Raw genomic sequence first — 57671 nt, 5'->3', positions numbered from 1 at the left:
CAGCACTAAAGTCTTCCGTATTGATATCCGCAGAAGCAACATTTCGAGGCTCCCCCCCACTTTCTCCAGTAAAAGAGGGATCAAATGCCAGAGTAATAAAACCACGCTCTGCTAATGTTTGCGCATACAACCCCGAAGACTGCTCTTTTACTGCGCCGAATGGACCACTCAATACAATCGCAGCAAATAACCTACTGGTATCTTTAGGTTGATATAAATCTCCGACTAAGGCTAAACCATAACGATTTTTGAATGTGACTTTTTTATGTTCAGCTTTATCACTTTTTACAAAGGTTTTATCCCATAGCTCACTGAAATTTGTATTTGGTTGCGCTAATGCTGGCGCTGTAATTATCGATGACATACTTGCAACAGCAATACTTGCGCCCGTTAATTTCAATAAATCTCTACGTTCATGATTCATAATATATATCCTCTTTTAGTCATTTCTTTGAATAAGCTTTATCACAGCTTGTTTTGGTGATGTAAATTGTAGGTATTCCAGCCCCTGGGTTATTTCTCCTAACTTAAACAACCCTGAGGAGTAACTAAATGGTTGATAAAAAATAGCGATATTCCCCCAAGGGGCATAATAAGTAATATCCCCAATCTCTGGCACAATCCCATTAGATGAATTTCGAGTGAGTAATTTTCGGGGAAGGTAAGCGATTTTTTCTGTGGATGAATAATCTGCTAACTCAACAGTGAGTGGTAATAAACTGATAAAATCACGCGTCATTTCTGAATCTTTTAATTCTGCCTTTATTATTTGCGTATCAAGACGAATTTCTATTAAATATACTTTAGGTTCTATTGGTAAATTACGTGCCAATAATGGCTGGCTGATACAGCCAAATACCAACAGAAAATAAAAATTTAATGGGGTAAGCCTATTTTTAAATAATAGATTCAACATATTATTTTTCCTTTTCAGCCTTTGCTGTGCATTGAACAAGTATTGCTGCGACTACAAGAAATAACGCACTGATTGCAAAGGTACTTTCATAGCCCAGCAAATCAAAGAATATGCCGCCAACCGAGGCGCCGCAGGCAATGGAAAGTTGGATTACAGCAACCATTAATCCCCCTCCCGCTTCTGCGCTATTTGAAAATATTCGAGGTACCCAGTTCCACCAACCCACAGGCGCCGCAGTCGCGATAAAACCCCAAATACTCAGTAATACGATGGCAGTAAGACTGGAATAGCCAAAGAAAATAAGTGATACAGCAATACTGGCCATCAATAGTGGAATGGCGATTAATGTTTGATAGAACCCTATTTTTAATACACCATTAATCAGTAGAGTTCCGATAAATCCCGTAATACCAATAAGTAACAAGATAAATGTCACCATCGAGATATCGACTTTTACTACGGTCTCAAGAAAAGGGCGCACATAGGTAAATAAGGTAAATTGCCCCATAAAAAATAATCCGATAGCAAGCATACCCAGTGTGATAACGCGGTATTTAAAGAAGCTAAAAATACTGAAAATCTGAGGCGTATTTTTATGACTACTAGAATCAGTTGGCATTGAAGGTAAACTCACCCATAACCACATAATCGTTGCCACGGCTATAGGCACCAAGCCTAAAAATGCCCCTCTCCATCCAATAGTTGAGCCTAAATAAGCCCCTAAAGGTGCAGCAATAACCGTTGCTAGCGCATTACCGCTATTGAAAATGGCCAACGCTTTAGGAACTTGGTCTATCGGTACAAGGCGCATTGCTGTCGCAGCAGACATAGACCAAAAACCGCCAACAACAACACCGATTAGCGCACGACCAATCATATAAATATAATAATTGGTGGCTAAAGCAATCATTGCTCCTGATACCCCCATTAAGACCGTAAGCCCTAGCAATAAGGTTTTACGATTTAAATGACGAGTAACTACAGAAATAAATAAACTCGTTATGACAGCAAATATTCCTGAGATAGTAATACCTTGTCCTGCCATTCCTTCAGTTACCTGAAAATCAAGCGCTAACGGCGTTAACAAGCTCACAGGCATAAACTCTGAGGCTATCAATACAAAAACACATAGCGTCATGGCAAAAACTGCACTCCAGTTCGCTCTTTCAGGAAAGTTTCGCTCTTGAGAAATGGCATTATCCATCGGTTATATTCGCTTATGTACCTACGATATTTAATGGACATCATCATGGCATACGGGTAATAATTTAATTAGTGGGTATAATCTTTATGAACTTGTGAGAAAAATTCATTAATAATGAAAAGTAAAATGAATGACTTGCACGCTTTTCTTATCGTTGCTCAAGAGCAAAGTTTTACAAAAGCGGCCGCAAGACTTGGTGTGACGCCTTCGGCATTAAGCCATACAATACGACTTTTGGAAGAACGCTTAGGGATTCGGCTTCTCGCAAGAACAACCCGAAATGTTTCAGTAACCGAGGCTGGCGCACAGCTAATGAATTCCATCCGCCCATTATTTGAACAGATTGATATTGAACTTAATGCATTAAGTGAGTTAAGAGACAGCCCTAGAGGGACTATTCGATTAAGTTGTACCGATGACCAAATAGAAATCTATATTCGACCGATATTGAAAAATTTTTTACAAAAATACCCTGATATCACAATAGAAATATATGTGGACTATGGCTTTACAAACATTGTTGAAGAACGTTTCGATGCAGGAATTCGAATTGGCGATGATATCAATAAAGACATGATAGCAGTTCGCATTGGGCCTGATTGGCGCTTAATTGCAGTCGCTTCACCGGAATATTTTAAACAGCGCCCTAAGCCTTTATTTCCTAAAGATTTATCTGAGCATCAATGCATCAATATTCGCCATCGTGCTGCGGGGGCTGTTTATGCGTGGGAATTTAAGCAAGATGGCCATACAACGAGTATAAAGGTGGATGGGCAACTCGTTTTCAATAGTACATTACACCAGTTAAATGCAGCGCTGGACGGAATGGGAATAGCCTATATTCCAGAACACTTAGCAGAGCCTTATATTACCAAGGGTAAGTTACAGGCTGTATTAATCGATTATAGTCCTTGCTTTGAAGGTTTTCACCTGTATTACCCAAACCGTCGCCAGTCCTCACCCGCTTTTATGGCTTTTATAGAAGCAATAAGGTACCGATTCAAGGAGCATCACAAATAAAGGTCAATATATTATCGCTCTCTATGTCTTTTTCGTATTATAGAGTTAAGTTTATTATATGAACAATGAGTCCACTCCTCGCTCAAAGCCTAAATTCACCAAAGCCAACGTTGCTTGGGTTCTTGCCAATTTCCTTCCCAGAGGTCAAAACGCTTGAGTTGTTAAAGTTTGTGTAGAACAACATCTTCCCCCACGGATGAGAGAGTTCTCTTCGGAATTCAAATACCAAAAAGGCCTTCAGCGACTGAAAAATTTCGCATTCTGATGTCAGTGATCCCAGCGTTTTTCTATTTTCTTAAGATCTGCTTTTACAATTAGTTGGAGCCCCATTAGCTTTTAAACTCCATAATTGACTAGTTTATCATCCAATTTTATAGTCAAATCATGGCTATCTATAAAAACTTATAGGTTACTTACACGAAATGGGTCTACAAATTCAAAATACCCACAATTGATATAATCTCACCACCCATTGAAAAATAGGGAAATAGATAAAAAGGAATATCTCAATGTTGTCTAAAGTCACTCGCTTATTCCCATTATGGGCTTTACTCTTATCAGTGCTTGCTTATTATATGCCGAGCTCATTTACTGGGATTTCCCCGTTTATTAGCTACTTGTTAATGCTAATTATGTTTACTATGGGTGTAACACTAAGAATTAGTGATTTTAAACGCGTAGTGACAAGACCAGCTCCTGTGATTATTTGTACCTTTATTCACTACTTGATTATGCCCCTAGCGGCTTGGCTTTTAGCTAAAGCTTTTGATATGCCTGCTGATCTTGCAGTTGGAATGATACTCGTTGGTAGCGTGGCAAGTGGAACGGCTTCAAATGTGATGATCTATTTAGCTCGCGGGGATGTCGCATTATCTGTTACGATTTCCTCGGTATCTACCTTGGTTGGCGTGTTTGCAACACCTTTATTGACACTGTTATATGCAGATACATCAATTAGTGTAAACGTCATGGGGATGTTGCTTTCTATTTTACAAATCGTGATTATCCCTATTATTGCAGGATTAGCCATTCATCATCTTTTCAGTGAAATAGTGAAGAAAATTGAGCCGTTTTTACCCTCTTTGTCGATGATCTGCATATTAGCAATTATCAGTGCGGTCGTTGCGGGTAGCCAAAGCCATATTGCCTCTGTTGGGTTTATGGTGGCTATTGCTGTAATATTACATAATGGAATTGGTCTGATTGGTGGCTATTGGGGCGGTCGTTTATTTGGTTTTGATGAATCAACTTGCCGGACTTTAGCAATTGAAGTTGGCATGCAAAATTCAGGGCTAGCAGCTACTTTAGGAGCTCAATACTTTGGTGCTATGGCTGCTCTTCCAGGCGCACTGTTTTCTGTTTGGCACAACTTATCAGGCTCTTTACTCGCTGGATACTGGCAGGGAAAACCAACTAAATAGATACTGTTTAAATTCTTATATAGACAGCCCCATAAAGTTAGACTGTTAATTAAGAGCCTTCAAGGACTGAGTTCTGTACTTTACAGAGCTTAATCCTTTTAATTTAATCTTGATTCTTTCATGACTATAATAATACCTATATTTTTGACAGCCCGTTCTATCATGATATGAGCACTTCAAGGTAGAGCATCACAATTCAAATTTTACTTAAGGGGGTATTTTCATACATACGTTGACATTAGATGCCCTTCCCTTAACCAAGATAAAATTTATTATAGACCTTAATATTTTTCAATCACCGTTTCTGCCTAAGACTTGCCTTCTAAGCTCAATTGATATGAGCTAAAAAATATATCACCCACAAAATATCAGTAATTCAATTATTCTCATTGAAACTGGAGAGTGAAAACTATAGTGTATGAAAGAAGCATTTACGCTATTTATTGGAAACAATAGAAAATATAGCACTATGCTTTTTAACAGGCTCTTTTCATGTGTTTTTTGATTTAGTCATAACTTGAACATTGAGCAAACTGAGCCCTTGCTTTTTCATTTAGTAACTAGGTAAATCTATGATTAAATTTTTAGAGAGCTTTTATTTCACATTATGCCTCGTAATGAGTTTTATTATTACTTATTACATTGCTGGCATTGATGCAACACTATGGAGTTCACTATCAACCCTGCATGGCTACACGATATTTAATAAAGCCAGTCAATATAAAAACATTACCTATTCACTACTATGTTCTTTTTTCATCTTTATAGGCTCTGCTTTGGGTTATTTTTTGGGTTTCGGCAGCCTATTTTTTGTAATTCTCTTCATAGCACCTTTTATTTACTACCAGTTTTACAATATAGACTCCTCATTAGATATGTCATTTAAATACCTTATGATTTTTTATATCATCGGGGCGACACTCAACAAATCTAGCTTTGATGGCTTAGTAATAGGCTTGTTGATAGGAACAATCATAACTCTTGCATTTTACTACACCATCAGTAACCGTAAAAAAATTACGATGTTCCAAATAAAAAAGTATATATCATTAAAAAAAGATAAATTATCATACAGCCTTATTTTCCAATCAATAATCTATTCTTTTGGATTGCTTTTATGTATTTTGGTCTCTAGAGCAATTAATATTGACCATTTCTTCTGGGCACCACTGACATATATATTTGTGTTAAACCCTAAATTAACTAGCATCATTAAGTTAACTAGAGATCGAGTTATTGGTACATTACTTGTTGTTTTCATTCTATATCTTACCTTTAACTTCACTGTCTTTATGCCGTATACTGGCTTTGCTTTGATATATCTATTTGCTTTTCTAATCCCGATAAGTAACAGCAAAAAAAATAACGTTTTTGGTACATTTTGCCTCACTGGGCTTGTTTTATCTTTAATAGAAATGTCAATTTATTTTAACCATATCGATTACCACCTTCTACCTGAAAGAATAATGGAAACATTGATTGGTGGTATATTTGCTATCATATGTAGCTATTTACTTAAACTAGCAACGCACAAAAAAAACGTTAGCCATATACGAAAAATACATAAAAGAACATCTGAAAATGACTAAATTGAAATTATTCTTATTTACACATAGAATTAAATTGCACTTATTAATAACTGTGCCAAATTAAAATCCATCATTGGAAATATAAAGGTAATTGATCAAGAATACTATAAAGCAATAAATAAGTTTCTTGGTATAACAAACGTAATTTTAGTTTTTTTTTGCTTGTATGTTTCTATATCTATTGATTTTTTAAAATTCTCATAGTGCTATCATCATGAGTATTTAACTGTATGATTTATAAAATCCATTCTGAATCATACAGTTATTTCATTAGACTTCCCTACGTTTATTTTTCCGTATAAGTTTCACATTGAGTTGAATATTACGCATTAAATGCTGATACTAACTGACTCGATACCATCCAAAAATACTCGTCCAATTTTCGGTTGTGAGGAGTGCGCTGAATATTTTATGTTTATCTTCTTTTTAAAAGGAGATAAACATGAATTTCATTGAGCTTCATAATCAAAATAAGCCCTTACTCATTGCGAATGTTTGGGATGCAAAGAGCGCAATTGCGGCGCAGCAGGCGGGCTATCAAGCATTAGGGACGTCAAGTGCAGCAATTGCCGATACATTAGGTTATGAAGATGGGGAGTCCATTTCTTTTGATGAACTATTTTATATTGTCACCCGCATTAAATCTGTTACTAACCTGCCGCTAAGTGTTGATGTGGAAGCTGGGTTTGGTGACACAGCCGAAGAAATTATCGTTAATCTTAAACGCCTCATTCAAGTTGGCATTGTGGGTATAAACCTCGAGGACAGCAAAGTTGTTGATGGGGTCAGGCACCTTAATGATGCAACAGAGTTTGCTTGTAAGTTAGAAGAAATCAGCGCTGCATTATCCCACGAAAATAACCCATTATTTTTAAATGTTCGTACCGATACTTACCTTTTAAATCATGAGCATGCATTGGAGGAAACGCTGTTACGTGGTCAACTTTATGAAGCAGCAGGCGCGAATGGGCTTTTTGTCCCATGCCTGACATTAGAACACGATATTGAGACTATTTCTAAATCAAGTAACTTGCCATTAAATGTAATGTGTATGCCTGAACTACCCACATTCGAGAGATTAGGCATGCTGGGCGTAAAACGTATTTCAATGGGAAATTTTCTTCATTCTGTTCTCCAATCAAACCTTAGTGAATTGATGCTAACTATCCAATCACAACAATCATTTGCAGGAGTTTTTGTTGATGAACGTTCTTGATAATGAACAATGTGATGTCTGGTATCAGGCATTACTCGAGCGTAATGCTGAATATACGGGTGTTTTTTTTGTTGGAGTCAAAACAACAGGCGTATTTTGTATTTCAGTGTGCCGGGCGCGAAAGCCTAAACGTGAAAATGTTAATTTTTATCGAGATTTTAAGTCTGCTTTAGATGCAGGGTTTCGCCCTTGCAAAGTCTGTCGCCCCACAGAAAATGCACATAGTGCACCACATTTAATTGAACAAGCGTTGGCGCTAGTGCGTGCTCATCCTAAAGCAAGAGTAAAAGATGCTGAATTACGGGCGCAGGGTATCAGCCCGGAACGGGTAAGACGATGGTTTCTACAAAATCATAGAATTACCTTCCAAGCATTTCAACGGATGCAGCGGGTTAATATCGCTCTTCAAGAACTTAAAAGTGGTCGAACGGCTACAGATGTTGCTTTAGATAATGGCTATGAATCTTTGAGCGGTTTTGGTTATACCTATAAACGCATTACAGGCACGGCACCGACGCAACATAGCCAGGTGATTATGATCCACCGTTTTACCACGCCACTTGGCCCTATGTTTGTTTGTGCCACTGAACATGGCGTTTGCTTACTCGAATTTACTGACCGTAGAATGCTGGAAACGGAATTTCGCGACCTTCAGCGATTGCTTAAAGCTCGAATAATTTCAGGGGAAAATGACCATACACGTCAGGCTGAAAAAGAGATTAACGAGTATTTTTCTGGGGCTCGCCAAAAGTTTGATCTGTGCCTCATAACCCCTGGTAGTGATTTCCAGCGTTCAGTCTGGCAAGCGTTATGTTCTATTCCCTATGGCCAAACGTCTTACTATCAAGCACTATCAGAGCAGATTGGAAATATCAAAGCAGTACGAGCAGTAGCAGCCGCCAATGGTGCGAACCGAATAGCTATCGTCGTTCCATGTCACAGAATTACTGGCAAGGATGGTTCAATGACTGGCTATGGTGGTGGCATAGCCCGCAAAGAATGGCTTATTGAGCATGAACGAAAACAACGCTTGAAAACGTAATATAAGCAGATTATTTAAATGAAACAGACTGGGAAATTCTCAGCTTTATATCCAGCTAATTAACCCTACTTTGTTATTCATAGTTTCCTAGTCAAACGCTTATTCACCACTAAATTTCGTCGCATAAGCCAATATACTCACTATTCTGGTGACTAACTCTAAATATGAATAGGCGATAAGAAGAAATTGTTTTATATTGTTTTTTATTTTTACTGTGCTTAATATTAAGGTAAGGATCCCCTAAATAATGCATAAATACTTATTGCTACCCATTATTATTTCATGCGGAATTATTTCTACTGGCTGCTCTGATAATAAAAAAGAAACTAATAATCAAAATAGCCAATTGATAACAGGCTTAATGTTTTTTGGCCCCATCAAGTCTGTTAAAGAAACGTTTAGTACTCCAGCTGATTACAACGAACAAAAAAGGCGCATTGCAGGAGATATGTTCATCGAATACTCCCGTGATAGCCTGTTAACTAACTATCAATACAATTCTGTTATATACACAGAAAAAAATGGCTCTATGTATTTTACTAAAATGGTGATGAATACATCATTTGATAGCAACACCCCTCTATCAAAAAAAATGAGCAGCACATTTTATGATAGGAATGATGCTCAACTTTTTAGCTTTAAAACTGATTTTTATTATAGTGTTAACAATGATAACCAAATTAACAATATCCGCACCATATCAAACAAATCTAGCCCAAAAACAAATATTCAACATGTATTCTGGGAAAACAACCGAGTTGACCAAATTAATGGTAAAGACTTTCAAGGGCTTAATACCTTGATAAAATACCAATACAATAAACAAGGTAATATAGTTGCTACAATTGATAGTGCAGAAAATAAAGACAAACCAAGTTTTAGCACCATAAAAAAAATGGAATATTATTATGATAATAATGGTTTCTTTAGCAAAATAATCGCTCAATTCTATGGTAAAAAGCTTGACTTCGAATATACCTATTTAGATATTACTTCATGCTTAGAGAATGATGCTCACGGCAATTGCCTTACCGCAGAAATTTCAAAATTCACCCCTGAAGGTAAACTGGAATTCATGACTATCCATAGATATGAATATCAATATTATTAAATAAGCGTCATTCTATAAAAATCATATTGAACCCACAAAGTAACCCATGATTATTAAACCGTGAGTTACTAAAATTGGATAGTAGCAATTTATTCTGTACTTAATTCTATTTTTAAATTAATAAAGGAAAAGATAGGTAACCATTTTAAATTACCTATCTCGAATGCGATGTAAGAACGCAGCGTTTACTTTTTATCTTCGATAATCATTGCCGCTGCGCGTTCGGCGATCATAATCGTTGGTGCGTTGGTGTTACCACTTGGGATCTCTGGCATGACAGAGCAGTCCACCACACGTAAGTTTTTAATACCGTGAACGCGTAAGCGTAAGTCAGTGACCGAATGGGTTGTGTCCGTTCCCATGCGGCAAGTTCCTACTGGGTGATAAACAGTTTTACAAAAATTACGTATAAATTCTTCCAATTCAGCCTCATCATAGTGCACAGAATCAGGCGGCATCAATACGTTTTGACTAACAGCCTGTAACGATGGCGAATTTAAGACATCTAAACCAAACTTAACCGCTCGCTTACACCCTTCCATGTCTTCTGGCGACGCAAGGTAGTTGGCATGAATTTTTAACGGCGCCAGAGGGTCTTTACTGCGTAATAAAATTTCGCCTCGGGATTTTGGTTGTAGATAACCCACTTTTAAGGTGAAACCGTGAGCGGCAGGTAACGGCTCGCCCGGTACATCATCCCAGCTATCTAAAATAGGGAGAAAATGAATTTGTACATCTGGACGACCTTGCTCACAACTATCTTTAAATGCCGCACCTTCAAGCACATTAGACGCTAATAACCCACTGCGAAATGCTATCCATTCGAAGCCATGCTTAATGGCGTTTAGGCCTTGATCCGCTCCAAATAAACTGATTGGTTGCTTGGTTGTCACATTAATCGACATATGCAGGTGGTCATGGAAATTTTTACCAACGGGTAAATTTGCCACTGTATCAATGCCTAATGAAGATAAATGCTCTTCTGGACCAATACCTGATAGCATCAATAATTTGGCTGACCCCATTGCGCCAGAGCAGATAAGCACTTCATTAGCGGCAATAGCCTCGACTTCATGGCCACTTTTCCCTTGATAAGCAACACCAACAGCGCAGCCATCCCGAATAATAATCCGATTCACTTGTGTGTTGAGTTTTAAGGTCAGTTTGTCACTCTTTTCTACTGATTTTAAATAGGTTTTTGATGTACTGGCTCTTTCACCATTGTGCGTCGTCGTTTGATAAAAACTGGTTCCTTGCTGGCTTTCACCGTTCAGGTCATTCACGTAGGACAACCCATGCTCTTGTGCCGCACGAATAAATGCCATAGAAAGTGGATGGCGATAGCGGTTTTCGCTGACGGGAAGTGGACCATCTATGCCATGATATTCTCCCGTCAGGCTTTCATTACGTTCTGCTTTTTTGAACCATGGCAATACGTCGTTGTATCCCCACCCTTCACAACCATATTTCTCTGCCCAATTATCATAATCCTGCTTTTGGCCTCGGATATAAATCATGCCATTAACGGAGCTACTTCCACCGAGGACTTTACCTTGGGCAATCTGCATTTTGCGGTTATTTGCATGGGGTTCTGGCTCAGTTTCATAAGGCCAGCTTTTTTGAGCGATGATTTTAGCGACCCCAGCAGGCATCTTAATAAACATATGGTTATCGCTTCCACCCGCTTCAAGTAGCAAAACGCGCGCTTGGGTTTCTTGAATCAAACGGGCAGCTAAAACGCATCCCGCGGAGCCTGCACCGACAATAATATAATCATATTTTTCTGTACTCATGATTGAACCTCACAAAGTGAAAATAACAATAAAAAAACATTAAATTAACAATAACCGTTTATTTTATTAATGTATTAATGATGCTCTCGTAATGTGATTTAAATCAAAAACAATTTCTTTATATACTAATTTAATGCAATTTAACCAATTGATATATAAAATATAATAAAACAAACCCCGCAAAGTGGAATAAATTATTAACATTTAAATAATCTACCTATACAACACACTGCTTAAGGTATTCATCGTTTATGACTCTATTATTTAACATACTCTCCACCAATCCAAACAAAGCAGTCTAGAACACACTGCTTCCCCAGCTTTCGTGCTAAGATTGAATACAAGAAAAACCACAACTCATTGATTTTAAATAAAATTAAACATCAATAACCATTTTCGGTTTTTATAACCAAAGTACTGTAATAAGTGGTGATAAATAATGAAAAATAGAATATTAGTGACGGGTGCAACAGGCCAAGTTGGTCGCTATCTAGTTCAATCTCTTCAAGAAAAAGGCTATCAAGACGTTGTTCTTGCCGTAAGAAACCCGGATAACGTCATTGATCTCCCTTATCCACTCGTTGAAATGGATTACAACAAACCAAATACCATCAAGCTGGCCCTTAATGGTATCGACTCAATTTTTATGATGACGGGCTATACCATTGATATGCTGCAACAAAGCAAAGTTTTTATCGACATTGCAAAACAGAGTGGTGTTCGTTACATCGTCCACTTAGGGGCTTGCGGTGATGATAATGCACAGGTTGCACATTGGGCATGGCATCAACTGATTGAACGCTATATTGAATGGTCTGGTATTCAATTTACACATTTACGCCCTGAATCTTACATGCAAAATTTATTAGGTTATCAGGGGGAGAATAGTACAGACAAAGGGGTGCTTCACTCTTATTTTGGCGACGCCATATTAAGTTGGGTTGACTGTGCCGATGTCGCTGAATTAGCCGCGCACTGTCTCATCTCACCAGAGCAGCATTATGGGCAAGTGTACCGTTTAGGTTACGAAAATAAAACCTATTCTCAAATAGCCGCCTTGCTGACAGATGAATTAAACCTTCCATTTCGCTATCAAGCAAATGACCCCCAAGAATTTTGGGACTTCGCGCAATCAAATGCGCTTGAACTCGCTTATATGAAAAGCATCTACGACCATTATGTGGCATTTACTGCGGGGGAGTTGTCTCGCGAAGGAATGGTATTTGATAATTTCCAAAAAATAACCAAGAAAGCCCCTGTCAGTGTTAAAGAGTTTTTAATTAAGCATCAGGACTATTTTAAATAGAGCCTAGCAATTGAATACGTTAGCCTGAATGCAAAAAAGCCCACCTACGTGGGCTTTACAACTAGTTATATCAATGTGTTAGCAAATTACCAGAACAACGCATATAACACACACAAGATAACCATAATTGCGTAGGATGCGATATTGAACCCTGTTGATGTTTTAAACGTTTCAGACGTTAAAACAATCGCACCATGACTGTCATCTTCTTTTGAAGTTGTTAGGCTGATTAAACCAATAACTACAGCGGTGAAGAAGAAGGTGTACATCATTTGGTCAAGGAATGGCATTCCTAGTGGCATTAGTTTTAAGAATAGTGCAAATGGGATGGAGAGTAGCACACCAATAATTGCACCTTTCGCATTGGTTTTCTTCCAGAATAACCCCAGCAAGAATACCGCTAAAATCCCTGGGCTGACTAGTCCTGTATACTCTTGAATATATTGGAAAGCTTGGCCAATATTTCCAAGTAACGGCGCAATAAAGCAGGCAATAATTAACGCCACAACCGCACTGATCCGCCCAACATTCACTAATTTATGGTCAGCTGTCGCAGGAGCAATATATTCTTTATAAATATCCATAGTAAAAATGGTTGCCACAGAGTTCAGCATTGAAGCTAACGACGAAACAATCGCAGCGGCCAACGCAGCAAATACGACACCTTTCGCACCAACAGGTAAGAACTGCGTTAACCATGGATAAGCTTTATCCGCCTGTGCCAAGGTTGGCATATGCTCTGAAGCCATAGTCCCTAAACCAGCAAGTAATGCGGGGTCAGAGACAATCACAAATGCAGCAATCCCTGGAACCACTACCAGAATAGGCACAATGAGTTTTAAGAATGCCGCAAACACGAGGCCTTTTTGTGCTTCACCAATCGATTTAGCAGCCAATGCACGTTGAATGATGTATTGGTTAAAGCCCCAATAATAAAGGTTTGCTACCCAAAGGCCGCCAATCAGTACCGCAATACCCGGTAAGTTACTAAATTGTGGATTATCTTGGCTCAAGATCATTTCAAAGTGTGCTGGTGCTTCACTTGCCATTCGACTCATACCAGCAAACAAACCTGCATCGCCACCGATATAGCTCACCGCCATAATCGTGGTTAAGAAACCACCGAGGATCAGAAAGAAGACTTGAACCACGTCGGTCCATGCAACCGCAGATAAACCGCCATACAGGGAGTAAATAACCGCAAATAATGCTAAACCAAAAATAGCGTAATGCATTGGAATACCAAGAATAGTTTGTAATGCCAATGCGCCTAAGTACAGTACTGACGTTAAGTTAACAAAGATAAATAAAGCCAGCCAAAATACCGCTAAGATGGTTTTTAATGTTTTATTAAAGCGTTTTTCAACAAACTCAGGAATAGTGAATATACCTTTATCTATAAATACAGGCATAAAATATTTAGCAACGATAATCAGCGTCAATGCTGCCATCCATTCATAAGAAGCAATGGCTAACCCGATAGAAAACCCAGAGCCTGACATACCGATAAACTGCTCTGCGGAGATATTTGCTGCGATTAAAGATGAACCAATTGCCCACCATGGCAATGTTTTCCCTGCTAAGAAGTAGTCTTTTGTTCCTTTTTTTTGCCCATTTTTATCTCGGGATACCCAAAGCCCGACGGTAATAATGATTAGCACATACAGGATAAATATCCCGTAGTCTAAAGTGCTTAATCCAACACCTTCTGTCTGCATAATAAATTTCCTTCGCCAAGTGATAACGAAGTTAGTGTAAACGTTACCACAAAATAACTCCGTTATGTGAATCACATATTTTCACAATCTTCTTACTTATGGCTATTTAACACGTTAAAACTCAGTAAATCGGCTAGGATCAATGTGTTCATAAAGATAAAAGAGGCGATTTAGATGAGAATAAATCTGTGGCACCTACAAAGGCGTGATAAACATCAAAAATAAATGTAAACGTTATCATGAAATACGATTTTTAATATTTATCACGACGTAGGAATTACGAATGCAATGGGCGAACAGAGTTTCGTTGTACTAAAGTAGGCGAATAAATTAAGTTATCACCCGAGATTTTTTCACCGCGAGCAAGAGAAAGGGCTAGCTGTGTAGCTTTTTCTGCCATCATTTGAATCGGATAGCGGATTGTGGTTAAGCGCGGATGAATATAACGTGCGATTAATACATCATCAAAACCAATCACGGACACCTGATCAGGTGCATTAATTTCATTTTCATCGAGTACCGCAATCGCCCCCGCAGCCATGAAGTCGTTATACCCGACTACTGCGGTTATTTCTAAAGATTTAGTGAGCAAATTAGTCATGGCTTGTTCACCGCCTTCACCATAAGGCACGCCGTACTCAATATAGCTATCCGAAAGCGTGATACCGTTATTTTTCAAGGCATCACGGTAGCCTAATAAACGCTGTACTGCATCTTCTATTTGATGGTTCGACGAAATGTAAGCAATTTTAGTATGACCATGGCGAATAAGGTGTTCCGTTGCTAAATACGCCCCTTTGTAGTTATTCAACGAAATGCAGCGATTGCCAATTTCCTCAATATGGCGATTTATCAGTACCATATTGGGAACCTCTTTCGCATATTCAATTAATTCGTCATCAGAAAGGGCTTTGGAGTGGATAATCAGCGCATCACAACGGTTATTGATCAGCAACTCGATTGATTGCCGCTCTTCTTTTGCATTGTGGTAACCATTGCAAATTAAAATATGTTTGCCATTTTTGTGAGCCACTGCATCGACGGCTTTAACCATAACACCAAAAAAGGGGTCCGAAACATCGTTGACTAACACACCAATAGTGTTTGAACTTTGATTGACGAGGGCACGTGCAGCAGCGTTCGGGCGGTAGCCAAGCTTATTCATGGCTTTATTCACTGATTCAATCGAGGCTTGACTCGCCTTTGGTGACTTATTGATCACCCGTGAAACAGTTGCAACGGAAACGCCCGCCTCTTTCGCTACATCTTTGATTGTCGCCATCGTGCACCTCTACAATTAGGATGGCTTATTAAACAATGTGCTAGGATTAAAAACAATGGCATAACGCATAATTAAATTGTTTAAATCAAAAGAAAACACCGCCAAATCGCGGTGTTGAACATGCAAAACACTATGTTTAGAAAATAAACTGGTAACACGTTTCACTAATATAAACCTGTCCAGGCTGTGAAATCGGGCTGTACTTAGCCCCCCACTCAGGGTGGTTTACTGCATTAGGAGGAAATTGCGTTTCAAATGCAACCCCTGAATAAGGTGCATATTCTCCCACTTTTCCTGCCACTGAAATTAAATAATTCCCTGTATATAGCTGCATTGATGGCATCGTTGTTAAAACATTCATTTGCACATCCCCGTTAGGAGAGCGTAGCGATGCAACGGGGTGCTGGCCATCAGTTAATGTTTCTTCAAGAATAAAAGTGTGGTCATAGCCTCGAGCCGCTTTTTGGTCTTCATCTTGTAAAAAGTCTCGGCCAATTGTTTTTACACAGCGAAAGTCAAAATGTGTATTGGCCACGTTTTTCCATTCTCCCGTCGGGATGCCGTCTAAATCAGTCGGTAAGTAATAGCCGCTCTGGATTTCAAGCTCATGATCTAATACGGTTTCGCCCGCCCCTTCCCCCGCAAGATTAAAATACGTATGGTTTGTTAGGTTGACTGGGCATGCCTGTGTTGTTTGGTATTGATAACGAATAACAACTTGATTTTCTTCTGTTAATTCATAACTTACCTCAACCATTAGCTCCCCTGGAAAGCCTTGGTCGCCATCTGGTGAAATGAGCGAAAAAGCCACTTGGTGTGCATTTTGCTGCGAAATACCCCAGACTCGATAACTAAAATTATCTTTTCCGCCGTGTAAGCAATGTCGGCCTTGGTTATTTGTGACGTTATGTCGTTTCCCATTAACCGAAAATTGCGCATTTGCAATACGGTTTGCCACACGACCTACCGTCGCCCCGAGATACACCGCCTGCTCCTTTTGTTTGGCGATATTCGGTGAACCTAAAACAACGTCACGTTGTCCACTTTCGAGCGGTAAAACACAACTTAGCCAACTCGCCCCTAGGTTTGTCAGAGTAATTTGCATCCCACTGCGATTGGTTAACGTCACAACAGTAGGTGCAAGTGGCACGGAGTCAATCTTTTGCATAAACAATCCTTTGTCTCGAATTAAATAACACCTGCGCCTTGACTTGGTTGGCACACATAAATATCTGCATGTAAACCTGTTGCATCTGCGTATTGGGCTTCAACCGCATTGATGACAGGCTTAACAAGCTGCTGTTGCATCAATGCAACCACACAACCACCAAAACCGCCACCCGTCATGCGTACACCACCTTGAGAGCCTAAAACTGATTTCACGATATCCACTAAAGTATCAATTTCTGTAACAGTAATTTCAAAATCATCACGCATAGAAATATGCGATTGTTCCATTAATTGACCAAGTAACAGTAAATTGTTTTCTGTCAATGCTTTAGCGGCTAATAACGTGCGCTCATTTTCGCTAATAACATGCTTTGCGCGCTGAGCAACAAGGGGAGGCAATAAATGCTGTTTCTGTACAAAGTCTTTATAGCTCATATCACGCAATGCTTTAACGCCAAAGGTTTTCGCCGCTTCTTCACATTGTTGACGACGCGTGTTGTATTCACTCCCAACCAGCCCACGTTGTTTATTTGAATTGATTATCATCACAACCAAATCATCAGGGATAGAAATAGGAAACAGTTCTAAGCTACGGCAGTCAATCAATAAAGCATGCCCTTCGTCCCCACAGGCAGAAATGAGTTGGTCCATAATGCCGCAATTGCAGCCGACAAATTGGTTTTCTGCCTGTTGACCATTAAGCGCAATCTCTTGCTGGCTAATATCTAACTGATACAAGCTCTTAACTGTCTGCCCTATCACCACTTCTAATGAAGCCGAAGAGCTCAAACCCGCGCCTTGTGGCACATTTCCACTAACCGCAATATCACAACCGTTAAATGAAAAACCACGTTCTAATAAGAACTTAACCACCCCACGGATATAATTCGCCCACATTTTTTCAGGTAAAAATGTAATTTCTTCGTCTAGGCTAAATTCATCACAGTCATTTTCATAATCAGCAGCAACAACGCGAATAATACGATCTGCACGTTTTGATGCAGCTGTCATAGTTTGGTAATCAATTGCACAAGGTAAAACAAAACCATCGTTATAATCGGTATGTTCACCAATCAAGTTGACTCGTCCAGGTGCTTGCACATAGATTTCCGCTGGGTAACCAAATGTTTTTTCAAATGAACGAGCAACCGTCTGTTTTAGTAATTCCATTATTGTGTTCCTTAATCATAAAATTGATTTGCTCGGAAAATAAAAACCAAACAAATATTAATTAGGTGTATTTCTATCAGTGTATTTAGGCTTAATTCTGTTTGTAGTGCCTATCACTCACGTCTCTAAGGCGTTGAGCCGCCTGTTCAGGGGTTAAATCCCGTTGAGTTTCCGCCAGCATTTCATAGCCCACCATAAATTTTTTCACGGTTGCAGAACGCAGTAATGGCGGGTAGAACAACGCATGTAACTGCCAATGCTCGATGCTTTTATCTTCTTTAAAATACGGCGCAAAATGCCACCCCATTGAATAAGGGAATGAACATTCGAATAGGTTGTCGTAACGGCAAGTCAGTTTTTTTAGCGCAACACTCAAGTCCAAACGAATGGCATCGTTCATCTCATCCATGCGTTTAATGTGTTGTTTCGGCAGTAATAATGTTTCAAATGGCCAAGCCGCCCAATATGGCACCAGTGCCACCCAATACTCTGTTTCAACCACAATGCGTGAGCCATCCCGTTGCTCTGCATTAACGTAATCCATTAATAAGTTAGTGCCGTGGCGTTGATAATATTCAGATAAAAAATGGTTTTTACGCTCAATTTCATTAGGCAAGAAGTCACTCGCCCAAATTTGCCCATGGGGATGCGGCTGTGAGCACCCCATAATTTCACCTTTATTTTCAAACACCTGAATCCATGTGTAATGCTCACTTAGCTCACTAACTTGCTGCTGCCACGTGTCTATCACGCCGCTAATTTCAGACAATGAAAGCTCAGGCAAGGTTTTACTGTGATCGGGTGAAAAACAGATCACACGGCTAACACCACTTACCGATTGAGCTTGAAATAATTCAGACTGGTTTTTCGGTTGTGCACAGGCATCCGCCAATAAAGCCCCATGATCATTTTGAAAAACATACGTCCCTTGATAGTTAGGGTTCACTTCCCCTGAAACCCGTGTATTGGTAGGGCAAAGAAAACAACTCTCATCATAATGGGGTAACTTTTCTACCGCTGGCTTTTCATCCCTGCCGCTCCAAGGACGTTTGGCTCTGTGAGGGGAAACCAACACCCATTGCCCGGTTAATGGGTTATAACGTCGATGAGGACAGTCTGATGGGTTAAATTGCATTGTGTTCATCCAATCACTCTCCTATAAACCGTAACCATTGGGGTTATTTAATTGCCAGCGCCAGCTATCTACCGCCATATCATCAATGGTACGGCGAGTTTTCCAGCCCAGTTCGCGATATGCTTTTTCAGGAGTAGACCAATATTCTGCGATATCCCCCGCACGACGAGGTTCAAATACATACGGGATGGGTTTTCCTACCGCTTTTTCAAAAGCTTGCAAAATTTGCAGCACACTGACGCCACAACCCGAGCCTAAATTATAGGTATGCAACCCTGCTTTATCGCTGACGCCTTGTAACGCAGCGACATGCCCATCCGCCAAATCCATCACATGGATATAATCACGAACCCCTGTCCCATCTATGGTTGGGTAATCGTTTCCATAAATCGCCAGTTTTTCTCTTTTCCCAACAGCAACCTGTGTAATATAAGGTGTTAAGTTATTTGGGATACCTTGAGGGTCTTCACCGAGTGATCCTGAAGGGTGCGCACCAACAGGGTTAAAATAACGCAAAACCGAGATTGACCAAGTGTTATCAGCTTGGTAGAGATCCCCAAGGCAGCGTTCAACCATATATTTACTGGTACCATAGGGGCTCTGAGTGTCCCCAGTCGGGAAATCTTCAGTGATAGGTAATGTATGAGGCTGGCCGTATACTGTCGCTGAGGAGCTAAAGATTAAACGCTTTACGTTCGCTTTTTGCATACAGCGTACCAATACTAAAGTTCCATTTAAGTTAACATCATAATATTCAATTGGTTTTTCGACTGATTCACCGACTGCTTTTAACCCTGCAAAATGGATCACTGAATAAAATTGATGGGTAGCAAAGATATCATTGAGCGCTTGCTCGTCACGAACATCACATGAGTAAAATGCAGGACGAACACCCGTTAATTTTTCAATACGATTAAGAACCTCCAACTTTGCATTATATAAATTATCAACGATAACAGGTGAAAACCCTGCTTTTATTAGTTGAATACAAGTATGGCTGCCGATATACCCTAACCCACCTGTGACCAACACTTCAGTCAGTTTCATTTTTCACCTCTATGCGTTTTCTAATCGTTAAACTTGCCATTACTGCGGAGTATAACAATGAGTTGCCATCCGCTTCTGTGATCAATCTCGATTTAGTGTAAACGTTTACACAAAAAATATAAAGATCCCCTACAAATAGCCAAGAAAACCTAAATCTGAGTATAAAGTGAATCAATACTCTTTGTTTAAACTCATTAAAACATTTCCTTCATTACGATTGTGTCGCTAGTAGGAACGCATCAGGAAAATAAAATAATTTTAAAATTCAATTGATTAGATAACGAATTTAAAACTCGAATATAAAACAATGATTAATTAAGTGATCCGTTTAACACTGCGGCAACAATCTATTTACTTCCCCTGCCATTTCATCTAATTATATCTTTACTGGAAATAGGAACACTGTTCCTCATTAAGGAACGATGAAAATAACAATAAAATATAATTATCACGTTAATGCATAGGGGAAATTTATGAATAATCGACTACAGTCTGCGGGTTTTGTCCTCGCTTTACTTGATTATTTCTCAATTAACAAGCCGGTGTGGGGAGTGCGGGAACTCGCACGCCATATTGATAAAAGCCCTTCTGTTGTCCAACGTGGTTTTAATATTTTAGAAGAACAAGGCTTTTTGCAAAAAAATAAAAATAAAGAGTATTTATTGGGGTTACGGTGTATTGAAATTGGCCACCTTGCCAATAACACACGGCAATTTTCGCAATTAGCAAGTGACTACTTACGCCCCCTTGCAGACAAAACCCATGAAACTGTGTTTATTTATCGTCGCTATAATGACATTGCCATTTGCAATTTTATTTTAGAAAGTGATCACCTTATTCGTTTTACCTCAAAAGAAGGTGAAGCGTTATCATTGCATGAAGCCCCTTTTACGCAAATTATTCTCAGTTCGATGGATGTCTCCTATATTGATGAGTATTTTGAAAAACATAATTTACAAGACAATAAAATATTAAAAAAACAATTAAAATTGTATTCTGATGAAGGGTACGCTTATTCCAAAGAAGCTTATTTAGTGGGAACGCAAGGATTATCTGTTCCTATTTTTTCATTTGAAAAAGGTGTTTTAGGTTCACTCTGTATTGCTGCATCAAGCCAAAGTAAAAATTTAACTGAATATTATCCATTATTAAAATCCACAGCCAGTAAGTTATCCGCCATATTTTAAATATGGAAACATAAATTATAAGAATTAAATAATAATTAATTAAAATAGGTAACTCTATGAATCTATCTCATGATAAAAATGATACTGAGGTACGTGTATCTATTTTTTCACCAGCAATATTAATTGCTATAGTTATATTATCTTTTGTGGGTGCCATTATTGGTATTCAAATTATCGTCACCCTCGGAATATCTGCAAATACCTCCATTATAGGTGCCGTATTAGCTATTTTATTATCTCGATTGCCTATCGGTATATTTGCTTCATTTAAGTTTATTGATGCACAAAATTTAATTCAAACCAGTATTTCTGCGGCTACCTTTGCGGCAGCTAATGGCTTGATGGTTGCTATCGGTGTCCCTTGGGTATTAGGCCTCCCTGAACTTATTTACCCTATGATGGCAGGGGCTTTTTTTGCCATTATTATTGATGGCACGATGTTATATGGTCTCTTTAATACCAAAGCTTACCCAGCGAGTGCATCATGGCCAGCAGGTGTTGCCACAGCAGAAACGCTCTGGGCCGGAAATAAAGGCGGAAAACGGCTGGGGGCGCTACTTGCTGGTTTTACAGCAGGTGCGGTGGGTGCTGGTTTCGGTATCCCTATGGCCTCGGCAGGTATCGCCCTTATTGGCAGCATCTTTGCGTTATTCATGTTTGCCATCGGTTTACTGATCCGTGGTTTTTCTGAATCAGGCTTAATTACTTATAATTTATATGAAAACTATGTACCTCATGGGGTGATGATTGGTGCAGGTATTGTTGCTCTGATTCAAATTGGCGCAATTGTTTTTCGTCAGAAGAAAAATGATGATCCATTACAGGAAGAAAGCGAAGAACTCGCCCAAAGCAGTCGCCGCATTAAATCAACGTTAATGAAAGGGGCTATCTTTTATTTCTTAACGGCATTAGCTCTGACATTTATTAGCCAAATATTTGTCACCATGACATTACCCCAGTTAATCGGCTTTCTAATTTTTGCGACACTCGCCGCCTTAATTCAAGAAATGATTGTCGGTATGGCCGCCATGCACTCGGGCTGGTTTCCCGCCACTGCCGCGGCACTTATCTCATTAATGATTGGTGTTTTAATTGGCTTTCCACCAGAAGCGCTTGCTGTGCTTGTCGGTTTCTGTGTCGCTACAGGTCCCGCTTTTGCTGATATGGGGTTCGACCTAAAAACCGGCTTTATGATCCGCGGTTATGGCAAAAACCAAAGTGCGGAACGCTTTGGTCGTAAACAACAGTACTTTGCTTCCATTATTGGTTTTACCTGTGCATTGGTTGTTGTGGCGCTCACTTATGATTTTTATTTCCAGCAAGACAAAATTGTCCCTGCCTCTCGTTTATATGCTGCCACTATTCAAGCGGGAAGCTCGTCTGATGTCGCCATGATGCTACTCCTGTGGGCAATTCCAGGTGCAGTGATCCAATTAATTGGCGGAGCTAAACACCAGATCGGCGTTCTGTTTTCTACAGGCTTAATGATCAACTACCCCATCGCAGGCTGGACAGTCCTCGTCGCATTAGCCGTGCGGATAATCATTGAGCGCTTCTTTCATGTCAGCTCCGACAAAATATCGACCTTTGCAGGCGGTTTGATTGCAGGAGATGCGCTGTATTCGACAGCAAAAGCCTTCTTACCAACCCTAAAGGCCAAGCTGCTCGCTTTGTGGGCTCGCTAATTTGATGAGAGGAAATGAATAATGACGAACAAATGGTCTCATGTCACAAACGATACATTAGTTTCACAACATTTTGCTTATTTTGATACGGGGGCGGCAGCTCCTCCACCAAAACCAGTAATTGATGCTGTAAAAAATTACTTAGATAAAACGGCGGAACTGGGAATTTATCTACCCAGTTTTCGTAAAGAAACCTACCAACAAGTTGAAATCTGCCGGCAGAAAATGGCAACCTTTATTGGCGCGAAAGAAACTGAAATTGCATTTACCAAAAATGGGACGGAATCCATCAGTTTAATTGCTCGAGGGATCACTTGGCAGGCTGGGGACGAAGTGATCATCCCAGATACTGAAATGCTCAGCAACATCTCTATTTGGCAATTACTGTCTGACGAAAAAGGCATAAAAATAGTCACTGTTCAAGCAGATAGCCAAGGTGTTATCGACCCACTATCAGTCAAACAAGCCATTACTCACAAAACGAAGCTGATCAGTTTTGTCGCACTTTCGAATATCACAGGCGTTATGCAACCCGTTAAAGCCATTTGTGAAATCGCAAAGCAGCACAATGTGCTTAGCCACGTCAGCGCTTCTCAAGCACTTGGCATGTATCAGGTAAATGTTCATGATTGGCAATGTGATTTTATGTCCTCTTGCGGACGCAAAGGATTAAGAGCCATCGAAGGTAGCGGCATTCTTTTTGTTAAAGAAGATAAAATACCATCAATGATACCAATGCTAGCAGGATGGTGGAATAGCAGTATTGATAGCAATACTGGCCGTATTGTTCTGCCTAAAACAGCTAAACGCTTTGAAGCTGGTTGCCCTAATGTGCCTGCAATTATCAGTTTGAATACCGCCCTAGACTATGCAAACCAGCTAGGCATTTTGCAAATAGAGGAACGGAATCGTGAATTAACCACCTATGCGATGCAAAAGCTTGCCTTATTATCCGGTATTGAAATTTACGGTCCTGATAATAGCCACCAGCGAATAGGGATTATTCCATTTAATATTCGTAATATCCCTTCCGACATATTAATGCAGCAACTAGAAAGCAAAAATATCATTATTGAATCAGGCCATTTTATGGCAACTGCAATTTTAAAATTTTATCAAATAGAAAAAATGGCTCGTATATCATTACATTATTTTAATAATGAAAATGAAATAGACCGATTAATTACTGCCATTCAGAAAATCACTAAGGAATATAAAAAATGACAAAAGCATTATTAATGAGTAGTTCACGAATGGGAAATATGAATTATTTAGAACATGCAAATGAACAAATCCACCGCTTATTACAACATAAAGAACAAGAAATTTTATTTATCCCTTACGCTGCGGTGACATTCAGTTTTGATGACTTTGACGCGATTGTCCAACCTGTATTTAATGCTTTAGGGTACAATTTAAAATCGATTCATCGGTTTAATGACCCGGTTGCTGCGGTTAAAAATGCGCAAGCCATTGCCATTGGGGGTGGGAACACATTCGCGCTACTAAAACGTCTATACGATGCAAAAATTGTTGAGCTAATTTCACAGCGCGTTAAGCACGAAAATACGCCTTATATGGGATGGAGTGCTGGCAGTAATGTTGCCACACCAAGCATACGAACGACCAATGATATGCCGATTGTACAGCCGCCCTCTTTTCATGCGCTGAATATCGCCCCTTTCCAAATTAATCCACATTTTATTTCAGGCAAACCTGTCGGTCATAATGGTGAAAGCCGCGAAGAGCGCTTAAATGAATTTTTAACCATTAATCCGAATGAAGAATTAATTGCCTTATATGAAGGAACCGCGCTATTTATAGAAAATGAACAAGGCACTATTTTAGGTGACCAAAACGCACTCTGGATGAGGGGGCCAAATAAAATTGAAGAGATTTCAGCGAATCAACCGTTTCGCTTAGATATGATTAAAGGAGCCAACTGATGTCACTTAATTATATCAGCCAAGTGTATGACTTACTTGATACCCCTCACGTAGATGGTGCCAAAATGGCGGAATTACTGCATTCGGTGGGTGTGGAATATGCCAATATTCAAGTGACTTCAATTCCCTACGAAGCCCCTGAAGACCCTAACCAACTTTGTCATTTTATTAAAGTGACGCTAAAAGGCACTGAAGGTAAGCTTTCCGGTGGCAGCTATCCCACATTAGGCATCATCGGCCGTTTAGGCGCTCAACAAGCACAACCGAATAGAATGGGCTTGGTATCAGATGCGGATGGCTCCATTGTTGCGTTTGCTAGTGCCATGAAGTTGCTGGATATGGCCACCAAAGGCAACCGGTTGAAAGGCGATGTGATTATTTCCTCACATATCGCCACGCATGTTTCAATCACCCCCCATGACCCTGTCGACTTTATGGGTATGCCCGTTTCTTCATCAACAATGAATACCTACGAAGTTGATGCACAAATGGATGCGATTTTGTCAATCGACACCTCAAAAGGCAATAGCATTATTAAACACCGGGGTATCGCTATTTCACCCACTGCAAAGCAGGGGTATATTTTACGCGTTTCCCCTGATTTAGTGCGCTTGTTGGAGTATGCAACAGGTGATGTAGCCAAAACATTCCCGATTACAACGCAAGATATTTCCCCTTATGACAACGGGGTTTATCACTTTAATTCCATCATGCAACCCCATGTTGCCACCCCTGCCCCTGTTGTCGGTTTAGCCATTACCGCGAAAACCATTGTTCCAGGAAGTGATACTGGTGCAAGTTATGAAAGTGAACTGATTGATGCGACGCGTTTTACCGTGGAAGTAGCCAAACAATTTTGTTGGGGTCGTATTCAGTTCTATCAACAAGCTGAATATGAAGAGCTTTATAATTTATACGGCTCATTAGCCCAGATCCAAGGCTAATCAGCTTTACTAAAAAAAGCCCACTTAATTGTGGGCTTTCAACAGATTATACTAATTAATCTTCTATTATTACTTTCTTTTTGGTCATTGCCATCGCAATGATCAGCAGTAAAATTAGGAAAATAGATAAAGTTAACAGTAAAGAATAGAAACCATTCCATTGGTATTTTTCAATTACAATAGATAATGGATACCCTGCGATTGATGCACCAATATAGGCGAATAAACTCACAAAACCTGTCGATGCACCTGCGGCATTTTTATGGGAGTTTTCAGCCGCCGCCATTGCAATTAAGAACTGCGGGCCGAAAATAAAGAAACCCGTCATAAAGAATAAGAACGAAAACACATATTCATTATCGACGGGCACAATCCATAAACAGAATGATGTGACAATAATACCCAGTGCGTAAATCACGTTCATTTGCGCACGGTTACCTTTAAAGATTAAGTCAGAGCCCCATCCTGCAACAATGGCACCAAAGAAACCGCCAATTTCAAACATCATCACGACTGCGTTCGCGGAAAGCAAATTAAAGCCATGTTCTTCAATTAAATATAAGTTAGCCCAGTCATTGATACCTGTTCTGACAATATAAATAACCGCATAGGAAATCGCGAGAACCCAAAGCACTTTATTTTTGAAGATATATTCGTTCAGAATTTGACCTAAAGGCAAACCTGCGCCTTTAGCTTCATACTTGAGTTCTTCAAGGTCATTACGCCATTCACCAACAGTGGGTAACCCCATCGTGCGAGGCCTATCACGCAAGAAGATACATAACCCAATACCAATCACAATAGCAATGATACCTGGGATGATCATGCCGTAACGCCAACCGAGTGCGAGTGCAACACCACCCGATAAGATAGGAATTATCGCCCCACCAATATTATGGGAGGTGTTCCAAATCGCCCACCAAAGTCCGCGCTCATTACGCGAATACCACGTATTGAGGATTTTAGCACATGGCGGCCAGCCCCAACCTTGGAAGAACGCATTCACCATCCATAAGAAAATAAACATGGATATTGAAGAGGTTAAACCAAATAGAATATTAACAACGCCTGTTGCGATTAAGCCAATCCCCATAAAATAACGTGGGTTCGACCTATCACCGATAATACCAGACAAGAATTTAGAAGCGCCATAAGTTAGGTAGAACGCGGTTCCTACCATACCGATATCCGCCTTGGTGATCCCTAAGTCTGTTAGCATCTCAGGCATCACGAAGTTAAAGCTTTTGCGTGTGAAATAGAAAACTGCGTAGCCAATGTAGCTCACAATCATTAAATGTAATCGCCAGTATTTATATTTAGCGTCGATTTCAGATTTCGACATTGTTACTGGTATATCTGGTTGTTCTTTAAATATTGACATATTTAACCCCGTCTAAAAGTACAAGCAGGCAAAAATATGACAATAAATAGGAAGCAACAATAAGTGAATACACTTAAATATTACATTTTTGTTACATTTTTATTTCAAAATGTTAAATGCGTCAAATAATGCACTTTTTCTTACTTTGTCTATAACACGAAAATAAAATTACCCAACAAATTGTTATGCTAGTTGTTTTGATGAAATCATTTTCACCCCTTTTTCAGGATGAATAACTGAATTTAACAAAGCGCTCGCAATATTTTTGGCAGGGCTAATTTGGCAGCTAGCGGGTAATATGCGGGATAAACAAGAGATAATACGAATAACAACCACTTCACCAAGACGCTCTTGATTACGGTGGCCGCTAATGACATTAGGACGCACTAATGTCAATGACTCAAAATTCAAGTCGATTAAGCTCTGTTCAAGCTCCCCTTTTATTCGGCTGTAAAAAAATGGCGAGTTAGCATTCGCCCCTAATGCAGAGGTTAACGCATACGTCAGGCAACCCCACTTTTTAGCAAGTTTTGCACATGCTAACGGATAGGTGTAATCAACTTGGCGAAACGCGGCTTTTGACCCTGCCACTTTCATTGTTGACCCTAACGTACAAATAACCGCATCCACCTCCCAAATGTGGGCGTCATCGGGAAGCTGTTCAAAATCCACAATCGGCGCGAATAATTTTGGGTGCTCGGGCAATGCATGGCGTACAGGGGCAATAATTTGGCTAACACGAGGGTCTGCAAGCGCTTGCTCTAACACATGGCTCCCCACTAAGCCAGTTGCACCTATGAGTAATATTTTCATGAGTAATCGCCTTTTATTATGAACAATGCGTCATGGCAATAAACCGAAAAACGTATAATAAAATCACTTAATGATAAAATCATCACTTAGCTGCTGCCAATGTTGATGCAATTGCCTTTTTTGTTCTGGGAACATAGGTAATTCTTTTAGCATTGATGGCCAATTCGCCCTTGCTTGCTGAATAACATCTTGCAAATGCGGCTTTACAACAACCCAAGGAACGCCGACATCTTGTGACCAGCGTTCAAAATGTTTCAACGTAATTTTATGCCATTGCTTTGTTCCTGCCAAATTTAAGGCTAATTTATCATTCTCAATGTAAGGGCTCGTGAAAACCACATCATATAGTGGTGATAAACAAGGGGATATTTTATCTCGATAGATTAGCGACCAATTTTTCAAATGCGCATCTCCATTACCTAATAAAATATTGATTAATAATCTCCTCGCCATTTGTTGAATATCTTTATATTTCTCGGAACTTGAATGATAAAGTGTTTTACCTAAAAGCTCATAATTCGCTTTTTCATATTTATCACTAGGGTATAAGCCAAATATTTGGGCAAAATCTTCTGTATGAATTCGCCCAGCTGCGCTACGGTCAAACCGTTTAATCCCATAAGCATATTCTTCATCAGCTAATTTTATATTGGGAAGCCCATCTAGCTCAGTTAATCTAATTAAGCGTATTTCTGGAATTTCCGCGCCAACACTTTCTGCTAGTTTCATACAAGTATATTCATTAACAGAAACACCTTTATGCAGTGTAGACGGTGTTTTAATAATCCACATATCGTCAGAAATTGCTTGGTTTACATAATAGCGTCCGTCTACATATGAAGATGAAAATTTTATTTGAACACCCGCTAATGAAAACTTATTATCTACATGTTTAACATCGATTTGCTGTGGTTCCGTAGACGTTCGATATGCCAATGCCCAATCAGGAATATTCCCAGCGCTAATTGGGTCTATACATAATGCGCCGGATAAATTGCGGCCTAAATATGCCAAAAGTGAAAACTCATTATCAATTTGGCATTTAATTGCCTTGGCAGTGTATTCTCTTAATACCCCTTCAGGTAGTAAATTGGATAAAACGGGTGGAAGCTTTATTTGACTCATCAAAGGTTTATTAAGGTAATTAATATCCATCAACTGTCGCAATGTAAATACTGGGCGTTCTTCTAATGGCATACCAACAAAATCGGGGTGAAACGTTAATATATTTCGCCCCCCTGCATAATGAACAACAATTGCGATGTCCAAACCATATAATTGGATTTTAAGCCCCTCAATATTTTCAATTTGCTTACTCATTTAGACCTCGTGATATTTGACCAAAAATCGAGATCATCATTTTCCGGTATTTCTGTATTCCCCCATTCTTCAGATTGATTGTTAGGATTTGAACCAAGTACTGATGATTTACTCGAACCCTTTTGCCCGATTGAAAGCTCTAAATTTAGCCCTTCAAGCACACGGAGAAATGTTGATAATTTAATATCATTACCCGCTTCAACACGTTGGTATTGTTGCTGCTTCATACCGATGCGCATATACATATCTTTTTGCTCAAGACCTAAACTTTTTCGTTGTTGAGTCAACATATTGGCAATCTTTTTAATCTCGTCCATAACCTAACCTTCTTATATGGGACACTCAACTTACAACTTAAGTGATGTTTATTGCTTAAAATACAATCTTAGCATTGTAAAGTATCAAAAAACAATTTCTATGTTGTTTTAAACACAAAAAAACAACTCTTTAGTTGTTTTTGTTAAAAATACAACTTATAGATTGTAAATGATCATTTTACAACAATAAGGTTGTTAATAGTCAGAATTTGAACTTTGTAGCTCTTTTGTTGTTTGATTGTGAAAATCACTTGATATTGGTCATAATTATAAAGATAATCATTCTCAATATCATTTCTGTTATCAGTATAGTTAGCATGGTAAATAATATGACAGCGCCAGTTGCAGAAAATATCGCCGAAACGGCCAAGCAAACAATCAAAACTGACGTCGTAGAGAGCCAACAGCTCTTGGGGCCGACAGGAAAGGTTTCCATACAGCACAATGGCGAGCTTTACCAGTTAAGGCAAACGCGTACAGGTAAATTGATTTTAACGAAGTAACGTTCCAACAAAAATTTTATCCGCAAGCCACCTAGGTTACTCATCCAGGCAGCCAGCTTAATCTAAAACATAGGAATAGGTTTCTATGGAGTTTAAACTGTCGTCTGTATTTGCTGGTTTTTCATCCAAAAAGCAAACAAAAAGGTCATACTCCGACCACGTAAAATTCGCAACCATCACTCGCACACCTTGTGATATTCCTGCGCATCTTACATTCGAAGCTCCCTATGTAATGCCAACCTCCTATCCCCCTGATGGGCTACATGCCTGTTTATGCGCATTTTCACTATTACATAAATAGCCTTTTATTTTCGCTAATTAGCCTAGCAAAAAATGAAATTTTACGGAGTATCACCATTATGTCTCATGTTTTACGGATATCCGTGTTGACCAGCGCGATCTTAAGTGTCATCACCAGCGCTCATGCACAAGCGGCTGAACCCTCAACAACTAAAAAAAGCAATGACGTCATGACTGTTTATGCGACAGGGACTGAACGTGATAGCTTTGATGCACCGATGATGGTGAGCGTGATTAAAAATGACTCACCTGAAACCCAAACGGCAAGCACGGTCAATGATATTCTGCGCAAAGTACCGGGTATTAACGTAGCAGGCACTGGTCGTTCAAATGGGCAAGATGTCTCTATGCGTGGGTTTGACCGCCGTGGGATCTTGACCCTAGTCGATGGCGTTCGCCAAGGCACCGACACAGGCCATGTTAATGGCACATTTATTGACCCTGCCCTGATAAAGCAAGTGGAAATCGTTCGCGGTCCATCCGCCCTGCTTTATGGTAGCGGTGCAATGGGAGGTGTGATTGCATGGGAAACCGTTGATGCTAAAGACCTACTACGTGATGGGCAAAATCACGGTTTTCGCGTATTTTCCCAAGCCGCGACAGGCGACCATAGCTTTGGTTTTGGTGGCACAACGTTCGGGCGTACCGATAACCTCGATGGTGTTTTCAGCTTTGTAACGAAAGAAGTGGGTGATATTCGCCTCAGTAATGGCGATGACATGGATAATAAAGAAACCATTGCTAACTTGCTAGCTAAAGGCACATGGCAAATAGATGATGCACAAAAGCTTGCGGGTCAGGTTCGTTATTATAATAACGATGCCCATGAACCTAAAAACCCACAGGAACTTGAAAGCTCAGCAAAAAATTTAAAAGTCAACCGCAACACACGCCAACGTGATGCCCAAGCGACTTACCAGTTTAATCCCGCATCACAAAATTGGCTCGACTTAAAAGTTACCCCTTACTATTCAGAGGTCAACATTACAGCAAAAGGGGCTGGAACCCCTTATGAAGGCCGCACACAAAAAACCTACGGATTAAAAGCAGATAACCGTTCTAATGTTTATGATTTACCGCTGGCGGCTCATAACCTCACCTATGGCAGCGAAGCTTATAAGCAAAAGCAAACCCCTTACGCAAACACAACCCAATTCCCTGATGCGGATATCACCTTTGCATCTGGCTTCTTACAAGACGAAATTGCCCTAAAAGACTTACCTGTGTCATTTATTGTGGGTACACGTTATGACCACTATAAAGCAAAAGCAAAAGGTAATGAGGACGTTAAAGCAGATAAATGGTCATCGAAAGGTGCGGTAAGCATTACGCCAACAGATTGGTCCATGCTATTTGCATCCTACTCTGAAGCCTTCCGTGCGCCGACAATGATGGAAATGTATAACGATGCAATTCATTTCCCTATGGGACCCAACAAATACAACAGATGGCGACCAAACCCAAACTTAAAACCAGAAACAGCTCAAACTACTGAATATGGAATGGGACTACGTTTTGATGATTTATTGATGGAAAGGGATAACCTGCAATTTAAAGCCAGCTACTTTGACACAAAAGCCAAGGATTACATCAATACAAGCGTTAACTTTGCTGAAGGTTATACCACATCTGTTAATGATAAACGCGCCAAAATTTGGGGTGTAGATGCATCACTGGATTATAAAACAGATTATTTCACGTGGAACTTAGCCTACAACCGTACAACAGGCAAGAACGAATATGACGGCAAATCAATTACGTCAATCAAGCCAGAGTCATTCACCAGTAACCTATCGATACCTGTTGCTAATAGCGGTTTTTCCGTGGGCTGGTTAGGGGAATTTACTCGCCACACCGACTTCAATAAGGCCTCTAAAGCTGAACAACAAGCTGGCTATGCCGTCCATGATTTCTACGTTAGCTACAAAGGCGACGGCGAACTCAAGGGGTTAGGCACCAGCGTGGTGTTAGGCAATGCCTTCGACAAAGAATATTACTCATCACAAGGCATTCCTCAAGATGGACGTAATGCCAAACTACTGGTCAGCTTCCAGTGGTAATTCATAATAGTATTAAGGAGATAGATGTGAATTCAACCATTTTCGAGCGTTACCAACAAGCCAAAGCAGATAACAAAGCCAAATACGCTCGTGATCTTGCTGCTTACCTGAATATTTCTGAAGCACAGTTGCTGCACAGCCGTGTAGGTCATGATAAAGCCGTGCGTTTAGACGTTGACGCACCAACGTTATTGACTGAATTAGCCGCGGTTGGGCAAGTCAAAGCCATTACCCGTAACGAATACGTGGTGCATGAGCAAGTGGGTCGTTATGAGAATGCGACATTCAGCCCTCACGGTGGTTTGATTTTAAACCCTCGCGCCCTTGATTTACGCATGTTTTTTTCCCATTGGGATGCGATTTTCGCCCTGACAGAAGACACCAAACACGGTGAGCGCCACAGTATTCAATTCTTTGATAAACAAGGTGATGCACTGCATAAAGTCTACACCACCGATGAAACTGACATGGCGGCATGGCAAGCACTGATTGAGAAATATGCGACGCAAGATAACAGTGAATTAACTCATGTGCCGGCGACGCCATTTACTAACCAACCTGTTGGTGATGAGCTAAAACAACAATTAGAGCAAGAATGGCGCAACATGACAGATGTGCACCAATTTTTTGTTTTATTGAAAAAGAATAACTTGAGCCGCCAACAAGTTTTCGCCGCCGTGAGTGATGATTTAGCTTGGAAAGTGCCGACCGATTCCTTCAATCAGCTGATTAATACTGCGTTCAATGACCAGAACGAAATCATGATTTTTGTGGGCAACCGTGGATGTGTGCAAATTTTCACTGGTGAAATCAAAAAAATCATGCCATATCAGAGTGAAGGTTCAGATTTGAAATGGCTCAACATTTTCAATCCTGATTTTACCTTACACATGATTGAAAACGGCATTCATGAGTGCTGGGTAACACGCAAACCAACGCAAGATGGCTTTGTGACTAGCCTTGAAGTTTTCGATATTGAAGGGAATCAAATCGCACAAATGTACGGTCAGCGCACTGAAGGCACGCCAGAGCAAGAACAATGGCGCCAGCAAGTCACTGCGTTACCCCGCATTTAAAATTTAGGTAAATTTATTATGAAACAATGGCTTCTAACCTTATTGCTCCTGTTTGTCTCGTTCAGTTCTTATGCTGCGCAACGCATTGTCACCCTCGGTGGTGATGTGACGGAAATAGTTTATGAACTTGGCGCACAAGACCAACTTGTTGCCCGCGACAGTACCAGCCTGCACCCAGAGCAAGCGACCAAACTGCCTGATGTTGGCTACATGCGAATGCTTAATGCTGAAGGCGTGCTTTCAATGCGCCCAACCTTGGTACTCGCCAGTGAATTAGCAAAACCGTCCATGGCATTAACGCAAATAGAAAAAAGCGGCGTTAAAGTCATCAAAGTGACAGGGAAACCGAGTTTAGAAGCCATTCCAGAAAAAATCACCACCATTGCCGCTGCGGTTGGCAAGCCTGAGCAAGGCAAGCAATTGGTGAATAAATTCAATCAATCGCTTAGCCAAGTCAATACGGCACCGATTGATAAAAAAGTGTTGTTTATCATGAGCCACGGTGGGGTACTCCCCTTAGCTGCGGGGAAAAAAACAGCAGTGGATAGCATGATAACGGCGATTGGTGCGAAAAATGCGATGGCCAATTTTGATAGCTATCGCCCGCTTTCCTCAGAAGGCTTATTGTCTAGCCAACCAGACTTAATTGTTTTCACGGAAGAAGGCATTAAATCATTAGGTGGTGTTGACCGCGTGTGGAACTTACCTGGTATTGCTATGACGCCTGCGGGGAAAAATAAAGCACTCGCCGTCGTTGATGATGTGGGCATGCTAACGTTTAGTTTAGGCACGCCAGAAGTCATGCAACAACTACGTGAGGCATTAGAGAAGTCCCAATGATCCGTTTTAAGCGCCCTTTATTTGTTATTTTAATTTTATTGTTCGTGCTTTGTGCCCTGACGTTTGTTGCCTCTAACGCAGGGCCGATAAATTTTTCGTTCAATACCCTGTGGCAGGCCTCTGCCACCGATCCTGACTGGCAAATATGGCTAAACATTCGTTTGCCGCGTGTCTTAATTGCCATCTTAGTGGGGCTAGCACTGGCCGTGTCAGGCGCCATTATGCAGGGGCTTTTTCGTAATCCACTCGCTGATCCCAGTTTGCTGGGCATCAGTAGTGGTGCGGCATTAGCCGTTGCTGCTTTTATCGTTTTATCTTTTTCATTACCCGCAGTAATGCAAAACTATGGCCATATCGCAGCCGCTTTTATTGGTAGCTTAGTTGTCTCGTTAATTATTTTTAGCTTAAACCGTTCATCTAACGGCAATTTGGCACGCCTACTACTGGCAGGCATTGCAATCAATGCACTGTGTATGTCATTTATCGGTGTGCTGAGTTATATCAGCAATGACCAACAACTCAGAACCTTTAGTCTCTGGATGATGGGCACACTGGGTAATGTGGATTGGACGTCACTGGCTATTGCCGCCACAGTCATTTTGCCTGTCACCGCAGTGTGCTTGTGGCAGGGAAACAAGCTCAATATCCTCCAATTAGGTGATGAAGATGCTCACTACCTTGGTTTGAATGTTGAACGGGCGAAATTTGTCTTGCTGTTTCTCAGTGCCTTATTAGTCGGGTGTGCGGTGGCGATGAGTGGCGTGATTGGCTTTGTTGGGTTAGTCGTTCCACACTTAATCCGTATGACATTAGGCCCCGACCACCGTTGGTTAATACCAGGGTCAGCCATTGTCGGTGCTGCCTTGTTATTAATCGCCGATACCATTGCCCGCACCGCGGTCGCCCCAGCTGAAATCCCTGTGGGTCTACTTACAGGGCTAATTGGTGGGCCATACTTCTTATGGCTTATTTTACGCCAGCCTGCGGGGAGAATTTAAGTGATGCAAGATAAACCTATTTTATTAGAGGCGCAGAGCCTGACTTATCAAATCGACAATAAGACATTGATTAACAATATAAGCCTTTCGATAAAACAGCATGAAATGGTGGTCATTATTGGCCCCAATGGTGCAGGGAAATCCAGCCTATTAAAGCTGTTAACTGGCTATACAACCCCTACGCAAGGTGTTTGCCTATTAGAGGGGCGCTCGTTAAAAGAGTGGCAAAGCAATGAACTAGCACGCAAACGCGCCGTAATGAAGCAACATAGCAATTTGCAATTTGCATTCACTGTTGAAGATGTCGTGGCCATGGGGCGCACCCCCTACGGTTCAGAACACAAGCAAGTTGCTATTGAAGCAGCATTATCCCTAACCCATTGCCAAGTGCTGCGACACCGCGATTATCGGCAGCTTTCTGGCGGTGAGCAACAACGCGTTCAATTAGCACGTGTGTTAGCACAGTTATGGCAGCCTACAAATCAAGGTGCCTGCTTATTTTTAGATGAACCGACATCGGCTCTGGATTTGTACCACCAACAACATAGCTTGCGCTTACTGCACCAACTAACCCGCGAACGCCCTATCGGTGTGTGCTGCGTGCTACATGATTTAAACCTAACCGCGTTATACGCTGACCGCGTTTATTTAATTCACGAAGGGGAATTAGTCGCCAGTGGCACGCCAATGGAAGTATTAACAACAGAAAATCTCACCCGCTGGTACCAAGCAGATTTAGGAGTAAGCCAACACCCTGAAAATGATACGCCTCATGTCTATTTGCGCCATTAATGGTTTTATTCTGTTATAACGACGAAAGGCACCTTAATAACGTGCCTTTAACTCCCTCATTATAAGTTACTCTATTCATTTGTTTTTCTTGACTATTCATTTTATACCCATCTTGTGATGCTAAAATTTAAACGATAAACCAATTATTCATTTACCTCTCTAAAAAGGTGTGAAATTAATATAATCTATTGATAGCTGTTTGAAATTTGAAGATAAATATTAGGAATTTTCCCCTAGAATACGCCTAAACACACAAATGGGCTGACAAGGCAGAAAATGGAAAGCAATATTATCCAAACATTGATTGAATTGACGCATCGTGGCAATGATGATGTAAAAATTGCTGCCATTTCGGCGTTAGGGGATTACCGTGCAACCGTTGAACAACAAATTGCGGTTCATCGTCTTCTTGATTTATGTAAAGACCCAAATAAAGATGTGGCTGTATCTGCGATTAAAGCATTAAGTAAATTATCTGAGCATTTTGAATAAAACCTTAGCCCCCAATTAAGCTAATTCGTTAACTAATCAAATCATATTCTCACTCACCTTTCTTCCGTAAATCCCGATTTATTCTTACTGTACCCGAGATCCAGATAGGCATATTCTCGGGCACTCAATCATTTTTATGATTAAAACCAATACATTACATCTCTTTTCATTCCATCCGCTTTTTTTTATATTTTTAAATTAAATATTTTGATAACATCAATATTACTGAACTTAAATGCTGATATATATTAAATATCAGTATATTTAACTAATTTGCTTTTTTGTAACGTACTTTCGTAGGATGGATAATGGATACACAAGTCATCAACACACTGCTCGATTTAACCAATAGAAAAAATGACGATGTCAAAATAGCGGCAATTTCAGCGCTCGGTGATTGTAAGTTGCCAATAAAGCAAATGAATACCATGAGCCGATTGCTAGAACTGTGCAATGACCCAAATAGGGATGTCGCGATCAGTGCGATTAAAGCGGTTAGTAAGCTTTTAAATCATGATAATGAATAATACAAAGCACTTATTCACAATTGTGAGAACCAGAAGAAAATAGAAGGGTAAAATGCGTTGTGATCTACCCTTCAAGATTGATTATGCCTGTTTTAAATGACGTGCGTGAAAGGCAATATGTTCACCAATAAAGCTGCTAATAAAATAGTAGCTATGGTCATAGCCATCACGTAAATGCAATGTGCAATCAAATTGCTTTTGCTCACTGATTTTTGCTAACAGCTCTGGCTTTAATTGCTCATGGTAAAAGGGATCTGCAAGGCCTACATCGACAAGTATTGGCTGTGTTGTTGCCACTTTGCCAAGCAACTCAACGGTATCATATTGACGCCATTTTGCGGTGTCATCTCCCAAGTACGCAGTAAAGGCCTTTTGTCCCCATGGTACTTGTGAAGGCGCAATAATCGGTGCAAATGCCGACAAACTGCAATAGCGCTCTGGGTTACGTAAACCAATCATTAATGCCCCATGACCGCCCATGGAATGGCCTGAAATCGCTCGCTTACCTGTTACAGGTAAATGGCTTTCCACTAATACTGGCAGCTCTGAAACGATATAATCATACATTTGATAATGGCGTTTCCACGGTTCTTGAGAAGCATTGACGTAAAACCCAGCCCCTTGCCCCAAATCATAAGCTGCATCATCTGCCACGCCTTCGCCCCTTGGGCTGGTGTCTGGCGCAATAATCACCACACCGTGTTCCGCAGCATATTGCTGAGCGGCTGCTTTCGTGATGAAGTTTTGCTCGTTACATGTCAGCCCTGACAACCAATAAATCACAGGGCAAGGCTGTGCTTGAGCCTGTGGCGGTAAATAAGCTGCAAACTTCATTTCACAGCCTAATACCGTTGATTGATGTTGATAAACATCCTGCCAGCCACCAAAGCAAGCGTGGCGCTCAATTCTCTCCATCAATGGCTCCTTATTCGTAATGAATGACGGTACGGATTGACTTGCCTTCATGCATTAAATCAAAAGCTTCATTAATGCTATCAAGCGGCAATGTGTGAGTCACGAATGGCGCTAGGTCAATATCCCCTTTCATGGCATCTTCAACCATTTTTGGCAATTGGCTACGCCCTTTCACGCCACCAAATGCGGTTCCACGCCATGAACGGCCTGTCACCAATTGGAATGGGCGAGTCGAAATTTCCTGACCAGCACCCGCCACGCCAATAATGATGGATTGCCCCCAGCCACGGTGAGCACTTTCCAATGCAGCACGCATAACATTCACGTTACCAATACATTCAAAGGTATGATCTACACCCCATTCGGTCATTTCAATCAATACTTGTTGAATTGGCTTATCAAAATCTTTCGGGTTTAAGCACTCTGTTGCACCAAATTGACGAGCTAATTCAAATTTAGTGGGGTTCGTGTCAATGGCAATAATACGCCCAGCTTTGGCTTGTCTTGCCCCTTGGATAACCGCTAACCCAATACCACCCAAGCCAAATACGGCAACAGAATCGCCTTCTTGCACTTTTGCGGTGTTGTGGACAGCACCAATCCCCGTTGTCACACCACAACCCAATAAGCACACTTCTTCGTGATTCGCTTCTGGATTGATTTTAGCCAGTGATACTTCGGCAACAACAGTGTATTCACTGAATGTTGAGCACCCCATATAGTGATAAACAGGCTGGCCATTATAGGAAAAACGTGTTGTGCCATCAGGCATTACGCCTTTTCCTTGGGTTGCACGGACAGACACACATAAGTTCGTTTTGCCTGACTCGCAGAAGACGCATTTTCCGCACTCTGCGGTATACAGTGGAATAACGTGGTCACCGACGCTGACACTTGTCACGCCTTCACCAACTTCAACTACAACGCCTGCGCCTTCATGTCCTAGCACAACTGGGAATAGCCCTTCTGGGTCGTCCCCTGAAAGTGTGAATGCATCAGTGTGACAAACGCCTGTGTGACTGATTTTAACTAAAACTTCCCCAGCTTGTGGTGGCATAACGTCGAGTTCGACAATTTTCAGTGGTTCGCCTGGACCAAATGCGACTGCTGCACGTGATTTCATCGTTGTTCCTTTTTATTTAACGCAAATAAGTGCGAATAAGTGAAATAGCATCATCAACTGACTCTTTTTGATGCTGTGTGGTGGCAGACTCTTGGAGCCCTTCGCGCAAATGGCTTTCGAGTACTCCCGCCATTAACCCATTAACGGCACCGCGGATGGCAGCAATTTGCTGTAAAACTGCGGCACACTCCGCTTCGTCCTCGAGTGCAGATTCAAGAGCTAATAGCTGCCCTTTAAGTTTTCGAACACGCGTCAATACCGCTTTTTTTTCTTTTGGTGAATGTGGCATCATTAAGCCCCTTTCATATACATAGGGGGAGTATAGTATTTATAAAGCTATCAGTACAGAATGACACTATTTAATTTGCCTATTTAAGGCACAAAAAAATAAAAAATGGCAAAGTGAGTTATCTTTCACTTTGCCATTCAAGAGGATAAACAATAATAGTTACAGTAAGTTAAAGTATTTGTCGGGTTTATTGACTGGAGGAAGTGGCTTGAGATCGAGCATGTCCATTGCATTTCGCTCAATACTATTGCAAATCGCATTTAACGGTAGGTCATTCGCAGAAGTCCCAAAAGGGTCTTCTAATTCTTCGGCTAATGAATCCCACGCTAAAAAGGTATACGAAATAAATACCGAAACAAACGGGGTCATATAATGCAAATCAACCACTAACGCGAACGGCAATAACGTACAAAACAAATACACGGTGCGTTGCAAAATCAAGGTATAAGCAAAAGGAATAGGGGTATTCGAGATACGTTCACAGCCGCCTAAAACGTCTGATAACGCATTAATATCTTTATTGATTGCTTGAAATAATACGTCACTAATCACTTTATTATCTCGCAGCTCCCCTACTTTCAAGCCAATCTGCATTAAAATACGGCTGGTTGGAAATGGACTACGAATAACTTCGTCAAAAATAGCGCGCGGTAACAGCCGATACAAATCAACTATGGAGCTGGTTTTTCTTAGCTCATGTTTTAAACTCCAACCAAACGCAATCAATAAGTGAGCAAATTCTTTTTGCGCAGCTTTGTCATTTGGTAATAACCCTTTAATATTCCTTAAAATATTGCGTTGGTTAATCAGCAAATTAGCCCAAAGTGTTCTCGCTTCAATTAAACGGCTATAACACGCGTTATTGCGAAAGCCCAAAAAGATAGCGATGGCTATCCCTAATAAACTAAAAGGCGCGATAGTTAAATGAATACCTAATTGTTCGTACCATTGGTAGCTCAATACAGCAACAATCGAAATCATGATATTAAGGGATAACCGAAAGGTGATTTTTGACAGCACGGAACCGTGCCAATCGAACAACCGGAAAAACCAGTGTTGATGCGGGCGAATGACCATAATGTAATAAGTATTTTTTTAGTAAAACGACATATAACTTATTATTTCATTTATCAAACTGATAATCTATAGGTAATAATTGATTAACAGCTATTGGCTAATCCTAAAATAAAAAATAGCTGATGGCGTTTCCAGAGCAGCTATTTCTCCCACATTAATTATGCCACTGCGCTATTTCATTTTCAGTTAGTGTTAAGGGTTGCGTACTGCCTGTTTCTGCTGACTTTACTGCCGCTTCTAACACTGCCATAACCGCCAGCGCTTGCAATGGGGTTACTGGGTTTTGTGTATTATTTTTCAATGCATTACGAATATTCATATAATACTGGCTTTGGTCGCCTTTTGGTGTTTCTTGCGTCTTAGAAGATAACGTCTCATCAATTAAAATAATTGGGTCATTATCCACACCCCATTCTTTATCTCGTGGCGTGATCCCTTGTAATAATTGTTTTTCTTGTTGATCTGGTTGGGATTTTACCACACTACCTTTATCGCCGTGTACGGTAAAGCGCGTAAATCCGCCTGCAGCTAACATGCTGCAATGCAAAATCACTTTATGAGTTGGGTAGTTTAATAACACATGGGCCCAATCATTAATTTGGCCATTATTTCTTAGCGTTGCAATATTACCTTGCACTGACTGAGGTAAACCAAAAAGTTGCAGTGCTTGGTCAATTAAATGTGGACCTAAATCAAACCATAAACCACTGCCTGGCAAGTTTTGCTCACGCCAACGCACTCTCACTTCAGGGCGAAAACGGTCAATGTGAGATTCAAAATGTTTTACTTCACCAATCAGTTTTTGCTCGATGACGTCTTTTATTGCCAAATAATCACTGTCCCAACGGCGATTATGAAATACCGATAGCAAGACATTATGTACTTTCGCTAATTCAATCAATTCTCTAGCTTCTTGCATATCAAGGGTAAATGGCTTGTCGACCACCACATGTTTACCCGCCTCAATTGCTAGCTTTGCTAATGGCGCATGCGTTGCATTTGGGCTTGCTATTACCACTAAGTCAATATCAGGGCGAAGAATAGCCTCTTCGGCGGAAGCTATCACCGTGGTATTTGGAATATCACGCTTCACCTTTTCTTCATCACTGGAAGCCACGACTGTAAGGTTCAAGCCATCAACCGACCTAATTAAAGGTGCATGGAATGTTTTCCCCACAAAACCATAGCCAATCAGTGCAACATTAATATCTTTGCTCATAATCTTACCCGTTCATTAAATACGAAGAGAATTTACAGTCACCTTGCTATTAGGATTAAGTTCATCCCAATGGCAATCCAAAAATAGTTGGTCAATTTCGTCCAAATGTGCCACTAAATAAGGCTGACACAGATTAAGTTTTGTACTGTCCGCCACCACCCAATGTGCTTGGCTATTCGCTATCATGGCACGTTTTACATCGCAATCTGCTTCTTGGGTTGCACTCAACCCCAAAGTAGGATGCAAAGCACAAGCCCCTAATATGGCGATATCTGCTCGGTATCTTGCCAACATGGATAATGTGGCGCTTCCTGCAAACAAGCGCTGCCCTGAGTCCCACTCCCCACCCAATAAGATCAATTGGATATCCGCACGTTCACTAAAATGCATGGCAATATCTAAGGATGTGGTAATGATTTTCATCGGGCCTTGGATAAAGCTAGCAACAGCCATGACCGTACTGCCAGAATCAAGGAAAAGTGTTGAGCTCTTCGGGATCAACTTAGCAACCTGTTGCCCTAATTGTTTTTTAACCTCAGGCAATAAAATATTGCGCCCTCGACGGCTCATAACTGGCACATTAAACCCCACAGCACCGCCATGACTTTTTTGTGCCAACCCTTGGTTTTCTAGGTCGGTTAAATCACGGCGGATAGTATCTGTAGATACATGCAACTGATTAGATAAGTCTGCAACGCTCACCTGACCATTTTTTGCTATTATTTCAATAATATAATTCTGTCGTGCTTGTTTGTGCATAATCGCAAAACCCTGCAAAAAACCGCATTTAGTCTCATAATACCGCAATTAAATTGGAAATAAAGATAAAAGTCAGCGCGATGACCACACACATCAACAAGCCTATGGAATTTTTCTATTTTTATTTTTTAAGAAAAGAAAATATAAGAAGGAAAATCGCAGTATTAATAAAGATAGAAATAAAGTAGAAAGCCACTTATTAGGCTATCTACTTTACTTGAATGAAAAAACTAACTTTTTAACGATTCTAACCGTTTGATTTCATCGCGCAGTGCATCAATTTCACGTTCTAACTGGCGGCTTTCATCTGAGTAGTATTTACTGTTCAGTTTTGTTGGGCCTGTCGCCCCAGAATAGTGGTCATAACAACGGTTTTGCACATTCGAAATAGCGCGTTGTAACCCTGCGACTCGGTGGCGGTTTCCATGTGCTTTTGCGTATTTTAGCTGTTTTTCAAGTTGGTAAATTTTATTATCACAACCATAGTAATTAGAGCCCGCTTGGGAAGATAATGGAATAAACAGTGTTGATAAAATAATTAGCATTATCCTTTTCATTTAATTCTCCAAATATAAAAAATAAATTAAATTTTGTCTATTTCATCACTTTTATATTTTATTAATATAAGCAAGCTCTTAATTTAGCTTAAGTTAAAGATTAAACCTAAAATAACCGTATCCTAAAGTAGGATAAATGATAACTTATATTTATAGTTGAGACATCAAACAGGTCTGATCACTTTTCATGATAATTTATTACAGACAGACATAACTTTCCTTGTTACCTTACTCGCATGGACTTTTCTCTACACGGATGTAGACATTTCTTGCTTCAAGTGATAACAAGCACTCAGCTCACTTTCCAAGCTAACACTTCAATTTATTCAATTAAACACAATAATTCCATTTATTTTTTTAAAACGCCTATTAAGCACGAATTGTATAAACTTGTTTTCATCTAAAAATAAAAAAATTCATTAAATTTGTATTTATTTAAACCTATAGGAATAAGTTTAAATTCACCCCTAATTTTCATATATATTTTGCAGTCTCTTTATCGGCAAAGATATACTCTAGCCAAAGGTAATATTAAAGAGAATAACCATGCACACACCTCAGTTTGAACTCACATTTGCTAGCGCTGGCGAACAACATTTTCATGCTGCCTTAAAAAAAGCCAGCCAAGATTACCTGAAAAGTAAGCAGGACCATGTATATGCGAGTAAAGCTGATATTGTAGTAATCATCGCCTTATTTGCCATCGCAATACTGTGCTATCTCCCAACGCTGTTTACCTCATCCGTATTAACCTACAGTTTAGCCTATTTTGTTTTTGTTCTGATCATTATGTTCCTCAATGTGATAGGGCAACACGATGCTTGCCATAATACCTTATTTAAAAATAGCTGGAAAAACCGCGTGTTTGGCCGCTTAGTCACCTTACCTTTAGGGTTAGAGCCTGAATTTTGGCGGACTCGCCATGTTCACTATCACCACCATTTTGCCAATATTGAAGATTACGACTTAGATACAGAAGAAAACGGTATCTTTCGCCAGACCCCTTTTCAAAAGTGGCGATCTTTTATGAAGTACCAACATATCTACTGGCCCTTTATTGCCTCTTTTTCGTTAACCTGGATTGCGCTGGTTTTTGACTGGTCGGATAGAACGGGGAAAACACGCCTAAAAGATAAAAAGGTTTTAACAGGGAAAAAAGGCTGGGCACTTTTTATTGCCAGCAAAATGGGCCATTTATTGCTGATGCTAGGTTTACCTTTATTTTTTGCACATGAGCATGGAATAAGCTTAGCCGCTATTTTTATTACTTATATTTTGAGCCAAATGATTGCATCTATTTTTGTTATTTATTTACTTTTAGGAACACATTGGGCTGAAACTGAATTTTTTACTGCACCAGACGATAAGCAAATTAAACATGGTTGGTACCATCATAATTTTGTTACGGCCTGCGATTGGATACCAACGCCACATTGTCTATGGCGTTTAACTGGTGGGCTTAATTATCATCTTACCCATCACCTTTTCCCCAATTGGCACCACCGCCACTACCCTGCTTTGGCCAGAATTTTAGGGGAATTAGCAACACAACATAATATGCCTTATCGCTGTATTCGCTATAACGAGTTAGTCGCCGCACAAATCCGCTTCTTAAAAAAAATGGGTGAAAAACCACGCTAAATACCGCCTCACTGTATGTCATATACTGTAAATACCGTGAGGTAATGTTTATATTTAAACAATTACTCAATGAACTAATTATTTAAATATACATTACCTATCAAAATAAATCCTTAAGGTTTATCGCCTAGCAATATGGTACGCTTTATAAAAATAATACCCATATTATTTCTGACGAATAATTAAAACATTTGATTATATTATTGATATAAATTTAAGCAAAAAAAGCACAATATTCATTAATTCACGTCTTATTTATGTTCTGTTTAATTTTTATTTATTAAGGGATTATTAAATTCACTATTACACTCATTGATACTCCATTTAAGTTATTCAAAATATAATTCATACATAAAAATAATATTTCTAAACTACACACTACATTTTATAGAATGGTTGACACTCGCATGAAAAAAGCAGAGTACATTATAAAAAAACTACGCACATTTATTATCAGTGATAAGCTTTATCTTGCTAATAAATTTGCAAAAAAACTAAATTATCGCCCTGATTTTAAGACACCTAAAAGCTTCAATGAAAAGGTGAATTTTAGAATGCTGCGTGATAAAAACCCACTGTATACACAGCTTGCAGATAAGCTCGCCGTCAGGAGCTACATTAGTCGAACCATTGGCGAAGAGTATTTAGTCCCTATTCTAGCCACTTACCGTCATGTTGATGAAATTGATATCAATGCGCTTCCCGAGCAATTTGTACTCAAATGTAATCACGACAGCGGCAGCAGTGTCATTTGCCGAAATAAAGCTAAATTTGATTGGCAACATGCTAAAAACAAACTGTCATTTCACTTAATAAAGAATCTTTATTACATTACTCGCGAACGTCACTATAAAAATATTTCACCTCAAATTATTTGTGAACAATATATTGATTTATTCGCTAATAAAAAGAGAAAACTCGTCCCTGAAACCTGCCGTATACATTGCTTTTCAGGTAAGCCTGTCTATGCAGAGATTGACTACACTGATGAATCAGGTGAAGAGTTTATCAATATCTATGACATCAACTGGCAGCTACAACCCGTCACTTTTGGCTACCCAAATATGCTAGAACCAGTACCAGAGCCACCACTATTTAAAGAAATGCTGCGCTTGGCTGAAATCCTCGTTACGCCGTTCGATTATTGCCGTGCTGACTTTTTGATGTCTGATGAAAATACTCTGTATTTTAGCGAACTGACCTTTGCGCCTAACGCAGGTAGGACAGAAATCTCCCCATTATCGTGGGACTTTAAACTAGGCGAACACTGGGAGCAACGCATTACCCAATCTGCGGGCTATGTACCTCTCGAAGGCGCCTTATCCACAATCTCAATGAATAAGAAAAAGTAACGCGCAGAAAAAAGGCTCTGTGAAATCACAGAGCCTTCATAAACTATTTTTACTTAAACAATTAATTCGCTAACACACTCGCTTTACGACGTAAGCTCGCAATTAGCATATAAATTGCCGTCACGAGCAACACAATAAAGAAGAAATCCACTAAACCATTATGTTGACTTAATAACGTACTGGCTGCAATTGGCCCCATGGCAGAACCAATGCTATAGCTAAACAACATAACTTGTGTTGCAGCAACAATGTAAGATGAATCTAGATTGTCGCATGCTAAGGTAATTGCGATTGGGTATAACGCAAATGAGGACATACCTAACAAGGCTAATGCCACAATCATCACCAAGTAGTCGCTAGAGATGTAAATAACGCCCATCGCGAATACCCCTAAAAGAGATACCATTGCTAACAGCAAAGTCTTACTCATCAAGATGGAAAGCTTGCTAACAACCGGTTGGATCAACATACCACCCAAAATAATTGAGGCCATCAAAACCCCAACTTGGTCAGTCGTGAATTGTTCTTTCTTCAATGATAGAGGCATCAACCCATAAATCGTCCCCATGGTGATACCTGAAACCATACACCCTATAATTGCTGGTTTACTTAATCGCGCAATTTTTTTCAGAGATAGTTTATGATGGGAGCTACTATCAGGCTGACCTTGACGAACCAATAAAGGCGGCATTACAGCTAACAACAACAAGCCTAATACAACCATAAAAGGATACGCACCTTGGGTTCCAATCACGCCAATCGCGAGTTGCCCTAACGTTGTACCGCCATACAATGACGTCATATAAAAGCTTAAACGCTTAGCACGTTCTTTCGGGCTGTCACCAATCAGCAACCAGGATTCAACCACAACAAAGATACCCGCAACCGCGATACCTGCAACTAAACGGTTTGGCAGCCAAGCTTCAATAGAAGGCGCCCACGGCAAAACGACAACCGTTGCGGCTAGCATTAATAAAAAACCAATAAAGGAAAGGCGATGGCCAATTTTGGCAATTACAGGTTCGATTAACATTGAACCAATTAATAAACCAATGTAGTAGGCACTTGCTAACCAGCCTGCGTACTGCGTATCAATTCCAAAGCTCCCCATTGATAATGGGATTAAGCTCATTAAATAACCCGATGCAATAGCAAAAATCGTTAGCCCGGCAACAGGAACGAATGCATTATCGCGTTTGCGCATGATAGTAGTGGACTGATTCACGCCCCACTCTCCAACAAATAAAAATAAATAATATGCGCTGCAACTACATCGTAGAATACGACAAGGCTCTGCTCCCAAAAAAAGGAACACATTTCGGCGATTAGTGCAGTGGTAAAATATAAAAACAAGACTGATTTGAGCGCAATATAGAACGTTCAATCAGTAAGTTAAAATGAGAAAATCTAATGGTGACTAGTAAAATAATTTATGTGAGAAAAATCACGTTTTTCCCAAAGAGAGGTTTAGATCAATAATGACAAAAGAAACAAATAAAACAAATGTAAATCAATCAGATGCGTAAAAGTAACTTTTCATTTTCTTGTTACAACTTGATACAACTTAAGTCATATACCAAGCGTCCTAAAAATGCTCAATGGCAAAATAATTTATTTATTATTTTTACCTTGCCATCTCATTGGGTGCAAAAAGCCTTTTTTGACTGATGGAACAAATAAATAATTTAATTCGTACTTTATTCATTTATTTCTTTTCTAATTAAAAATACGTAATACCAGATACCATTTAATGGTTATTTTCATCGTGGTTTATCTGCTAAGTTTATTCTAATGAAGAAAGACGCCGCCAGAGTGTTGTTCTGCTAATCCCTAAATACTGCGCTACCGCTTTGCGGTCTCCATTAAACCTTGTCATCACATCAGTCAATGACTCCCCACTTCGATTAACAATAGCCTCATGTTCATTTGATCCCCACTGGCGTTCTGGAGATAAGCTTGTCAACATTTCTTCCGTAATCGCCTTTTCAGGGTATGCACTGCAATAAAGCGCAGCCCGCTCCATTAAATTTCGCAGTTCTCGCACATTCCCTGGCCACGCATAATGTAAAAAAAAATGACGACAGCTCAAAAGTTGCTGTACGCGAAATGCAGGGAGCGGCAATACTAACCCCGCAAAAGCCAGTTTTAAAAGCCTTTCAGCGAGAACAAAAATATCCTCTCCGCGTTCATTAAGCGCAGGCACTTGCATTCGAAGTACCCCTAAACGATAGAAAAGGTCGGCTCGAAAATGTCCATTTTTCACCCAATCATCTAAATGGCAATGGGTCGCACAAATTACACGAACATTGACCTGCAAAGGCTTATAACCGCCAATCCGCACCACCGAGCGCTCTTCGAGTACCCGTAAAAGCCGTGTTTGCAACGCTAATGGCATTTCACCAATTTCATCTAAAAATAACGTACCACCATGAGCCAACTCAAACAAACCCGCTCTTCCACCACGTCGTGACCCCGTAAATGCGCCTTCTTCATAACCAAATAATTCTGCTTCTAATAATGTTTCAGGGATCGCGCCACAATTAACCGCCACAAATGGCATTTGCTGTTTACTGCGTTTGTGTTGATTAAATAAGGTAAATTCGTGGTGAATCGCTTGTGCGATCATTTCTTTCCCGGTTCCACTTTCACCTTGGATCAACACAGTGGCATCTGATCTGGCATATAACATAATCGTCTGTCTTACCCGCTCCATCTGTAATGATGAGCCAATTAAGTCATTGATTGTATAGCGGACTTTTGGTGGTGTAATTGGGACGTATTTCTCTGATAAATGGCGATTACGATGAGACATGTGGCTTAACTCAATAGCATCAGAGAAGGCCTGGCGTATAGTTTGGGTTGAATAGACAAAAATTCCTGTCATTCCCATTTCATCCGCTAAATCCATAATCAACCCTGCGCCGACAACCACAGTTATCCCCATCGCTTTCAAGGCCTTAAGCTGTGCTCTTGCATCTTCTGCCGTGATATAACTACGTTGTTCTATCTGTAATGCAAAACGCTGCTGAAAATCAGTTAATGATGGGATCGTATTTTTATAATTAATAATACCAACCTTATCACTGATTTCTCGCGCCTTTGCGAGTGCCTGCATAACATCAAACCCGTTGATATTAACGATGATAACAGGTACAGAAACATGGCTTTTGAGGTAAGCACCGTTAGAGCCAGCGCTAATAATTGCATCACAATGCCCCTCTTTTAGCCTTTCTCTTACCACTTCTGCCGCCTGTTCGAACCCCAAATTCAACGGTGTAATTTCGGCTTGCTCACTGAACTCAGGGCTGATATCACGAAAAAGCGTGAATAACCGCGAAACAGACACAGTCCAAATAATCGGTTTTTCCATCTGTTCCGTTGCCTCTCCGTTATGTTTCGAACTATGTTTCAAAATACGTTTCAATTAACATTAGTCTGTTTCAATGAAACATGCTAACTATGAATGATAAATTTGTTTTCCTTGTCACAAATCCACGCCTTTTTTAACCCACTAATTTTTAACGCTTTATTATTAACATTAATGTCTATGCCAGTTGGCATGACAATTGCTATATGACTATAGTTACCTTAAATAAAAAACAATTTATTAACAATCGAGAGGCTGCTATGTCATCTATTCCTGCCGGACAAAAATTCCGTGATGCTGTCGCCCAAGAGTCCCCTCTTCAGTTAGTGGGAACTATCAACGCCAATCACGCCCTTCTTGCTCAACAAGCTGGCTACAAAGCCATTTATTTATCCGGTGGTGGCGTCGCCGCGGGGTCGTTAGGTATGCCAGACTTAGGGATTTCTACCCTAGATGATGTATTGATTGATATTCGCCGTATTACAGATGTTTGTGATTTACCCCTGATGGTCGATGCCGATATTGGTTTTGGGCCATCTGCCTTTAATGTCGTTCGTACCGTCAAGTCATTTTGCAAAGCAGGTGCGGCAGGCTTACACCTTGAGGATCAGGTCGGGGCGAAACGTTGTGGCCATCGCCCTAATAAAGAAATCGTATCGACACAAGAAATGGTGGATAGGATCAAAGCCGCGGTAGATGCCCGCACCAATGACAGCTTTGTGATTATGGCTCGCACAGATGCACTCGCCGTCGAGGGACTTGATGCGGCGCTTGAACGCGCTCAAGCTTACCTCGAAGCAGGTGCGGACATGTTATTCCCGGAGGCGATTACTGAACTGACTATGTATCAACAGTTTACTCAAAATACCCCCGCCCCTGTTCTCGCGAATCTCACCGAATTTGGCCAAACCCCATTGTTTACCTTAGATGAACTTCGTAGCGTCGGTATCGCGATTGCACTTTATCCATTGTCAGCCTTTCGAGCAATGAATAAAGCCGCAGAGCAGGTCTACACAGCGATACGCCATGAAGGCACGCAGAAAAGCGTCGTTCCATTGATGCAAACACGTGATGAGCTATATCAAAGCATTCATTACTACGATTATGAACAAAAATTGGACGCACTATTTTCGCAAAAAAAATCATAGGCACGCAGGCAGCACCAAGTTGAGCCTCCTCAATCCCTTACAAGGAAATTACGATGAATGAACAACTTAGTAGCACTGAAACACCCCAATTTAAACCAAAAAAATCCGTTGCACTTTCGGGCGTTCCTGCGGGAAATACAGCACTTTGTACCGTAGGGCGCAATGGAAATGACCTGCATTATCGCGGGTTTGATATCCATGATTTAGCCACCCAATGCGAATTTGAAGAAGTTGCATATCTACTGATACACGACAAGCTTCCCACGCAAACCGAACTCACCGCTTATAAAGAAAAACTAAAATCCTACCGTGGGTTACCCGCGAGTGTGAAGCAAACTTTAGAATCCATTCCTGCCAACGCCCATCCTATGGATGTCATGCGCACAGGAGTTTCGATGATGGGTTGCGTGCTTCCCGAAAAAGACGCACACCCGTTTTCAGGTGCCAAAGATATTGCCGACCGGTTGTTAGCCTCATTAGGTTCAATGCTGCTGTACTGGTACCACTTCAGCCATCATGGTCGTCGCATCGAAACGCAAACCGATGACGACTCAATTGGCGCACATTTTTTGCATTTACTGCATGGCAAAAAACCACCTGCTCAGTGGGAAAAATTCATGCATATTGCCGCAATTTTGTATGCGGAACATGAATTTAACGCCTCAACATTTGCCGCTCGTGTTATTGCTGGCACGGGAACAGATTTTTACTCCGCGATGACAGGAGCAATCGCTGCCTTACGAGGGCCAAAACACGGTGGAGCAAATGAGGTTTCATTAGAAATTCAGCAGCGCTATGCTTCAATGAATGAAGCGGAGCAAGATATCATTGCTCGTATTCATAATAAAGACGTCATCATTGGCTTTGGTCACCCTGTGTATACCCTTGCCGACCCGCGCCATCCCATCATTAAATCTGTGGCATTACAGCTTTCAGAGCAAAATTTAAATCGCCATTTATACAGTATTGCCGACCGTATCGAAACGGTAATGAAACGTGAAAAAGGCATGTTCCCAAATTTAGATTGGTTCTCCGCGGTGGCCTATCACTTAATGGGCATACCGACTGCTATGTTTACACCACTCTTTGTCATGGCGCGGACTGCGGGTTGGTCTGCCCATATCATCGAACAGCGACAAGACAATAAAATTATTCGTCCATCTGCCAATTATATTGGGCCAGAGAATCAATTATTCATTCCGATAGAACAGCGTTAATAAAGGTAAAATAATGACAACACAAACCGTGAGTTCTCATAAAATTGAATTTGATAGTGTGATCAGTGACATTGTTGATTATGTAATGGATTACCCAATTGTTTCTGAGCTAGCTTACGATACCGCCTATCATTGCCTGCTTGATACACTGGGCTGTGGCATGGAATCGCTAGAATATCCTGCTTGCAAAAAGCTGTTAGGCCCAATTGTGCCGGGAACCATCGTCCCTAATGGCACTAAAATTCCGGGTACACAATTTCAGTTAGACCCCGTTCAAGGAGCTTTTAATATTGGTACAATGTGCCGCTGGCTTGATTTTAACGACACTTGGCTTGCTGCCGAATGGGGCCACCCTTCCGATAACTTAGGCGGTATTCTTGCTACTGCCGATTGGTTGTCTCGGGAAAATCTAGCCAAAGGCAAAAAACCTTTAATCATCAAAGATGTATTAACTGCCATGATTAAAGCACACGAAATCCAAGGGTGTATTGCTCTTGAAAATGCCTTTAATAAAGTGGGACTCGACCATGTTATTTTAGTCAAAGTCGCCTCAACCGCAGTCGTCGCACAAATGCTCGGTTTAAACCGCGAACAGATCCTCAATGCCGTTTCCCAAGCATGGATTGATGGTCACAGCTTACGGACTTATCGCCATGCGCCAAATACAGGGTCACGAAAATCGTGGGCGGCTGGCGATGCAACTTCCCGTGCAGTTAGGCTCGCCTTGATGGCGCAAAAAGGTGAAATGGGCTACCCAACGGCATTGACCGCCAAAACCTGGGGGTTTTATGACGTTTTATTTAAGGGTCAGCCGCTTCGCTTCCAACGCCCTTACGGTTCCTATGTCATGGAGAACGTGCTGTTTAAAATTTCTTTCCCTGCTGAGTTTCATTCACAAACGGCCGTCGAAGCTGCACTACAGCTTCATCAAACATTAGTCGCAATGGGTAAAAGTGCCGATGATATTGCATCAATTGCAATTCGCACTCATGAAGCTTGTATTCGCATTATAGATAAGAAAGGCCCACTCAATAATCCTGCTGACCGCGATCATTGCATACAATATATGGTGGCAGTGCCATTAATTTTTGGGCGGCTCACCGCAGCCGACTATGAAGATAATATTGCACAAGATAGCCGTATTGATGCGCTTCGTGCCAAAATGCATTGCCATGAAGATACGCAATTTACCGCCGATTACCATGACCCAGATAAACGTTCGATTTCTAATGGATTAATAATTACGTTAAATGATGGTCAGGTGTTGAATGAAGTGGTAATTGAGTACCCTGTAGGCCATAAACGCCGCCGTAAAGAAGGGATGCCGCTGTTATTGAAGAAATTTAGAATTAATTTGGCAAGGCAGTTTCCTGAGGCTCAGCAGCTGCGTATTCTTCAGGCATCACTCGATAAGCCCATGTTAGAAAAAATGCCAGTGAATGAATATATGGATTTATTCGTGATTTAAATTCTATCCATATTTAAGACTAAAACGCCGCTAGATTATGGCGAGAGGTTGTTGACAAAGCAGGATAAAAGCGTAGTTTTTCCTGCTTTGTGTTATCAGCCGAAAATCAATAAATTAGAAAATAAATTGATAGCGAGTTTGGCTAGTGTAAACCTGTTGTGCTTTCGCAATCCCTGTATACAAATCGCCCCATTCAGGGTGATTAACTGCATCAGGCGGAAACTGCGTCTCTAAAGCCACGCCTGAATATGCCGTATAAATTTGGCTTTTACCTGCAATCGCAAATAATTGATTGCCACTATAAACGTGTATTGCAGGCATCGTCGTGGTTATTTTCATCTGCACATCGCTATCAGGCGCGCCGAGTGTTACTGCTGTTTGCTGCCCATCAGCGATACCACTATTGAAGATAAACGTATGGTCATACCCGCCAACTGCGGCTTGTACCTCATCCTGTAAAAAGTCTCGCCCAATGCGTTTACCCACACGAAAATCAAAGTTCGTCTCCGTCACATCCCGCCACTCTCCTGTCGGGAGGCCTTCTGCGGTTGTAGGTAAAAACGTATCGGCCGCTATCTGCAAGTCATGTTCAAATGCGGTTCGAGCTGAATCTTCCCCTGCAAGGTTAAAATAAGTGTGATTCGTCAGGTTCACTGGGCAGTCTTCTGTTGACTGGTATTTATAATCAATAACCACTTGATTATCTTCAGTTAGCTCATAGCTTACCTCAACCAATAGTGTCCCAGGAAAGCCTTGATCCCCCGCTGGCGAAGTCAACGAAAAAACCGCTTTGCACGGACTTGGCTGAATAATTCCCCAAATTCGATAGCTAAAGTTATCTTTTCCACCGTGTAAGCAGTGCTTGTCTTGATTATTAAAAACGGTGTATTGCTGGCTATTTAACGTAAATCGAGAGCCACAAATGCGGTTTGCAACTCGCCCGATGGTCGCGCCAAGATAGACCCCCTGCTCCATCTGCTTCGCCATATTGGGTGACCCTAATACCACATCCCGCTTACCACTTGCTAAAGGTAATATGCAGCTAACCCAGCTGGCGCCTAAGCTTGTGAGTAAAATTTTCATTCCATTTTGATTGGTCAGAGCAATAACTTTTGGCGATCGGATAGTATGACGTTGTTCTTGAGTAAACCGCATTTTTCCCTCAATATTTGATAGTAATCTATTTAGCTGAAGGGGTTAAAATTAACATTTGCTCAACCGCCCCTTCCGCATGAGCAAAAAAAATCGTTCCATCCTGCAACAACAAATTGATTTTCCACTGGTTACCTATTGAGTGCAATATCTTATTAGCTGATCTTATTTTAATACAACAAAAAAATAACCGAGTAAGATACAAGACTCGGTTATTTCGAAAATGTATTAGTCACAATTTTATTAATGCTTGGTGTGCTTGTCGTAGGGATCTAAGTGGGTCATTACATCTAAAATTTGTGGATTTCCCATCAATTTTTTACGCGTATTAACAGCAATATCATGCCCTTGTGTAATGCTCATATCTCCATCAAGCTCTAAATGTACATCAACTAATAAAAAATCCCCTGATTTACGGGTTTTTAAATCATGGTAGCCTGATAATTCATCGATGCTATCTAATACATCGCGAATTTCTTGCAATGTCTCTTCATCAGCACCTTTGTCCATTAAATCTTGCATTGATTGATTGGTAAATTTAAAGCCCATCCTAAAAACAAATGTCCCTACAATCATCGCAGCGAGAGGATCGAAAATACGCAGGCCACATAAGTTACCAACAATACCAATCGCTACAACCAAAGAAGATGCCGCGTCAGAACGTGCATGCCATGCATTTGCAACCAACATACTCGAATTAACTTTCTTAGCCACGTGTAGCATGTAACGGAATAAACCTTCCTTTGCAACTAACGCAATCAAGGCTGCCACTAATGCAATCATATGAACTTCAGGGATCAAATCAGGATTGAGCAGTTTCTCAATGGCAGACCACACCATTCCCACCCCAACAATCAATAAAATAATCCCCAAAATTAATGATGCCCCATTTTCATAACGAAAATGCCCATAAGGGTGGTCTTCATCTGGCTTTTTGTGGCTCTTTTTATTGGCGATTAGAACAACAAAATCTGCGATTAAATCGGATAATGTATGGATCCCATCAGCGATTAAACCCGATGAGTGGGAAAGAACACCAATAATAATCTGCCAAATAGATAACAGCGTATTGACCAACACACTGATTAACGTGCTTTTTTTCGCAGCCTTAAATTTAGCTTGTTGAACCACAAACTCCTTGCTTGGCTGAGCCACTGCTTCATTTTTATTCATATCATCATTTCTTTAATGAAAAACAAAATAATTATCATTTAAATAAACTTTTTAAATCAATAAGTTAAATAAACACTCAGTTGATATTCGCACATTAAATGTTAAATGTCTCATCATAAATTGTAACCAGTTAGTTTAGATGAAAATGATTATTCTTTATTTTTGGTGACAAATGCGCTCATTGTTTAAAATAGCGATAAATGCGCACTTAAAAGCATTTCTTCCAGCTTATTTAACTTATAGTATATAAATAGTGAATTGCTATAATCGATTTCAAATAACATATGGATGAGGTGGCTATGTATAAAAAAATTCTAGTTCCTATTGATTTGTTAGAGGATGAACTAAATCAGGACATCATAAAACACGTTGAAGCCTTAGCCATGCTGGGGGCGCCTGAAATTCATTTTTTATCTGTCATTCCGAGTGTTGAATTATTTTTTGGTATTGAAATCGCCGCACTACCTGAGAGCCAGAAAAATTCTGCAGAACGCTCAATTTTAGCCATACGCGCTTTAGAAGAAATAATTAAAGATATTAAAGTCCCAGATAATCAGATTAGTTGCAAAGTAAGCATTGGATCAGCGAAAGATGAAATCTTGGATTATGCACAAGAAATTGATGCAGATTTAATTATGGTCGGTTCACACCACCCAAGCACCTCAACCTATTTATTAGGTTCAACCGCGTCGGCGATTGTTCGCCATGCGAAAACATCGGTCTTTGTGATCCGTTAAAATACAGGATAAAAAAAATGCCGCTAATTTGCGGCATTTTTTATTTATTTTTTGGTGGAATCAATCAGTTTATCGTCTGTTGACCAAACACGATATTTTACATCCATATCAGCAGGCGCATAGACAACGATAGGGAGTTTGCTGTTATAACGAACAAACGCATCATCACCTAATTGCGTGGTAATAAAACGATCTTCAGCTGGCTTAGTACAGCCCATCATCGTTGATGCAGGCCCTTTAATTTCATCCAGTTTATAGTAGTCGTAGCCCCAACCGTCTAACGTTTTCTTATCAAGATCACCCATAAACCACTGGTGGTTACAATCTGCTTTAATCGTTTTGCCAATGACCAGCTCAACCATAAAGTTATTTTCATTTTGCTGGTTCGCGAGTTGAATCACATGACGAGTCATACCTGATTCTGCTTTTGGATATGGTGCGATCTTTTCCAAGTCCTCCGTTGCTACTGCACAAGATGAGACAAGTGCCGCTGCCATTACAGATAAAATCGCTTTCTTCATCATTTATTCCTATTTCAAAAGAGAAAATCAATTAAAAACTCTAAGTTCCACTACATAGTAAGTCAATTACACTACAATTATCACTATAGATGATTCTTAATTACAAAAATATAGGTTTTCCACAGTAGATAGGCGTAATAATACTTAATTTTAGTATAAGGATCATAAAAATGATAAAAATTATGTAAATTATCCGCTAATTTAATGCACAAAATATACGCACTGATTATACTAAATTTGAGGCTTAATACATTCTGAGGAGGTAGTATGTTATCAGCAGATCAAGATTTAGTTTCAAAATTAGTATCCACACATCCCCGTTTTCAAACGCTATATGAAAAGCATCACCAACTCGATAAAGAAATCAGTAAACTCGAAGGCCCTTCTGGCGCTGGCTACAACGAGCACGTAGTCAAACTAAAAAAAGAAAAATTACATCTTAAAGATGAAATGCAAAAAATAATGCAATCTAGTCTGTAACCTATTAAAGATAGACTCAATAAGTTTATCTTTTTATTGAGTATCCAAGTGGTTTCAGTTAAAGAGGGTAACCTGCGGGTTAACCCTCTTTTTCATTATCCCCAAATTTATTGAACTCTATCAAAGAATCCCTCGTTAAGCTCCCATAAGCTTTC

At 40.3% G+C, this 57671-nt stretch carries 53 protein-coding genes and 1 pseudogene (1 of these 54 only partly in view); 27 read left to right on the top strand and 27 right to left on the bottom strand.

Annotated elements, in window-relative coordinates; genetic code table 11:
• The 3 genes in view from ABWP91_RS09510 to ABWP91_RS09500 are tightly spaced (at most 15 nt apart) and all read right to left on the bottom strand, a layout consistent with a single transcriptional unit that may run on beyond the window.
• Nucleotides 1–424: the beginning of an alpha/beta hydrolase gene (locus ABWP91_RS09510; RefSeq protein ID WP_502935802.1), read on the bottom strand. 683 nt of this gene lie to the left of the window's left edge; only the first 424 of its 1107 coding nucleotides appear in the window; its start codon is at nucleotides 422–424; its stop codon lies off the left edge, out of view.
• A 15-nt stretch (nucleotides 425–439) separates the two neighbouring features.
• Complete coding sequence (locus tag ABWP91_RS09505; protein WP_353243064.1) at nucleotides 440–916, bottom strand: cyclophilin-like fold protein; 477 nt, start codon at nucleotides 914–916, stop codon at nucleotides 440–442.
• A gap of 1 nt (nucleotide 917) precedes the next feature.
• Nucleotides 918–2120 (bottom strand): MFS transporter, encoded by a 1203-nt coding sequence (locus tag ABWP91_RS09500; protein WP_353243063.1) that lies wholly within the window; start codon nucleotides 2118–2120, stop codon nucleotides 918–920.
• Nucleotides 2121–2231: 111 nt separating this feature from the next.
• Here ABWP91_RS09500 and ABWP91_RS09495 point away from each other — a divergent pair, with 111 nt between their 5' ends.
• A complete protein-coding gene (locus ABWP91_RS09495; RefSeq protein ID WP_502935805.1) occupies nucleotides 2232–3140 on the top strand; it encodes a LysR family transcriptional regulator in 909 nt (302 codons plus the stop codon).
• Between the two features lie 509 nt (nucleotides 3141–3649).
• Nucleotides 3650–4561, top strand: coding sequence for a ketopantoate/pantoate/pantothenate transporter PanS (gene panS / locus ABWP91_RS09490; protein ID WP_353243062.1), 912 nt, complete (start codon nucleotides 3650–3652; stop codon nucleotides 4559–4561).
• A gap of 45 nt (nucleotides 4562–4606) precedes the next feature.
• Here panS and ABWP91_RS09485 read toward each other — a convergent pair.
• Nucleotides 4607–4702 (bottom strand): annotated as a pseudogene (locus ABWP91_RS09485) (IS3 family transposase); the annotation flags it as partial.
• 431 nt (nucleotides 4703–5133) lie between these two features.
• On the opposite strand from ABWP91_RS09485, the gene ABWP91_RS09480 reads away from it, so the two are divergent.
• From ABWP91_RS09480 to ABWP91_RS09465, 4 genes are all read left to right on the top strand, one after another.
• A complete protein-coding gene (locus ABWP91_RS09480) occupies nucleotides 5134–6150 on the top strand; it encodes an FUSC family protein (protein ID WP_353243061.1) in 1017 nt (338 codons plus the stop codon).
• A 442-nt stretch (nucleotides 6151–6592) separates the two neighbouring features.
• Nucleotides 6593–7366 carry an isocitrate lyase/PEP mutase family protein gene (locus ABWP91_RS09475; RefSeq protein WP_353243060.1) on the top strand — a complete coding sequence of 258 codons (774 nt, stop codon included), beginning with the start codon at nucleotides 6593–6595 and terminating at the stop codon, nucleotides 7364–7366.
• On the top strand, nucleotides 7353–8408 hold the full coding sequence (locus tag ABWP91_RS09470) for a bifunctional transcriptional activator/DNA repair enzyme AdaA (protein WP_353243059.1): 1056 nt from the start codon (nucleotides 7353–7355) through the stop codon (nucleotides 8406–8408). The genes ABWP91_RS09475 and ABWP91_RS09470 overlap by 14 nt, the downstream gene beginning before the upstream one ends.
• A gap of 247 nt (nucleotides 8409–8655) precedes the next feature.
• Nucleotides 8656–9519, top strand: coding sequence for a hypothetical protein (locus ABWP91_RS09465; protein WP_353243058.1), 864 nt, complete (start codon nucleotides 8656–8658; stop codon nucleotides 9517–9519).
• A 185-nt stretch (nucleotides 9520–9704) separates the two neighbouring features.
• Here the strand turns inward: ABWP91_RS09465 and ABWP91_RS09460 are convergent, their stop codons facing one another.
• Nucleotides 9705–11312, bottom strand: coding sequence for a GMC family oxidoreductase (locus tag ABWP91_RS09460; RefSeq protein ID WP_353243057.1), 1608 nt, complete (start codon nucleotides 11310–11312; stop codon nucleotides 9705–9707).
• A 439-nt stretch (nucleotides 11313–11751) separates the two neighbouring features.
• Here ABWP91_RS09460 and ABWP91_RS09455 point away from each other — a divergent pair, with 439 nt between their 5' ends.
• Entirely contained in the window at nucleotides 11752–12618 is an 867-nt protein-coding gene (locus ABWP91_RS09455; protein WP_353243056.1) for an NmrA family NAD(P)-binding protein, read from the top strand.
• An 86-nt stretch (nucleotides 12619–12704) separates the two neighbouring features.
• Here the strand turns inward: ABWP91_RS09455 and ABWP91_RS09450 are convergent, their stop codons facing one another.
• The 6 genes from ABWP91_RS09450 to galE all read right to left on the bottom strand — a co-directional run bounded on the left by ABWP91_RS09450 (nucleotide 12705) and on the right by galE (nucleotide 20140).
• Nucleotides 12705–14336, bottom strand: a complete 1632-nt coding sequence (locus ABWP91_RS09450) for a sodium/sugar symporter (RefSeq protein WP_353243055.1) — start codon at nucleotides 14334–14336, stop codon at nucleotides 12705–12707.
• 277 nt (nucleotides 14337–14613) lie between these two features.
• Nucleotides 14614–15618, bottom strand: coding sequence for a substrate-binding domain-containing protein (locus tag ABWP91_RS09445; protein ID WP_353243054.1), 1005 nt, complete (start codon nucleotides 15616–15618; stop codon nucleotides 14614–14616).
• Between the two features lie 136 nt (nucleotides 15619–15754).
• Entirely contained in the window at nucleotides 15755–16786 is a 1032-nt protein-coding gene (galM, locus tag ABWP91_RS09440) for a galactose-1-epimerase (protein ID WP_353243053.1), read from the bottom strand.
• A gap of 20 nt (nucleotides 16787–16806) precedes the next feature.
• Nucleotides 16807–17958 carry a galactokinase gene (gene galK, locus ABWP91_RS09435; RefSeq protein WP_353243052.1) on the bottom strand — a complete coding sequence of 384 codons (1152 nt, stop codon included), beginning with the start codon at nucleotides 17956–17958 and terminating at the stop codon, nucleotides 16807–16809.
• A 91-nt stretch (nucleotides 17959–18049) separates the two neighbouring features.
• The gene (locus ABWP91_RS09430) at nucleotides 18050–19102 is read right to left on the bottom strand and encodes a UDP-glucose--hexose-1-phosphate uridylyltransferase (RefSeq protein WP_353243051.1); all 1053 of its coding nucleotides are present in this window, start codon (nucleotides 19100–19102) and stop codon (nucleotides 18050–18052) included.
• A 12-nt stretch (nucleotides 19103–19114) separates the two neighbouring features.
• The gene (galE, locus tag ABWP91_RS09425; protein WP_353243050.1) at nucleotides 19115–20140 is read right to left on the bottom strand and encodes a UDP-glucose 4-epimerase GalE; all 1026 of its coding nucleotides are present in this window, start codon (nucleotides 20138–20140) and stop codon (nucleotides 19115–19117) included.
• Between the two features lie 473 nt (nucleotides 20141–20613).
• On the opposite strand from galE, the gene ABWP91_RS09420 reads away from it, so the two are divergent.
• Genes ABWP91_RS09420 through ABWP91_RS09400 form a run of 5 tightly spaced genes read left to right on the top strand, consistent with a single transcriptional unit; the run spans nucleotide 20614 to nucleotide 25902 of the window.
• Nucleotides 20614–21327, top strand: coding sequence for an IclR family transcriptional regulator (locus ABWP91_RS09420; RefSeq protein ID WP_353243049.1), 714 nt, complete (start codon nucleotides 20614–20616; stop codon nucleotides 21325–21327).
• 56 nt (nucleotides 21328–21383) lie between these two features.
• A complete protein-coding gene (locus tag ABWP91_RS09415) occupies nucleotides 21384–23012 on the top strand; it encodes an OPT/YSL family transporter (protein ID WP_353243048.1) in 1629 nt (542 codons plus the stop codon).
• 21 nt (nucleotides 23013–23033) lie between these two features.
• Entirely contained in the window at nucleotides 23034–24236 is a 1203-nt protein-coding gene (locus tag ABWP91_RS09410) for an aminotransferase class V-fold PLP-dependent enzyme (RefSeq protein ID WP_353243047.1), read from the top strand.
• Nucleotides 24233–24958 (top strand): dipeptidase PepE, encoded by a 726-nt coding sequence (pepE, locus tag ABWP91_RS09405; protein WP_353243046.1) that lies wholly within the window; start codon nucleotides 24233–24235, stop codon nucleotides 24956–24958. Before ABWP91_RS09410 ends, pepE begins: the two co-directional genes overlap by 4 nt.
• Nucleotides 24958–25902 carry a DUF1177 domain-containing protein gene (locus tag ABWP91_RS09400; RefSeq protein WP_353243045.1) on the top strand — a complete coding sequence of 315 codons (945 nt, stop codon included), beginning with the start codon at nucleotides 24958–24960 and terminating at the stop codon, nucleotides 25900–25902. Before pepE ends, ABWP91_RS09400 begins: the two co-directional genes overlap by 1 nt.
• Nucleotides 25903–25957: 55 nt before the next feature.
• Here the strand turns inward: ABWP91_RS09400 and uhpC are convergent, their stop codons facing one another.
• The 4 genes from uhpC to ABWP91_RS09380 all read right to left on the bottom strand — a co-directional run bounded on the left by uhpC (nucleotide 25958) and on the right by ABWP91_RS09380 (nucleotide 29733).
• Nucleotides 25958–27283 (bottom strand): MFS transporter family glucose-6-phosphate receptor UhpC, encoded by a 1326-nt coding sequence (uhpC, locus tag ABWP91_RS09395; RefSeq protein WP_353243044.1) that lies wholly within the window; start codon nucleotides 27281–27283, stop codon nucleotides 25958–25960.
• Between the two features lie 183 nt (nucleotides 27284–27466).
• A complete protein-coding gene (locus tag ABWP91_RS09390; RefSeq protein WP_353243043.1) occupies nucleotides 27467–28096 on the bottom strand; it encodes a Rossmann-fold NAD(P)-binding domain-containing protein in 630 nt (209 codons plus the stop codon).
• A gap of 63 nt (nucleotides 28097–28159) precedes the next feature.
• Nucleotides 28160–29416: a type II toxin-antitoxin system HipA family toxin gene (locus ABWP91_RS09385; protein WP_353243042.1), complete on the bottom strand. Its 1257-nt coding sequence runs from the start codon at nucleotides 29414–29416 to the stop codon at nucleotides 28160–28162.
• On the bottom strand, nucleotides 29413–29733 hold the full coding sequence (locus ABWP91_RS09380; protein ID WP_353243041.1) for a helix-turn-helix domain-containing protein: 321 nt from the start codon (nucleotides 29731–29733) through the stop codon (nucleotides 29413–29415). The genes ABWP91_RS09385 and ABWP91_RS09380 overlap by 4 nt, the downstream gene beginning before the upstream one ends.
• A 329-nt stretch (nucleotides 29734–30062) precedes the next feature.
• Between ABWP91_RS09380 and hemP the strand changes: the two genes are divergently transcribed.
• The 8 genes from hemP (at nucleotide 30063) to ABWP91_RS09340 (ending at nucleotide 37321) form a co-directional block, all read left to right on the top strand.
• Nucleotides 30063–30236, top strand: a complete 174-nt coding sequence (hemP, locus tag ABWP91_RS09375) for a hemin uptake protein HemP (RefSeq protein ID WP_225819117.1) — start codon at nucleotides 30063–30065, stop codon at nucleotides 30234–30236.
• A 359-nt stretch (nucleotides 30237–30595) separates the two neighbouring features.
• Nucleotides 30596–32596 (top strand): TonB-dependent hemoglobin/transferrin/lactoferrin family receptor, encoded by a 2001-nt coding sequence (locus ABWP91_RS09370; RefSeq protein WP_353243040.1) that lies wholly within the window; start codon nucleotides 30596–30598, stop codon nucleotides 32594–32596.
• A gap of 26 nt (nucleotides 32597–32622) precedes the next feature.
• Nucleotides 32623–33672 carry a hemin-degrading factor gene (locus ABWP91_RS09365; protein ID WP_353243039.1) on the top strand — a complete coding sequence of 350 codons (1050 nt, stop codon included), beginning with the start codon at nucleotides 32623–32625 and terminating at the stop codon, nucleotides 33670–33672.
• 18 nt (nucleotides 33673–33690) lie between these two features.
• Nucleotides 33691–34512 (top strand): heme/hemin ABC transporter substrate-binding protein, encoded by an 822-nt coding sequence (locus tag ABWP91_RS09360; RefSeq protein ID WP_353243038.1) that lies wholly within the window; start codon nucleotides 33691–33693, stop codon nucleotides 34510–34512.
• Nucleotides 34509–35510, top strand: coding sequence for a FecCD family ABC transporter permease (locus ABWP91_RS09355; RefSeq protein WP_353243037.1), 1002 nt, complete (start codon nucleotides 34509–34511; stop codon nucleotides 35508–35510). Before ABWP91_RS09360 ends, ABWP91_RS09355 begins: the two co-directional genes overlap by 4 nt.
• Nucleotides 35511–35513: 3 nt before the next feature.
• Complete coding sequence (locus ABWP91_RS09350; protein WP_353243095.1) at nucleotides 35514–36302, top strand: heme ABC transporter ATP-binding protein; 789 nt, start codon at nucleotides 35514–35516, stop codon at nucleotides 36300–36302.
• Nucleotides 36303–36578: 276 nt separating this feature from the next.
• On the top strand, nucleotides 36579–36794 hold the full coding sequence (locus ABWP91_RS09345; protein WP_273803669.1) for a HEAT repeat domain-containing protein: 216 nt from the start codon (nucleotides 36579–36581) through the stop codon (nucleotides 36792–36794).
• 308 nt (nucleotides 36795–37102) lie between these two features.
• On the top strand, nucleotides 37103–37321 hold the full coding sequence (locus tag ABWP91_RS09340; RefSeq protein WP_353243036.1) for a HEAT repeat domain-containing protein: 219 nt from the start codon (nucleotides 37103–37105) through the stop codon (nucleotides 37319–37321).
• Nucleotides 37322–37402: 81 nt separating this feature from the next.
• Here ABWP91_RS09340 and fghA read toward each other — a convergent pair whose 3' ends face one another.
• From fghA to ABWP91_RS09305, 7 genes are all read right to left on the bottom strand, one after another.
• Nucleotides 37403–38236 carry an S-formylglutathione hydrolase gene (fghA, locus tag ABWP91_RS09335; protein ID WP_353243035.1) on the bottom strand — a complete coding sequence of 278 codons (834 nt, stop codon included), beginning with the start codon at nucleotides 38234–38236 and terminating at the stop codon, nucleotides 37403–37405.
• Nucleotides 38237–38246: 10 nt separating this feature from the next.
• A complete protein-coding gene (locus ABWP91_RS09330) occupies nucleotides 38247–39359 on the bottom strand; it encodes an S-(hydroxymethyl)glutathione dehydrogenase/class III alcohol dehydrogenase (RefSeq protein ID WP_273803672.1) in 1113 nt (370 codons plus the stop codon).
• 16 nt (nucleotides 39360–39375) lie between these two features.
• Complete coding sequence (gene frmR / locus ABWP91_RS09325) at nucleotides 39376–39648, bottom strand: formaldehyde-responsive transcriptional repressor FrmR (protein WP_353243094.1); 273 nt, start codon at nucleotides 39646–39648, stop codon at nucleotides 39376–39378.
• 159 nt (nucleotides 39649–39807) lie between these two features.
• Nucleotides 39808–40725 (bottom strand): bestrophin family protein, encoded by a 918-nt coding sequence (locus ABWP91_RS09320; protein ID WP_353243034.1) that lies wholly within the window; start codon nucleotides 40723–40725, stop codon nucleotides 39808–39810.
• A 154-nt stretch (nucleotides 40726–40879) separates the two neighbouring features.
• Nucleotides 40880–41944 carry an oxidoreductase gene (locus ABWP91_RS09315; protein ID WP_353243033.1) on the bottom strand — a complete coding sequence of 355 codons (1065 nt, stop codon included), beginning with the start codon at nucleotides 41942–41944 and terminating at the stop codon, nucleotides 40880–40882.
• A 15-nt stretch (nucleotides 41945–41959) separates the two neighbouring features.
• Nucleotides 41960–42703 carry a DeoR/GlpR family DNA-binding transcription regulator gene (locus ABWP91_RS09310; protein ID WP_353243032.1) on the bottom strand — a complete coding sequence of 248 codons (744 nt, stop codon included), beginning with the start codon at nucleotides 42701–42703 and terminating at the stop codon, nucleotides 41960–41962.
• Nucleotides 42704–42933: 230 nt separating this feature from the next.
• Complete coding sequence (locus ABWP91_RS09305; protein ID WP_353243031.1) at nucleotides 42934–43260, bottom strand: DUF1090 family protein; 327 nt, start codon at nucleotides 43258–43260, stop codon at nucleotides 42934–42936.
• Between the two features lie 546 nt (nucleotides 43261–43806).
• Here ABWP91_RS09305 and ABWP91_RS09300 point away from each other — a divergent pair.
• On the top strand, nucleotides 43807–44901 hold the full coding sequence (locus ABWP91_RS09300; protein ID WP_353243030.1) for a fatty acid desaturase family protein: 1095 nt from the start codon (nucleotides 43807–43809) through the stop codon (nucleotides 44899–44901).
• Nucleotides 44902–45308: 407 nt separating this feature from the next.
• Complete coding sequence (locus ABWP91_RS09295) at nucleotides 45309–46253, top strand: ATP-grasp fold amidoligase family protein (RefSeq protein ID WP_353243029.1); 945 nt, start codon at nucleotides 45309–45311, stop codon at nucleotides 46251–46253.
• A 61-nt stretch (nucleotides 46254–46314) separates the two neighbouring features.
• On the opposite strand, the gene ABWP91_RS09290 is transcribed toward ABWP91_RS09295, so the two are convergent.
• Both ABWP91_RS09290 and prpR read right to left on the bottom strand, forming a co-directional pair.
• Nucleotides 46315–47457 carry an MFS transporter gene (locus ABWP91_RS09290; RefSeq protein WP_353243093.1) on the bottom strand — a complete coding sequence of 381 codons (1143 nt, stop codon included), beginning with the start codon at nucleotides 47455–47457 and terminating at the stop codon, nucleotides 46315–46317.
• 579 nt (nucleotides 47458–48036) lie between these two features.
• Complete coding sequence (prpR, locus tag ABWP91_RS09285) at nucleotides 48037–49665, bottom strand: propionate catabolism operon regulatory protein PrpR (RefSeq protein ID WP_502935801.1); 1629 nt, start codon at nucleotides 49663–49665, stop codon at nucleotides 48037–48039.
• 215 nt (nucleotides 49666–49880) lie between these two features.
• Here prpR and prpB point away from each other — a divergent pair, with 215 nt between their 5' ends.
• The 3 genes from prpB to ABWP91_RS09270 are packed head-to-tail and all read left to right on the top strand — an operon-like array spanning nucleotide 49881 to nucleotide 53453.
• The gene (prpB, locus tag ABWP91_RS09280) at nucleotides 49881–50768 is read left to right on the top strand and encodes a methylisocitrate lyase (RefSeq protein WP_353243027.1); all 888 of its coding nucleotides are present in this window, start codon (nucleotides 49881–49883) and stop codon (nucleotides 50766–50768) included.
• A gap of 53 nt (nucleotides 50769–50821) precedes the next feature.
• Entirely contained in the window at nucleotides 50822–51985 is a 1164-nt protein-coding gene (gene prpC, locus ABWP91_RS09275) for a bifunctional 2-methylcitrate synthase/citrate synthase (protein ID WP_353243026.1), read from the top strand.
• Between the two features lie 13 nt (nucleotides 51986–51998).
• The gene (locus tag ABWP91_RS09270; RefSeq protein ID WP_353243025.1) at nucleotides 51999–53453 is read left to right on the top strand and encodes a bifunctional 2-methylcitrate dehydratase/aconitate hydratase; all 1455 of its coding nucleotides are present in this window, start codon (nucleotides 51999–52001) and stop codon (nucleotides 53451–53453) included.
• Nucleotides 53454–53567: 114 nt separating this feature from the next.
• Here the strand turns inward: ABWP91_RS09270 and ABWP91_RS09265 are convergent, their stop codons facing one another.
• Together ABWP91_RS09265 and ABWP91_RS09260 are read right to left on the bottom strand one after the other, a co-directional pair.
• Complete coding sequence (locus ABWP91_RS09265; RefSeq protein ID WP_353243024.1) at nucleotides 53568–54608, bottom strand: galactose-1-epimerase; 1041 nt, start codon at nucleotides 54606–54608, stop codon at nucleotides 53568–53570.
• A gap of 240 nt (nucleotides 54609–54848) precedes the next feature.
• Nucleotides 54849–55778, bottom strand: coding sequence for a cation diffusion facilitator family transporter (locus tag ABWP91_RS09260; protein WP_353243023.1), 930 nt, complete (start codon nucleotides 55776–55778; stop codon nucleotides 54849–54851).
• Between the two features lie 299 nt (nucleotides 55779–56077).
• Between ABWP91_RS09260 and ABWP91_RS09255 the strand changes: the two genes are divergently transcribed.
• The gene (locus ABWP91_RS09255; protein ID WP_353243022.1) at nucleotides 56078–56515 is read left to right on the top strand and encodes a universal stress protein; all 438 of its coding nucleotides are present in this window, start codon (nucleotides 56078–56080) and stop codon (nucleotides 56513–56515) included.
• A gap of 44 nt (nucleotides 56516–56559) precedes the next feature.
• On the opposite strand, the gene eco is transcribed toward ABWP91_RS09255, so the two are convergent.
• Complete coding sequence (gene eco / locus ABWP91_RS09250; protein WP_353243092.1) at nucleotides 56560–57036, bottom strand: serine protease inhibitor ecotin; 477 nt, start codon at nucleotides 57034–57036, stop codon at nucleotides 56560–56562.
• 267 nt (nucleotides 57037–57303) lie between these two features.
• Here eco and ABWP91_RS09245 point away from each other — a divergent pair, with 267 nt between their 5' ends.
• Nucleotides 57304–57516: a DUF465 domain-containing protein gene (locus ABWP91_RS09245; protein WP_219246627.1), complete on the top strand. Its 213-nt coding sequence runs from the start codon at nucleotides 57304–57306 to the stop codon at nucleotides 57514–57516.
• Nucleotides 57517–57671: the final 155 nt, after the last annotated feature.

The organism is Providencia sp. (assembly GCF_040396775.1).
GTDB lineage: Bacteria > Pseudomonadota > Gammaproteobacteria > Enterobacterales > Enterobacteriaceae > Providencia.
Note: the sequence above shows the minus strand (reverse complement) of the source record. Positions and strands in the feature narration are given on the sequence as shown.

Bases quoted from the DNA above. Each gene is read 5' to 3' on its own strand.
- ABWP91_RS09500 (WP_353243063.1), bottom strand. From the start codon at position 2,120: ATGGATAATGCCATTTCTCAAGAGCGAAACTTTCCTGAAAGAGCGAAC.
- uhpC (WP_353243044.1), bottom strand. From the start codon at position 27,283: ATGTCAATATTTAAAGAACAACCAGATATACCAGTAACAATGTCGAAA.
- ABWP91_RS09360 (WP_353243038.1), top strand. From the start codon at position 33,691: ATGAAACAATGGCTTCTAACCTTATTGCTCCTGTTTGTCTCGTTCAGT.
- panS (WP_353243062.1), top strand. From the start codon at position 3,650: ATGTTGTCTAAAGTCACTCGCTTATTCCCATTATGGGCTTTACTCTTA.
- ABWP91_RS09330 (WP_273803672.1), bottom strand. From the start codon at position 39,359: ATGAAATCACGTGCAGCAGTCGCATTTGGTCCAGGCGAACCACTGAAA.
- ABWP91_RS09460 (WP_353243057.1), bottom strand. From the start codon at position 11,312: ATGAGTACAGAAAAATATGATTATATTATTGTCGGTGCAGGCTCCGCG.
- fghA (WP_353243035.1), bottom strand. From the start codon at position 38,236: ATGGAGAGAATTGAGCGCCACGCTTGCTTTGGTGGCTGGCAGGATGTT.
- ABWP91_RS09370 (WP_353243040.1), top strand. From the start codon at position 30,596: ATGTCTCATGTTTTACGGATATCCGTGTTGACCAGCGCGATCTTAAGT.
- ABWP91_RS09470 (WP_353243059.1), top strand. From the start codon at position 7,353: ATGAACGTTCTTGATAATGAACAATGTGATGTCTGGTATCAGGCATTA.
- frmR (WP_353243094.1), bottom strand. From the start codon at position 39,648: ATGCCACATTCACCAAAAGAAAAAAAAGCGGTATTGACGCGTGTTCGA.
- ABWP91_RS09380 (WP_353243041.1), bottom strand. From the start codon at position 29,733: ATGGACGAGATTAAAAAGATTGCCAATATGTTGACTCAACAACGAAAA.
- ABWP91_RS09315 (WP_353243033.1), bottom strand. From the start codon at position 41,944: ATGAGCAAAGATATTAATGTTGCACTGATTGGCTATGGTTTTGTGGGG.
- galK (WP_353243052.1), bottom strand. From the start codon at position 17,958: ATGGAATTACTAAAACAGACGGTTGCTCGTTCATTTGAAAAAACATTT.
- ABWP91_RS09255 (WP_353243022.1), top strand. From the start codon at position 56,078: ATGTATAAAAAAATTCTAGTTCCTATTGATTTGTTAGAGGATGAACTA.
- ABWP91_RS09430 (WP_353243051.1), bottom strand. From the start codon at position 19,102: ATGAACACAATGCAATTTAACCCATCAGACTGTCCTCATCGACGTTAT.
- ABWP91_RS09300 (WP_353243030.1), top strand. From the start codon at position 43,807: ATGCACACACCTCAGTTTGAACTCACATTTGCTAGCGCTGGCGAACAA.
- ABWP91_RS09290 (WP_353243093.1), bottom strand. From the start codon at position 47,457: ATGCGCAAACGCGATAATGCATTCGTTCCTGTTGCCGGGCTAACGATT.
- ABWP91_RS09345 (WP_273803669.1), top strand. From the start codon at position 36,579: ATGGAAAGCAATATTATCCAAACATTGATTGAATTGACGCATCGTGGC.
- ABWP91_RS09350 (WP_353243095.1), top strand. From the start codon at position 35,514: ATGCAAGATAAACCTATTTTATTAGAGGCGCAGAGCCTGACTTATCAA.
- ABWP91_RS09320 (WP_353243034.1), bottom strand. From the start codon at position 40,725: ATGGTCATTCGCCCGCATCAACACTGGTTTTTCCGGTTGTTCGATTGG.
- eco (WP_353243092.1), bottom strand. From the start codon at position 57,036: ATGAAGAAAGCGATTTTATCTGTAATGGCAGCGGCACTTGTCTCATCT.
- hemP (WP_225819117.1), top strand. From the start codon at position 30,063: ATGACAGCGCCAGTTGCAGAAAATATCGCCGAAACGGCCAAGCAAACA.
- ABWP91_RS09245 (WP_219246627.1), top strand. From the start codon at position 57,304: ATGTTATCAGCAGATCAAGATTTAGTTTCAAAATTAGTATCCACACAT.
- ABWP91_RS09270 (WP_353243025.1), top strand. From the start codon at position 51,999: ATGACAACACAAACCGTGAGTTCTCATAAAATTGAATTTGATAGTGTG.
- ABWP91_RS09505 (WP_353243064.1), bottom strand. From the start codon at position 916: ATGTTGAATCTATTATTTAAAAATAGGCTTACCCCATTAAATTTTTAT.
- ABWP91_RS09260 (WP_353243023.1), bottom strand. From the start codon at position 55,778: ATGAATAAAAATGAAGCAGTGGCTCAGCCAAGCAAGGAGTTTGTGGTT.
- ABWP91_RS09410 (WP_353243047.1), top strand. From the start codon at position 23,034: ATGACGAACAAATGGTCTCATGTCACAAACGATACATTAGTTTCACAA.
- ABWP91_RS09480 (WP_353243061.1), top strand. From the start codon at position 5,134: ATGATTAAATTTTTAGAGAGCTTTTATTTCACATTATGCCTCGTAATG.
- ABWP91_RS09340 (WP_353243036.1), top strand. From the start codon at position 37,103: ATGGATACACAAGTCATCAACACACTGCTCGATTTAACCAATAGAAAA.
- ABWP91_RS09295 (WP_353243029.1), top strand. From the start codon at position 45,309: ATGAAAAAAGCAGAGTACATTATAAAAAAACTACGCACATTTATTATC.
- ABWP91_RS09455 (WP_353243056.1), top strand. From the start codon at position 11,752: ATGAAAAATAGAATATTAGTGACGGGTGCAACAGGCCAAGTTGGTCGC.
- ABWP91_RS09415 (WP_353243048.1), top strand. From the start codon at position 21,384: ATGAATCTATCTCATGATAAAAATGATACTGAGGTACGTGTATCTATT.
- prpC (WP_353243026.1), top strand. From the start codon at position 50,822: ATGAATGAACAACTTAGTAGCACTGAAACACCCCAATTTAAACCAAAA.
- ABWP91_RS09450 (WP_353243055.1), bottom strand. From the start codon at position 14,336: ATGCAGACAGAAGGTGTTGGATTAAGCACTTTAGACTACGGGATATTT.
- prpB (WP_353243027.1), top strand. From the start codon at position 49,881: ATGTCATCTATTCCTGCCGGACAAAAATTCCGTGATGCTGTCGCCCAA.
- galM (WP_353243053.1), bottom strand. From the start codon at position 16,786: ATGCAAAAGATTGACTCCGTGCCACTTGCACCTACTGTTGTGACGTTA.
- ABWP91_RS09465 (WP_353243058.1), top strand. From the start codon at position 8,656: ATGCATAAATACTTATTGCTACCCATTATTATTTCATGCGGAATTATT.
- ABWP91_RS09305 (WP_353243031.1), bottom strand. From the start codon at position 43,260: ATGAAAAGGATAATGCTAATTATTTTATCAACACTGTTTATTCCATTA.
- ABWP91_RS09310 (WP_353243032.1), bottom strand. From the start codon at position 42,703: ATGCACAAACAAGCACGACAGAATTATATTATTGAAATAATAGCAAAA.
- ABWP91_RS09400 (WP_353243045.1), top strand. From the start codon at position 24,958: ATGTCACTTAATTATATCAGCCAAGTGTATGACTTACTTGATACCCCT.
- ABWP91_RS09265 (WP_353243024.1), bottom strand. From the start codon at position 54,608: ATGCGGTTTACTCAAGAACAACGTCATACTATCCGATCGCCAAAAGTT.
- pepE (WP_353243046.1), top strand. From the start codon at position 24,233: ATGACAAAAGCATTATTAATGAGTAGTTCACGAATGGGAAATATGAAT.
- ABWP91_RS09355 (WP_353243037.1), top strand. From the start codon at position 34,509: ATGATCCGTTTTAAGCGCCCTTTATTTGTTATTTTAATTTTATTGTTC.
- ABWP91_RS09420 (WP_353243049.1), top strand. From the start codon at position 20,614: ATGAATAATCGACTACAGTCTGCGGGTTTTGTCCTCGCTTTACTTGAT.
- ABWP91_RS09445 (WP_353243054.1), bottom strand. From the start codon at position 15,618: ATGGCGACAATCAAAGATGTAGCGAAAGAGGCGGGCGTTTCCGTTGCA.
- ABWP91_RS09390 (WP_353243043.1), bottom strand. From the start codon at position 28,096: ATGAAAATATTACTCATAGGTGCAACTGGCTTAGTGGGGAGCCATGTG.
- ABWP91_RS09385 (WP_353243042.1), bottom strand. From the start codon at position 29,416: ATGAGTAAGCAAATTGAAAATATTGAGGGGCTTAAAATCCAATTATAT.
- ABWP91_RS09475 (WP_353243060.1), top strand. From the start codon at position 6,593: ATGAATTTCATTGAGCTTCATAATCAAAATAAGCCCTTACTCATTGCG.
- galE (WP_353243050.1), bottom strand. From the start codon at position 20,140: ATGAAACTGACTGAAGTGTTGGTCACAGGTGGGTTAGGGTATATCGGC.